The following is a 56,530-nucleotide window of genomic DNA, read 5'->3' as shown; positions in this document are numbered from 1 at the left end:
GTCCGACCCGGGGAAGTCGGAGGTGGAGAAGAGCCAGCGGTCGGTGCCGTTGACCGACACGAACGCGCCGGAGGCAGCCGGGTTTTCGATCCGGCACAGGTTGAACGGTTTGTCCCGGACGAGTTCGGCGAGGTCGGCGCGGAAGCAAACGTCGAGGTTGTCGGCCAGGTGTCCGTGCCCGCTGCGCGTAATCCCGAGCGCGGTGCGGATCGGACTGCGCGCGCCGTCCGCCGCGATCAGATATTCGGCGCTGACCTGGTACGGCTCGCCGTCGGCCGGGCGCAGGTGGGCGGTGATCCCAGTGTCGTCCTGTTCGAACGACACCAGTTCGGTGCCGAAGCGAACCGACACGCCTCGCTCGACCGCGGCCTGCCTCAGCACCGGTTCCAGCACGTCTTGCGGACACAACACGCTTGGCGCGGGGCTGAGGTCGGGCATTTTCGAGTGCTGGACGAGCCGTTCGCGCAAGGTTTCGGTGACCTCCGGCCAGGTCGCGTCGGCCAGCGTGGTGCCGGAGAGCATTCCGGTGAACGACGCGAGCGGTGCGCTCGCTTGCTCGACCTGGTCCATGAGGCCGAGCCAGCGGAACACCTCGGTGCTGCGCGGGTTGAACCGGCGTGCTTTCGGCTGCGGGGACGTGCCAGCGTGCTTCTCGACCAGCACCGGCGCTACTCCCTCGCGGTGCAGCAGCAGCGCCGCGGTGAGTCCGGCGATCCCTCCGCCGCAGATCAGAACAGGAATTCGTGCAGTCATCTCATAACCCCCAGGGCCGTGTACGTCGTACATCTTGTGTACGTTGTACATGACGATGTACTGTGTACGCAAGCGGGCTGGAGACAGGGAGATGAATGGGAGATCAAGGGCCGACACCGCCGATTTGGCTGTTGCCTGAGCCGCCGGAACGCGGATGGGGCCTCGGACGAGTCGACATCGTCAACGCGGCCGTGCGCCTGGCCGACCACGGCGGCGCGGAGGCAATCACGATGCGAGCAGTGGCGAAGGAGCTGGGCGCGTCCACGCCGATGTCGCTGTACCGCTACGTGCACAGCAAAGACGGTCTGGTGGACCTGATGCTGGACTTGGCGAACGGCGAGGTGCGCACCCCAGAAGTCCCGGGCGAGGACTGGCGGAGCGAGCTGACGGCCGTCGCGGTCGACACGTGGGCGATGACGAAGCGGCATCCGTGGTACGCGCGGCTCGTGCACCAGCGACCTCCGGCGGGGCCGAATGCGAGCCGGCGGACCGAGTTCGTGCTGGCGACCTTCGACCGGCTGGGCCAGGACCTCGCGTCGGCGCTCGGGTACGCGCGGCTGCTCGACGGGTACGTCACCGGTCAGGCGCTGCAGTGGGCGGAAGAGCGGGCGATGTGGCAGCGCAACGCGTTCGTCGACGTGGTGGACGTGCAGCGGCAGGCGCGGGCTTGGTTCGGCGACGTCCCGTCGGAGGACGGGCCGTATCCGTTGCTCGTGCGGGTGCTGGAGAGCTTCCTGGCCGAGCGGCACGACGCGGCGGGTGAGACCAGTGCGGACGGTGCGGACGGTGCTGGATCGGACGCGGAACCGGACGCATCGAGCCGGGCGGTTGGTGTCGGTAGTCCGGGTGCCCGGCCGGGTGTGGACGAGGCTGGGGCTGGCCGGGGTGCTGAGGTGGACCGCGAGGTTGCCGGGGCCGGTCGGGCGGTCGAGTCGGGCCGCCGGGGCTCGGGCCAGCAGGGCGCGGGCCAGGACGACACGGGTCGGCAGGACACAGAGCGGCAGGGCTCAGGTCGGCAAGGCTCAGGTCGGCAAGGCTCGGGTCGGCCGGGCTCGGGTCAGGCGGGCTTGGGTCAGGCGGGCTCGGGTCAGGCGGGCTCGGGTCAGGCGGCGGAGGCGCATGCTTCCGCTGACGCGCGGAAGGTCGCCGCGGCGGCGGCCGAGGACGCGCAGTTCGAGCTTGGCCTCGAATGTTTGCTGGACGGCATCGCCGCGCGGCTCCGCTGATCGTCGAGAGCCCGGAGTTAGTGAGCCGGGTCGCTGTCGGGGCCGCTCACGCGCGGAGCGTGCGGCTCCCGGCTGCGGATCCAGCCGGGGAAGGTCGGCTGGGCGAGCCTTGGCGAAACGAAACGAAACGAAACGAAACGAAGCGGAGCAGGCGGGAGGACCGTCGAATCCGGAACGGAGCAAGTCCGTCAGGCGGCTGGGGTTGTGCGTTCCAGGAGGAAGACCCGGATTTCGCGGTGGGCGGCGCGTTCGGCATAGCGGTCGTAGGCGGGCCAGTAGGAGGCGACTGCGTTCCACATTTCCTGGCGTTCGGCGTCTTTCAGGAGACGGCCTCGGACGGGGACGGTGCGGCCGTGGACGGAGACTGTCGCGTCGGGGTGGGACAGGAGGTTTGCCGTCCAGGCGGGGTGGTGTTCGCCGCCCCAGTTGGAGCCGATTACTACGTATCCGCCGGGGCGTTCGACGTACAGCAGCGGGACCTGGCGTGGTTCGCCGGAGGTGCGGCCGATCGTGGTGAGCAGGAGGGTGCGCAATCCGACGGCCGCGCCTACGCCTACGCGGCCGCCGCTGATGCGGAGGAGCAGGCGGTCAGCGGGCATCATCGCTTGGCCGAACGCGGCGAATGCCTTGCTGCGGCCCAAACCGGCGAAGATCCTGCGCAATTCCATGGGCGCAGCCTACGGGGCGGTGCGGGGGAGGCTGGTGGGGCGGCGGATCGAGCGGACAGTGCGGCGGGTTGCAGTGGTGCGGGGCTGGGGGTTTGGGTGGTGAAGCGGCGAGTGGTGCTGGGCGGGCTGGTGCGGGGGCTGCAGTTGGGTGGTGAAGCGGCGAGTGGTGCTGGGCGGGCTGGTGCGGGGGCTGCAGTTGGGTGGCGAAGCGGCGAGTGGCGCCGGGCGGGCTGGTGCGGGGGCTGCGGTTGGGTGGCGAAGTAGGCAAGAGGCGCTGGGCGGTCCGGTGAAGGGGCGAGGTTCGGGGGGTGAAGTGGCCAGTGAAGCGGCGGAAGTGTGCCGACCGCCGGGTCGCGGGAGGTAGGTAGGGGGACCAGAGCTAGAACCCGCTCGTGGTCAGTTTCAGCAGGGCGTCGGTCAGCGCGGCCGCGTGTTCCACCAGGTAGAAATGGCCGCCTGGGTAGGTGGTCAGGGTGAAATCCCCGGTGGTGTGGGACGACCAAGCTTGCACGTCGTCTACGGGGGCGTGCGGGTCGGCGTCTCCGGTGTGGGCGTGGATGGGTGCGGCTAGCGGGCCTGGGCTTGGGCGGTAGGTCTCGACAGCTGTGTAGTCCGCGCGCAGGGCTGGCAGGAACAGTTCTCGCAGTTCGGGGTCTCGCAAGACCTTCGGGTCGGTGCCTGCCAGGCCTTCGATCTCGGACAGCAAACCGTCGTCGTCTTGGAGGTGGACTTGCTCGTTGACCAGGCGGGACGGGGCTCGGCGGCCGGAGATGACTACTGCTTCCGCTGGGGTGCCTCGCGATTCCAGGCGCAGCCCTACCTCGTACGCGAGCGTCGCGCCCATGCTGTGGCCGAACAGCACTACCGGGAGGTCCAGCCACGCCAGCAGGGCTTGGGTGACGCCGTCCGCCAGTTCTTCGATGGTGCGCAAAGCCGGTTCGGCCATTCGGTCCTGGCGGCCGGGGTATTGCACCGCCAGGACGTCGACAGTCGGGGACAGCGCCTTCGACATCGGATGGAAGAACGGGGCCGCGCCGCCTGCGTGCGGGAGGCACACCACGCGGGCGGGGGCGTCGTCGGCGGGGTGGAAGCGGCGTAGCCACGGGTCCGTCATGCGCGCCATTTTACCGGCGACCCCTGTCAGGAAAGGGGCAAGCGGCGGAATTCGATCTTTTCGTACGCGCTGGTGACGCCCGTTTCGAACAGCACTCCGACGGTGAAACGGTCTGGTTGGACCAGGTCGGAGTAGCCGGCGGGAGCGTCGGCGAGAACGGTCGACGGCTGCCAGGTTTTGCCGCGGTCTGAGCTGGTCCTGAGTTGCATTGTGCGACGGGACGCCGGATCCGACGGGCCGGAATAGAGGAGTACGCGGCGGTTCGTTGTTTGCAGGACGCTGCCTTCTACCTTCGGGCCGGACAAGGTTGGCTGCACTTGGTAGGGGCGGGTCAGGGTGGCGCCGCCGTCGGTGCTGTAGGCGTCCAGGCGGTGTTCCGGGGCCGAGCCTTGGTTGCGGCTCGAGAAATACACCGTGCCGTCGGGGAGTTCGGTGGCGGTGGTTTCGTTGGGGGCGAGGACGCCGTCAGTCGGGTCGTCGGTGAAGCCGATGTGCCAGGTGCGGCCGTTGTCGTCGCTGTAGAGGTCGTGGCCGCCGTAGTACTTGGCTTCGGTTCCCACATCCGCGGAACCTGCGGGCGGGGCGCTCGAGTGGTTGGCGGGGACCACGATCCGCCCGGCGTGGCGGCCGTGTTTGAGGACGGTGGCGTGGCCGGGCGCGGTGGCGTACCAGCGCCAGGACGGGAGTTTCGTCGTGGCGGTGATGTCGCGGGCTGGGGTCCAGGTGCGGCCGTTGTCGGGGCTGCGTTGGACGAAAACCCGGCGGGTGTCTTGTGCGGACACGGTGCCGGACATGATGGCTTTTTCGCTGACGGGTCCGTTGTGGACAGTCAGGAGCACCAGGTCGCCGTTGCGGGCTACTGCGGGGGTCGGGTTTCCGGCGGTGGCCTCGCCGTTGCTGTCGACTACCCGCAGGTCGCCCCAGGTGCAGCCGCCGTCGCGGGAGGTTTTGGCGACGGTTTGGATCGCGCCGGAGTCGCCGGGGGAGTCGCGGCGGCCTTCGGCGAAGGCGATCAGCGAGCCGTTCGCTGCGCGGACCACCGCGGGGATGCGGAAGGTGTGGTAGCCCTCGGCGCCTGAGACGAACGGGGTCGACGACGTGCAGCTGCCGCTCGCGTGGGCGGGCGGGGTCGGGGTGAGGCTCAAGAGGGTTGCGGCGAGCGCAAGCGTGACTGTTCTCGGGAGCACCGGGGGACCGCCTCTCGCTCCGGACATGGGATGTCCGACGTCCTATGTCCGGAGAACTTAGAGAGGTGGTCGCGCGGCGTCAAGGCTCCAGGTCGGTGGTGGTGGCGCGGGTGGGTTCTGGCTGAGGTGGTCGCGCGATGTCGAGGCTCGGGGTCGGTGGCGGTCGTGCGGATGGGTTCCGGTCGAGGTGGTCGTGCGGCGTCGAGGCTCCGGGTCGGTGGCGGTGGCGCGGGTGGGTTCCGGTCGAGGTGGTCGTGCGGTGTCACGGCTCCGGGTCGGTGGTGGTGGCGCGGATGGTGCCGGTCGAGGTGGTCGTGCGGTGTCACGGCTCCGGGTCGGTGGTGGTGGCGCGGATGGTGCCGGTCGAGGTGGTCGTGCGGTGTCACGGCTCCGGGTCGGTGGTGGTGGCGCGGATGGTGCCGGTCGAGGTGGTCGTGCGGTGTCACGGCTCCGGGTCGGTGGTGGTGGCGCGGGTGGGTTCCGGCTGAGGTGGTCGTGCGGTGTCACGGCTCCGGATCGGTGGCGGTCGCGCGGATGGATCCGGCCGAGGCGGTTGCGGTGATCCGCAGCGGGGTGGTGCCGGTCGGGCGTACGCGCATGATTTCGGCGGCTACCGGGGCGGCCAGGTGGGTGCGCAGGGTCCGGCGCAGGCCGCGGGCGCCGTATATCGGGTCGAAGCCTTGATCGGCGAGGAGGTGGACGGCGGAGTCGTCTACTTGGAGGTCGACGCCGCGGCGGCGGAGTCTCGTGCGCAGCAGGTCGGTTTCGAGGCGGGCGACTTGTTCGATGGTGGCGCGGTCCAGTTCGTCGAAGATCACCGTTTCGTCGATGCGGTTCAGGAATTCCGGGTCGAAGAACGATTGAAGAGCTTTGTCGACCACGGTGCGGCGGGTGTGGCCGCGGTTCAGGAGCGTGCGCCAGCGGGAACCGCGGCGGCGGGCGAGTTCTTTGGAGCCCAGGTTTGAGGTGAGGAAGACGAAGCTGTTGCGGAAGGAGATTTTCTCCTGGCCGTTCGCGAGACGCAGGATTCCGTTGTCCAGTACGCCCAGGAGGGCGCGCAGAACAGTAGGGTGGGCTTTCTCCACCTCGTCGAAAAGGACGATTCCTGGGGTGTACGGGTCACCTTCCACAGTGGACCGGTCGAAGACGGTGAAGGCTTCCTTGCTTCCCGCGTACCCGGGCGGAGCACCGTTGAAGGAGGCTGCGTAGTGCTCTTGGGCGAGGGAGTTCATGTCCACTCGGCACAGATCGTCCGGGCCGGAGCGCAGGGTGGCGGCGACCTGGCGGACCAGTTCGGTTTTGCCTACGCCGGTGGGGCCCAGAAGAAGAACTGTCGCGGGTGGACGGTCGGGTTCCGTCGCGCCTGCGCGGGCCAGGGTGATCGCGCGGACGACGGCGTCGATGGCTGGGTCTTGGCCCAGGACGCGACTGCGCAGGCGTTGCGCCAGCGCATCAGGAGTGTCCGGAGTGGATGGAGTGGACGGAGCGGGGGCGGCGGCCGGAGCGGCTGGCTGCCGGTTCCGGTTCTGGTCGTGGTACCTGTCGGTGATGAACGGCATGGTGTCCTTTCCCTGAACCGAAAAACCGGCAGCCAGCGGGGGATCAGGCCTGCTTGGTCTTTTCCGCGGGCAGCTGGCCGACCGGGCATTCGGCCACGCCGATCGTGCTGCGCGTGATGGCCTCGACGTTTTCCTGCGCCTTCTGCGCGTCGGTGACCCACGTGCGGTAGAACTCGAACGGGCAGTCCGCGACGCCCTTGTCGCCGTCGCCGGCCGCGTGCACGCCTGAGTAACCGCGGTGCAGCAGTTTGAACAGGTGGTTCTGCGACTGGTCGTACTCGCGGGCGTCCCGGATCGCCGAAAGCGACAGCTGGGCGAACTGGATTCCGTATTCTTCCTCGCCGGTTTCGCCGAGCGTCCGGCCGTCGAAACCGATGATCGAGGAGTGGCCGAAATACGAGTACACGCCGTCGAATCCGGCCGCGTTGGCGACCGCTACGTAGCAGTTGTTGGCCCACGCCATGGCTTTCGCCATCAGCACCTGCTGGTCCTTCGCCGGGTACATGTAGCCCTGGCAGCGGACGATCAGCTCGGCGCCCTTCATCGCGCAATCCCGCCAGATTTCCGGGTAATTGCCGTCGTCGCAGATGATCAGCGAGATCTTGAGCCCCTTCGGGCCGTCCGTGACGTACGTCTGGTCGCCCGGGTACCAGCCCTCGATCGGGCACCACGGCAGGATTTTCCGGTACTTCTGCACGATCTCGCCGTGGTTGTCGATCAGCACCAAGGTGTTGTACGGCGGTTTGTTCGGGTGGTCCTCGTGCTGTTCGCCGGTGATCGAGAAAACGCCCCAGGTGTCGGCTTCGCGGCAGGCGGCGGAGAAGATCGCGGTCTCCTCGCCGGGGACGGTCGCCGCGGTGTCGTACATTTCCTGCTCGTCGTACATGATCCCCTGCGTCGAGTATTCGGGGAACACGACGAGGTCCATTCCGGGCAGGCCGCTCTTCATGCCGACCACCATGTCGGCGATCTTGCGCGCGTTGTCGAGCACCTCGGCCTTCGAATGCAGCCGCGGCATCTTGTAGTTCACGACCGCGATGCCGACCGTGTCCGGGCTCGAGGAAATGTCACCGTGTCGCATGGGATTTCTCCTTCTGGGGGAGGGTCAGGCCGCGGCCGCGGCGCGGTCGGGGACGGAGCGGGACTGGCCGCGGAACCCGAGCACCGCGGCGAGGGCGACGAGCAGGATCGCGATCGCCGCCGCGATGAGAGCGGCGGTCGCGGTGGAGCGGTAGCCGCCGGTGAGCGCGAGGAACGCGGGCAGCGTGCAGGTCGGCTGGCTCAGCAGGACGGTCGTCCAGCCGGTGAACCGGGTCAGCTCCTCGCGGCCGAGCCCGAGCACGAGGAAGAACAGGCCCCACAGCAGGGCCCAGGACAGCCAGATGACGCCGAACACCGGATCGTCCTGCCGCCAGAACGCCAGGCCGGCGTACACGATCGCGGCGCCCGCGACGAACAGCGAGAACCAGCCGATGCCCTCGGGTTCGAGACCGGCGAGGTTCGCGATCCCGACGTACAGGTAGGTGAAGCCGAACAGGAACAGCCCGGACGCGCCGAGGATCGCTTCGGAATCCCCGTGCGCCTGGATGATCAGCACCGTCGGCGTCACGCACTGCAGCCCGCCCACGAACAGGTTCAGCGCGGCGGCCGACCGCGCGGGCACGCGCCCGAGCAGCATCAGCCCGTTGACCAGCAGTACCGCCCCGACGTAGAGCAGGCCGACGTTGTTCATCGCACGCTCCTCAGTTGGTACCAGATGAAATACTGTCAAGTGAAAATAAATGGGCGGACGGCGGCCGTCAAGAGCGGAGCGGGACGGGTCAGAGCCGGGTGATCGGATCGAAGTCGCAGCCTTGCGCGGCGGCGAGGTGCACGTGCTGAGCGGCTTGCTGGCCGTGGAATTCGACGGTGCCGCGCGGTCCGTCGTAGGCGACGCCGTCGATCGCGGCGTTGAAGGCGCGCATGTCCGGAGTGCCTGCCCGGCGGGCGAGTTCGGCGAGCGTATGCAAGCCCTCGTAACAGGATTCGGCCGCGTTGTTGAGCGGCGGCGCGGCCGGGCCGTGCAGGCGGACGTAGCGGCCGAGCAGGTCCATCGCGTCCGCGGTGACGAGGGAGCGGAAGTACGCGGCGGACGCGAAGAGGTTTCGGGTCGCTTCGGCTCCGCTGGCCAGCAGCATGTTTTCTTCCATCAGCGGACTGAACCGGAGCATCTGCTCGTGGAGGCCGCGCGCGGCGAACCGGCGGTTGAACCGGACCGCGTCCTGCCCGACGAACAGCATCAGAACGCCGTCGCACGCCGAGGTTTCGACGCGCCGGACGAGCCGGGCCATGTCGCCCGAGCCGAGTCCGACGAACGCTTCGCCGACGATCTGGAGATCGAGTTCCCTTGCGTAGCGCCGGATCGCGTCCGCGGAACCGCGCGGCCACACGTAATCGTCGCCCGCCACGAACCAGGTGCGCGCGCCGCAGTTGTCGCGCAGCCACCGCAGCGCGGGCTGGATCTGCACGCGCGGGATTTCGCCGGAACAGTAGATGCCGGAACGACTTTCGCCGCCTTCGTAGAGCGACGTGTACACGTACGGAACGCGGTCGGCGAGGACCGGCGCGAGGGCGTTGCGGACCGAGGAAATGTGCCAACCCGTGACCGCGTCGACCTCGCCCGCGTCGACCAGCCGGCGCACGGCCGAGGCGACCTGGGCCGGGGGAGCGCCGCCGTCGACGACTTCCAGTGCGACCTCGCGACCGAGGATCCCGCCCGCGTCGTTGAGTTCCCGGACCGCGAGTTCGCTGATCGCCTCGCACGAAGGCCCGAAAAGGCCCGCCGGTCCCTGCAGCGGGACGACCAGCGCGACGCGCAACGCGCTCGCGCGGCTGGCGACTCCGAGTCCCATGCCGGCTCCGGGCTTCTTTGCCGGTTGACTTGCTTCCATTTGAAAGTCTTACAATGCGGAGGCATTTGCGCAAGGGCGGAACGAGGGCGGGCGAGATGAGGCAGGCACAGGCGGCCGAGGCGTCGCTGATCCGCGCGCTCACCCGCACCGCACGCGCGGTCACCCTGCGGATCGAGCCGCTGCTCAAGCAGGAGGGGCTGTCGCTCGACGGCTGGCTGGTGCTGGACGCGCTCGCCGCCGGCGACGGGCTCACGATGACCGAACTCGCCGGGCACACGCTGGTCACCGGGCCGACGCTGACGCGGGTGGTCGACCGGCTGGTCACCACCGCGGCCGCGTACCGCGAGGTCGACGCGGAGGACCGGCGGCGGGTCCGGGTGTATCTCGCGCCGCGCGGACGCAGTGCGCATCAGCGGGCGACGGCCCGGCTGGCCGAGGTCGAACGCGAACTGGATCCGGACGGCGGCGTGCTGACGGCGATCGTGAGCGTTGAAACCGGTTAGAACCGGCTTTGCCACTCACGACGGTGCTGGGTAAGGACTTTGATCAGCTCGTCCTTGCGCTCGGCCACTTCGGCGTGGCTGCCCATGATCCCGACCGCGGCGACGGTCCGGCCGTCCTCCACCACGGCGACGGACACGCCGTCCGCCTCGGTCGATGCGCTCGGCGCGGCGACCAGGCCTTCGGTGCGGATCCGGGTCAGGTCCTGCACGAAGCGTTCGACCAGTTCGGCATCCGCGGGCGGCAGTGCGCCGATCTGCGGCCACAGGTCCCGGTTTTCCATGGCCGCCAGCAAGATCCAGCCGGTGGACGTGCGGATCGGCGAGCGGCGCACGAAACCTTCGGCGAGATACGCGTACCGCGGGTCGTGCGAGGCGTAGTCGACGTAATAAAGGTCGCTGCCCACCATGATCGCCAGCACCGCGGTCATCCCGGTTTCCTCGTGCAGCGCTTCGAGGTCCTCGTGCGACACCGTGGTGACGGTGGGGCGGCCGACCAGTCGGACGAGCAGGAACGGGGCCGGGCCGAGGGAGTAGCGGCGGTCGTGCTCGTCGAGGTAGCCGGTGGCGACGAGGCCGTTGACCAGGCCCTGGATCGAGCTCATCGGCGCGTCGAGCTCGCGCGCGAACTCGGTGAGCGTGACCCCGTTCCGGGAGCGCGCGGCCCGCTCCAGGATGGTCGACACCCGGTCGATCATCCGGTGGTGCGGCCTCGGGCGGCCGTCCGGCGTGGGGTGCGTCGGCATCGGTGCTTTCTCTCCTCGGGTGATCGGGAACTCTACCCGGACCTGCGGGTTGCGTAAATACGTATTTCGATGCCAGTATGCGTAGCGAGGAGGTGCGCTCGTGAGCATGCCACTGGACGGTGTCGTCGTCGCGGATTTCAGCCGGGTGCTGGCCGGTCCGCTGGCGTGCGTGAACCTGGCCGACCTCGGGGCGACGGTGATCAAGGTCGAACGACCCGGCTCCGGGGACGACACGCGCGGCTGGGGACCGCCGTGGACCGCGCACTCCAGCTCGTACTTCGAATGCGCCAACCGGTCCAAGCAGTCCGTCGTGCTCGACCTCGGCGATCCGGACGACCTGGTGCTGGCGCGCGAACTCGCCCAGCGCGCCGACGTGCTCGTGGAGAACTTCCGGTCCGGCGCGCTGCAAAGGCGCGGGCTCGACTACGAATCCGTCCGCGTGGGTAATCCCGGCATCGTGTACTGCTCGGTTTCCGGCTTCGGCGGCGACGCGGACCTGCCCGGCTACGACTTCCTCGTGCAGGCCATGGGCGGTCTGATGAGCGTCACCGGCACCGACGAACCGGCGAAGGTCGGCGTCGCGCTGGTCGACGTGCTCGCCGCGAAGGACGCCACCATCGGCATTCTCGCCGCGTTGCGGGCCCGAGAGCAGTCCGGGCGGGGGCAGCGGGTCGAGGTGAATCTGCTGTCCAGTCTGCTCGGTTCGATGGCCAACCAGGCTTCCTCGTATCTCACGACCGGACGCGCGCCGCAGCGGATGGGCAACGCGCATCCGTCGATCGCGCCGTACGAAACGTTGCGCTGCAAGGACGACGTACTCGCGTTGGCTTGTGGCAACGACGGGCAGTTCCGCCGCCTCGCCGAGGTGCTGGGCGCTCCGGAGCTGGCCGACGACGAGCGGTTCGCGACGAACGCCGAACGCGTGCGCCACCGTCCGGAGCTGCGCGCCGCGCTCGAACGGCAGCTCGGCACCGACACGGTGGCGGCGTGGGCCGCGCGGCTGACCGAGGTCGGCGTGCCCGCCGGTGCGGTCGGCGATCTCGCGGACGGGTTCAAGCTCGCGGAATCGCTCGGCCTCGCGCCCACCGTGCCGGTCGGCGACTCGCCGCCCCAGGTCCGTCACCCGATCGGCTATTCGGAGACGCCGGTCGCCCGCTACACCGCCCCGCCCCGGCTGGGGCAGCACAGCGACGAGATTCGCCGCTGGCTCGCAGAGGAGAAGAAATGAGCGCCACGAAGTCCCTGCCGCCGCTGGATCCGCGCGACCCCGCCGGGCTCGGCGACCTGTTCACCGAAGACGAGAAGGCGATCGCGGACGCGGTCCGCCGGGTCTGCGCCGACCGGATCGACCCGTACGTCGGCGACTGGTTCGAGCGCGGCGAACTGCCAGACGTCCGCGGTCTCGCCAAGGACCTCGGCTCGCTCGGGGTGCTGGGCATGCACCTGGAGGGCTACGGCTGCGCCGGGATGTCGGCGACCGAGTACGGCCTGGCCTGCCTGGAGCTGGAGGCGTCCGACTCGGGCATCCGCTCGCTGGTGTCGGTGCAGGGTTCGCTCGCGATGTTCGCGATCTGGAAGTGGGGTTCGGAGGAGCAGAAGCAGCAGTGGCTGCCGTCGATGGCGGCGGGCGAGGCGATCGGCTGCTTCGGGCTGACCGAACCGGACGCCGGCTCGGACCCGGCGAGCATGCGCACCCGCGCGCGGCGCGACGGCGACGACTGGATCCTCGACGGCCGGAAGATGTGGATTACCAACGGAAGCGTCGCCGACGTCGCCGTGGTGTGGGCGCAGACCGACAAGGGCGTGCGCGGCTTCGTGGTGCCCACGGACACTCCGGGCTTCTCGGCGCCGGAGATCAAGCACAAGCTGTCGCTGCGCGCTTCGATCACCAGCGAGCTTGTCCTCGACGGCGTGCGGCTGCCCGCGGATGCGGTGCTGCCGGAGGTCACCGGGCTGAAGGGGCCGTTGAGCTGCCTCAACGAAGCCCGCTTCGGCATCGTCTGGGGCTCGGTGGGCGCGGCGCGTTCCTGCTTGCAGGCGGCGATGTCCTACGCCGAGGAGCGCACGCAGTTCGGGAAGCCGATCTCCGCGTTCCAGCTGACGCAGCAGAAACTTGTCGACATGACGCTCGAGTACACGAAGGCGTTGCTGCTCGCGATCCACTTGGGACGGCGCAAGGACGCCGGGGTGCTGCGGCCGGAACAGGTGAGCCTCGGCAAGCTGAACAACGTCCGCGAGGCGATCGAGATCTGCCGCACCGCGCGCACGATCCTCGGCGCGAACGGGATTTCGCTGGAGTACCCGGTGATCCGGCACATGAACAACCTCGAATCGGTGCTCACCTACGAGGGCACCGTCGAGATGCACACGCTGGTGGTGGGTCAGGCGATCACCGGGCAGTCGGCTTTCCGCTGAGGGCTCCGCCGCGGCACGGCCATGGCCGCCAGTCCGGCGGCCGCGGCCAGCATCCCGAGCCCGGCGAGCGTCCAGCCGAGGAAGCCGAACGTCAGCACGAGCGGGACCAGTACGATCGGTCCGGTGATGCGCGCGAGCGCGGTGCTGGTGGCGAACAGCGCTTGGTACTGGCCCTGATGTCCTTCGGGGGCAAGGCTGAACGCGAGATGCCAGGCACCGGCGGAGGCGGTCGTTTCGGCGAGGGTGAGCAGGAGCGCGCCGACCAGGGCCAGGACTACCGGGTGTGCTGAAGCGCTGAGCGAGCCGAAGACGGAGCAGGCGGCGATCAGGAAGATCCCAGCCACGGCAAGGGATCGGCGTGCGGTGCGGGCGTCGCGGACCTGGCGGCTGATCGGCAGTTGGAGCAGGACGACGAGGACGGTGTTGGCCAGCAGCACCACCGCTGACGTCCATTGTGGAGCGGAACTGCGCGTGACTATCCACAGTGGAAGCGTCACGCTGAGGATCGGCATGGTCAGCTGCGTGATCGCGGCCAGCAGCGTCAGAGTGACGTAACGGCGGTCGCGCAAGGCTGGCCAGCCGGTCTGGCGTTCGGTGGGTGCGTCCGGTCCGGCGTGCAGGTACAGCGCGGTGGCGAAGACGAACAATCCGGCGTCGACGAGGAAAACGGTGACCGCGTTGGTGCCGGCGGCCAGGACGAGCGCGCCGACGCCGGAGCCCGCGCCGATGCCGATGTTGACGGCGGTGTGCAGCAGGGCGCGGGCCCGGACGCGGCCTTCGGGAGCCACCACCGTCGCGACGACGGCTTGGCGGCCCGCCGCGAGCGCGCTCTGCCCGCAGGCGAAGAGCGCGCACGCGGCGATGTACAGCGGAACAGTGTGCGCGACGGCGAACAGCAGCAGGCCCGCGACCGAGGCGACGGTCGCCGCGGCGAGTGCGCGGCGGGCACCGATCCGGTCCAGCAGCGTTCCGAACGGAACGGTGGTGGTCAGGCTCGTCGCCGCGCCGAGCGACAGCCCGAGCGCCACGATTCCGGCCGGCAGGCCGACCCTGGTGGTGAAGTGGACGGCGGACACGGCCAGTACCGCGCCGTCGCCCGCCGAGGTCAGGGCTTGGGCGGTGGCGAGCCGCCGGATCGCCGTGCGCGTGCTGGTCATGCCGGGCTGACCGACCAGCACCGGGTCGAGACGCCGACCGTGTTCCACATGTTGATGGCGGTGATGAGCGCGATCAGCGCGGCCGCGCCTTCCTCGCCGAATGCCGCGACGGCCTCGGAAACGGTCGACTCGGGCACGTGCGTTTCGGAGAGGCGCGTGACGTCCTCGGTGAGCGCGAACGCGGCCCGCTCGGCAGCGGTGAACAGGCCGGATTCCGCCCAGACCGCGAGAGCGTCGACCCGCTGAGCGGTGACGCCTTCCTTGCGCGCGGCCTGCGAGTGCATGTCGACGCAGTAGGCGCAGCCATTGATCTGGGACGCGCGGAGGCGGACCAACTCGCGCAGGCCCGGGTCGATCTCGGCGTGGTCGAGCTGCTGGGTCGCGGCGTCGTCCAAAGTGCTCATCGCACGGGAGAAAATCGGGGCCAGCGCGTCGAAATCGAGGCGCTGGGGGATCGGGATCGTCGTTGTCATGGACCTAGATTAGGTCTCGAATGGACCGGGTTCCCGGCCAATCTGAAGCTAAGAACTCAGACCATTTGCCAGCGCGTCGGCGGCCAAGGCGAGGGCGCGCGTGGCGCGGGCGGACGACACCGCGCCGTAGCCGATGACGACTCCGGCGCGGTCCGGGTTGCCGCCGGGGGCGCGGTAGTCGGCGAGTCCTTCGAGAGCGACGCCGAACTGGCGGGCGGCGGCGAGCGCGCGTTCTTCGGCGGCGGCGTCCGGGAGTTCGACCAGGCATTGCAGACCTGCGGCTAGACCGCCCGGCCGCAGGTCCGGAGTGCGTTCGGCGAGGAGGTGGGCGAACAGTTCGCGACGCGTCCGGAACGTGGCGCGGCGGCGGCGGACGGCGCGGTCGTACTCGTGGGAATCGAGGAAACGGGCGAGGACCTGCTGGTGCAGGCCGCTGGGCGTGACGCCGCTGAGGCTTCGCTGCCGGAGCAACTCGGGGAGGAGGCCGGGCGGGGTCACGGCCCAGGCTACGCCGACGGCCGGGGCGAGGGCTTTGCTCGACGTGCCCAGGTACACGACCCGATCCGGCGCGAGGGCTTGGAGCGCGCCGATGCTGCGGCGGTCGTAGCGGAATTCGCCGTCGTAGTCGTCTTCCAGGATCAGCGCGTCGCGGGCGTTCGCCCATTCGACGGCGGCTCGGCGGCGTTCCGGGGAAAGCGGGACGCCGGTCGGGAACTGGTGGGCCGGGGTGAGGAAGACCGCGTCGGCCTTCGTGCCGTCGAGGTCCGCGCCTTCCGCGTCCACGGGGATCGGGACGATGTCCAAACCGGACTCGGCGATGATGCGCCGGTGCCGCTCGTGCCCGTACTCCTCGACGGCGATCCGCTTGCCGCCGCGCGCGCGAATGCTGCGGCAGGTCAACGAAAGCAGGTCGCCGAAGCCGCTGCCGATCACGATGTCCCCCGCGGTGACGCCGCGCGTGCGGGCCAGGTATCCGGCGAGGGTGTCGCGGATTTCGGGCACTCCCTCGGGCGGTGCGTAGGCGAACGCGGAGACCGGCATTTCCGACAGCGCCCGCCGGGTTTGCGCGCTCCATTGGCTGCGCGGGAAGTCTCCGGCGTCGGCGAGGCCGCCGCGCAGTTCGTATTCGGGCGGCGATTGTTGTTGTGCGGCAGCCGGTTGCGCCTGCCGCGGGAAACCGGCGATCCACGTTCCGGCTCCGACGCGGCTTTCCAGCCAGCCTTCGGCGGCGAGTCGCGAGTAGACCTCGGAGACGGTGCTGCGGGCGATGCCGAGATCGGTGGCGAGTGCGCGCGAGGCGGGCAGCCGGGTGCCCACCGGGAGACGGCCGTCGACGACCGCGGCGCGCAACGCCGTTTCGAGCGCGTGCGCTGGGCGGGTGGTGGACACGGGCAGGTAGAGGTCGAGCCCGTCGGCCGCCGATGCGCGCTTCATGGTCGGACTTTAGCCGCTTCGTCAGCGGAGAGCCTGCGCGATCCGCCCGCGCCGGGCGTGGCCCGGCTCAAGCGACGAAGCGCTCGGCACGCGGAAACGCCCGGCCAGGACTGCCCGGCCGGGCGTTTCCGTTATGCGCGAACGTGTTCAGCGGTGATCATCGCCGCGGACCGGGGTCGCTGAAGCTCGGCCGGCCGGTCTCGTTGTGCCCGGCGAACCGGCGCAGGTAACCCGGCGCGGCGGGGTCGGTCAGCGAGATGTCGAACCAGCCGAACGCGGACGCGGTTTCGCACGGTACCCGGCGGGTTTCGCCCGGGCCGAGCACGATCGTGCGGGCGGCACCGCGGCTGTAATCGTTGCGCAACTTGAGTTTCCGGCGCTGACGGCCCGGGTTCGTGACGGTCAGGGTCAGCAGCGGGGCACCGTAATTGTTCGTGGACACCGACACCTCGGGTTCGGTGGTGTCCGCGGTAGTGCCGGTGAACTGCGCGAGGTAACCGTTCGCGCCGGTCACGCGCAGGTCGTAGTTGCCGTGCTCGTCGGTGCCCGGCGCGCCTTCCCAGGTGTCGGTGAGGGTGTCGTGCGCGGCGACCGTGTAGCGGCGGGGCGAGTCGCCGTGCGCGTAGACGTAGAAGTGCGCGCCCACGGTGCCGTCGTTGGTGAACCGCACCGAAACCGAGTGCCCGTCGCGCTTTCCGGCGAGCGCGGTGGTGAACCGGTACGGCAGCGCCCGTGCGGGACGGACGCCCGGCTCCTGCTTCGGCATCGCCTGCGGCAGCTTCACCGAGAACGGCTGGTTCTTGCTCGGCAGCGGGGCGGGCGTGGGCGTGACGACCGGTTTGGTCTGCGGGCGGGAGAAGTCGAACGCCGAGGTGAGGTCGCCGCAGACGGACCGGCGCCACGCGCTGATGTTCGGCTCCGCCACGCCGAACCGGGCTTCGAGGAAACGCAGCACCGACGTGTGGTCGAAGGTTTCGGAGCAGACCCAGCCGCCGCGCGACCACGGCGACACGACGAACATCGGCACCCGGGAACCGAGTCCGGCCGGGTGCTTTCCGGCCAGCCGGTGGCCGCTCGGGCCGGTTCCGGTGCTCGGGCGCAGCTTGTCGAAGTCGAGGAACTCGTCGGCGAGGCTGGCCGAGAGCGCCCGCGACACGAGGCCGTCCGTGCCCGGCTGGTTCAGCAGCGGCGGCATCGGCGGGACGACGTGGTCGAACAGGCCGTCGTTCTCGTCGTAGTTGACGAAGAAGACGGTCTTGCTCCACACCTCGGGGTTCGAGACCAGCGCGTCGAGGACGAGGTTCAGGTAGTACGCGCCGTCGCTGGCGGACGCGGCGGCGTGCTCGCTGTACTTGTACGGCGGGACGATCCAGGTGACCTGCGGCAGCTTCCCGGCCTGCACGTCGGCGCGGAACTCCTTGAGCGTGTGCGTCGAAACGCCCTGCTCGACCAGCGGGCCGGACGCGCCCTCCTGCGGGTGGTACTGCGCGAAGAACTCGAGAGAGTTGTCCGTGTAGTTGTCCGTCGGCTCGCCCGGGATGCCGCTGCCGCCCTGGTAAAGCTTCCAGGTGACGCCGGCCTTCTGCAGCCGCTCGGGGTAGGTGGTCCAGGTGTAGCCGTTGGTGTTCGCGCGCTCGTCCAGACCGGGGCCGTTCGGGTTGGTGCCGAGCCGGTTCTGCGTGTCGATGGTGCCCGACCAGAGCATGATCCGGTTCGGCGCGGTGTCGGCGGGAACCGAGCAGTGGTAGGCGTCGCAGATGGTGAACGCCTCGGCCAGCGCGTAGTGGTAGGGCAGTTCGGAACGCTGCTGGTAGCACATGGTGAACACGTCCTGCTTCTCGTTCACCCAGCCGTCATAGCGTCCGCCGTTCCAGAGCGGCTCGCCGCTGCCCCAGCTGTGGTCGGTGCCGGCGATGTGCTCGCTGGTGCGCAGGGCGTCGAGCGGGAACGGCAGCACGTACTCGGCGTCGTCGGGAAGGCCGCGGCCGTTGTAGCGGGAGGTGCGCGTCTTCGCCGGCGGCTGGTAGAACACCGGCCGCCCGTTGGGCAGCAGGTGCGGCCGCGGGTCGCCGTAGCCGCGCACGCCGCGCATGGTGCCGAAGTAGTGGTCGAAGGACCGGTTCTCCTGCATGAGGACGACGACGTGCTCGACGTCCTCGATGGTCCCCGACCGGCGGGCCGGTTCGACCGCGAGCGCCTTCCCGATGGACCCGGGCAGCAGCCCTCCGGCCGCCGCCCCGGCGAGCGAAGCGCCCGCCATGCCGAGAAAGTTCCGGCGACTCGTACCCGCCATGTCGTGTTCCTCCATGTGCTCGCGGCGAGACAGCGGTCGCCCGGATTTACCGGCCGCCGCTCGCCCGGGGGAGATCATGAACGAGCCGAGTGTCCCGGATCTGGCGCGCGGATGAATACTTCCGGTTCGCCGCGATCGCGCCGGATCCCGGCAATCCGGACGCCGCCCGCACGTCATGCCGATGAGACGGACTGCCGGGCATTCCGGGCAAACGGCGAGTTAACCGCTCATAACGGCTCGGCTATTCGAGCTAACTTGCCCTGCGCGAACCATGTGCCTCGAACGCCGGTGGTTTCCTCTGGTGGGTCCGAAAACCGGGGGAACGGGGGATGCGGGGATGAGCGATCCGCTGTCCGGTGACGCCGGCGACGCGGCGGCGCGCGTGGACCGGATGGTGGCCGAGGCGAAGCAGAAAGCCCAGCGGTACCAAGCGATGCAGGCCGCGGTCGGGCAGGTCTCGGTGACCGAGACGGGCAAGGACGGTCTGGTCACGGTGACGGTCGATTCCGCGGGGAACGTGACCGATCTGCGGATCACCGATCAGGTGCGGGAATGCTCCGGGGCGCAGGTGGCCGCCGCGGTGCTGACGACTTTGCGGCGGGCGCAGGCGCGGTTGCCGGACCGGCTCGGCGAGGTCATGGCGGAGACGATCGGCGACGACCGGCAGACGATGGACACGATCGTCGGCAACTACCGGGCCAAGTTTCCCGAGCCGGAGCCGGAGGAACCGGACCCCGGCGAGGACCGCAACGTCCGGAATCTCGGCGGCCTCGAAGAGGAATCCGCGCCGAAGCCGCCCCCGGTGCGCAGGCCTCCCGGCGACTCCGACGACGGCGACGACGGCTTCGGCCAGTCCTTCATGACACGGGGATGATCCGATGGCAGGTGACGGTTCCGGCGGCTACGAGGTCCATCCGGACGATCTCGCCAAGCACGCGCAAGCGGTGGAGCAGGTCGGCAAAACACTCGGGCAGGCGTTGGCCGCGGCGGAGCAGGTGACGGTGGGGGTGCAGGCGTACGGCCTGATCACCGGGCCGTTGTTCGTGCCGATCGTGCTCGCGGTGAGCGCGCCCGGGCTGGCGACGCTGGCGTTGGCGCAGCAAGCGATGGGCCAGGTGGCGCAAACGGTGAACCAGGCCGTGACGACGTATCAGACCGCTGAGCAGAACCACACGCAGACCATCAACGGCCTCGGGAAGAATCTCTCGTGAGCAACCCGTTGGTGGCGCAGCGGCAGGACTCGACCACCTGGCACAGCGGGATCAACGTCCTCGACGACGCCGCCGGGGTGTACGACGGGGTGCAGTCCGGTTCGTGGATCGAAGGCGGGATCGCCGCCCTCGGCACCGGCCTGGACATGCTGACCATGGCGATGAACCCGGTCGGCACGCTGATCTCCTACGGGCTGAACTGGCTGATCGAGCACGTCAAACCGTTGCAGGACGCGCTGAACCAGCTGGCGGGCGACGGCGACCAGATCTCGGCGTACTCGCAGACCTGGAAGAACGTCGGCCAGGCCACGCAGCAGGCGGCGAAGGATCTCGCGGCGACCGTGCAGAAGGACACCGCGAACTGGAAGGGCGCGGCGGCCGACGCGTACCGGGCCAATATCGGGAAGAAGATCGACCACATCAACGCCGCCGCGACGTGCGCGAACACGATCAGCACGGTGGTCGAGGTCGTCGGCGTGATCACCGCCGCGGTGCGCTGCCTGGTCCGCGACATGATCACCCAGGCGGTCGGCGACTTCATCCAGGACGCGCTGGAGGAGGTGTGCTCGCTCGGGCTCGGCACGCCGGTCGTGGTGGCGCAGGTCGTCGAGCAGGTGTCGGCGTGGCTGGAGAAGATCGGCGCGCTGATCAAGAAGCTGATCAACTCGGTCGAGAAGCTGCGGCCGCTGATGTCGAAGCTCGAAGAGATCTTCGCGTCGATCAAGAAGGTGCTGGCCGAACTCCACGGCGGACGGGGCGAAGCCGGCGACGCGACCCACGTGTCGTCGGCCGAGGATCCGCACACTTCCCCGCACGGCAAGGAACCCGGCGGCGACGGAACGCAGGCCGCGCACGCCGACGATCCCGCTGCCGCGCCGGACGGGCACACCTCGCCGAGCGAGGCGCGCACCGGCAATCCGGACGGCGAAGGCTCGGTGCACGAGAACGGCGAGCCGCGCAAGGACGGCCGCTCCAACGACGGGAAATGCGAGGGCGGCGACCCGATCGACCTGGCCACCGGCGACATGCTGATGGTGCAGACCGACGTCGAACTGCCCGGCGCGCTGCCGCTCGTGGTGACCAGGGCGCACCTGTCCTCCTACCGCGCCGGCCGGTTTTTCGGTCCCTCCTGGGCCTCGACGCTGGACGAGCGGCTCGAGTCGGACGGCACGCGGATCTGGTACGCCGCCCCGGACGGCGTGCTGCTGGCGTACCCGGTCCCGCCCGAGGACGGTTCGCCGGTGCTGCCGGAGGAAGGCGCGCGGTGGCCGCTGGCGCGCACGCCGGACGGCGGCTACGCGATCGACTGCCCGGAACTCCGCCGTACGCTGAGTTTCTCGCCCTCGCACCAAGCCGGCGCGATCACCGTGCTGCCGCTCGGGTCGATCGCCGACCGCAACGGCGACCGGATCGACGTCGACCGCGACGAAAACGGCGTCCCGACTCTGCTCCGGCATTCGGGCGGGTACCGGATCGCGGTGGACAGCGGCAACGGGCTGGTGACCGGGCTTCGCCTGCTCGGCCCGGACGCCGGGGCCGGGATCGACCTGGTGCGCTACCGCTACGACGACGCGGGCCGGCTGGCCGAGATCCTCAACTCCTCGGGTCTGCCGGTCCGGTTCGAGTACGACAGCCACGGGCGCGTGGTCAAGTGGACCGACCGCAACGACCGGTGGTACGCCTACGTTTTCGACGAACTCGGCCGCTGCGTCCGCACCGACGGCACCGGCGGCGCGCTGGCCTGTTCCATCGGCTACGACTCGGCGGCCCGGACGACGACCTACACCGATTCGCTGGGGCAGGTCACCACCTACCACTTCAACGACGCGTGGCAGCTCGTCCGCGCGGTCGATCCCTTGGGACACACCGTCGTCACCGAGCGGGACCGGTACGACCGGCTGCTGTCGCGCACCGATCCGCTCGGGCAGACGACGCGCTTCCGCTATGACGAGGACGGCAGGCTGATCGCCGTCACCGACCCGGACGGCCGGACCACGACCGCCGAGTACGACAGCGCCGGCCAGCCGGTCGTGCTGACCGGGCCGGACGGGACGGTGTGGCGCAACGAGTACGACGAACGCGGCAATCTCGCCGCCGTTACCGATCCCGCGGGAGCAGTCACCCGGTACCACCTCGACAGCCGCGGGCATCCGGCCGGGTTGACCGACGCGCTCGGCCAGACTCGCCGCGTCGAATCCGACGCGGCGGGCCAACCGGTCGCCGTCACGGATTTTCTCGGCGCGACCACCCGCTACACCCGGGACGTCTTCGGCCGGATCAGCACGGTCACCGATCCGCTCGGCGGGATCACCCGGTTCTCCTGGACGGTCGAGGGCAAGCTGCTGTCGTGCACGCAGCCGGACGGGACCACCGAACACTGGCGGTACGACGGCGAGGGCAACGAGATCGCTTACGTCGACGCGCTCGGCCAGACCATCCGCACCGAGTACACCTTTTTCGACTCGCCGTCCGCGAAGATCGACGTCGACGGGTCCCGGCTGGAATTCGCGTACGACACCGAACTGCGCCTCCTGTCGGTTACCGGTGCCCGCGGCCGGGTGTGGCGGTACGACTACGACGCGGCGGGCAACCTGGTTTCGGAAACCGACTTCGGCGGGCGGACGTCGTCCTATGCCTACGACCCGGCCCGCCAGCTGATCGCGCGGACGAACGGAGCGGGCGAAGTCATGACGTTCCGCCACGACGCGCGGGGGAACGTCATCGAGAAGAGCGTCGGCGGCCGGGTCACGACGTACGAGTTCGACGCGGCCGATCAGCTGGTCCGGGCGGCCGGGCCGGATGCCGAACTGGTCCTCGAGCGGGACGCGCTCGGCCGGGTGCTCAGGGAAAGCTGCAACGGCCGGGCCGTCGAATCGGGGTACGACCTGCTAGGCAGGCGGATCCTGCGTGTGACCCCGGCCGGGGTGCGGACCGGCTGCGAGTACAACGGGAACGACCAGCCGGTGGTGGTCCGCACCGACGGCCACACGGTCCGGCTCAGCTACGACGCGGCCGGTCGCGAGGTCCGCCGTCAGCTCGGCGGCGGCGCGATGGTGAACCAGAGCTGGGACGCGAACCACCGCCTCGTCGGGCAGCAGGTCACCGACGCCTCCGCCCGGTCGCGTCAGCGGCGCGCCTACCACTACCGCGCGGACAGCGTCGTCACCAGTATTCAGGACCAGCTCGCTGGCGCCCGGCAGTACGACCTGGACCGCTGGGGACGCGTCACCGCGGTGCACGGGGCCGGATGGACGGAACGCTACGCCTACAACGAATTCGGCGATGTCAGCAGCGCCGAGTGGCCGGATCAGGATCCTGCCCCGCAGGGCGGTCGGGAATACGCGGGCGTCGTCCTTCGCCGCGGCGGCGCCGTGCATTACCGGCACGACGCGCAGGGCCGGATCGTCGAACGTTCCAGCCGCACGCTGTCCGGGCAGCGGCGGGTCTGGAGCTACACCTGGGACTCCGACGACCGGCTGACCGGCGTGACGACCCCGGACGGGACCAGGTGGCGCTACCGGCACGACCCGCTCGGGCGGCGGATCGCCAAGGAGCGGCTCGGCCCGGACGGCGTGAGCGTGGCCGAAGAAACCGTTTTCGCCTGGGACGGCGTGCATCTCGTCGAACAGAGCACTCGTGCCGTCGACCGTCCGGACGTGACGACCACGACCTGGGACCGCGACGGGGTGCGTCCGGTGAGCCAGGTCGAACGCCGGACGGCGGCGGACGCTCCGCAACATGTGGTGGACGAACGGTTTTTCGCGATCGTCACCGACGTGCTCGGCACTCCCACCGAACTGGTCGACGAGAGCGGCGCCGTCGCGTGGCACGCGCGGCGCACCGTGTGGGGCGTCACCAGCCGGGCCCCGGACTCGACCACGGATACGCCGCTGCGGTTCCCCGGGCAGTACTTCGATCCCGAAACCGGCTGGCACTACAACTACTTCCGGCATTACGACCCGGCCACCGCGGAGTACGCCAGCGCCGACCCGCTCGGTCTCGCCGGCGGTCCGAACCAGCGTTCGTACGCGATCAATCCGATGGCGTGGCTGGACTATCTCGGGTTGCTGACGTGCAAGCAGAACGCCGCGATCCTGCGCAACAACATGGCGGCCGAGGGGCGCGCGCCCGCGCCGGGCGAGGCGGCGGCGCACATCGTCCCGTCGGGCGGGACCAAGAACCAGTGGGCGTGGGGCGCGAAGAGCCGGGATCTGCTGGACGCGCACAAGGTCGACATCAACGACCCGGCGAACGGCATTCCGCTGGGGCATCCGACGCCGCACAACTACACGCACCGCGGCGGGTTCCACGAGAAGGTCTACAACCGGCTGCAGGGCGTCGTCGCACAGGGCCAGGCGCGCGGTCTCAGCCAGACCGCGATCGGCGGGCTGCTGCGGAACGAGTTGCGCGGCATCGGGAAATCGGTGCTGGGCGAGCTTTCCAGCGGCGCGCCGGGGCCTGGGGCATACTGGACCGCGTGATGGCCGACATCCCACGTGGCCGGGCGGTGTGCCGCCTGCTGCCGAGCGTGAGCGAAGCCCGCGGGGAGTATCGCGCGCTGACCATCGGGGGCGAACTGACGAAGGTCGTCCGCTGGATGCTGTCGGGCTCTCCGGACGATTATCCGCGCGGGATCGTCGCGGAGTGGGTCGGCGACCCGGGCTGGCGGCCGGTCGAGTTCTCGCCGGGCGCGGACGAGGCCCCGATCGTCGGCCGCCGCGTCGCCGACGAGTTCCGCGCCGATTTCGAGGCTTCCGGAAGCTTGCTGCCGCTCGTTGTCGACGGCAAGGAAAGCGACGAGTGGTTCCTTTTTCTCGTCGAGCAGGTCGTCGACTGCCTGGATCTCGGCGAGTCGTCCGAGCCGGAATGGGACGGGGTGATCCGGAAATCGGTGTTCCGCCCCGACGCGGTGCCCTCCGGCCTCCCGGTTTTCCGGGTTCCGCAGTCGACCAAGCTCTACTGGAACGAATGGGCGGCCGACCGCCTGCGGACTCTGGCCGCTCCCGACGTGGAAACCCGCCTCATCTGGTCGGCGGACCCCACCAGAACCCCGCACCCCGACCCCTGGAGCTTCTGACCGGGCAGGCCGTGCTCGAAGGACGTACGAGGTGACGACGCTGCGAGCCGACCTGACCGCCTTGTTCGCGGCCGCCGAGCTGACCGACGTCGAAGTCGAGTCCGCGATCGCGGACGAGCACGTCCGTTCCGCCGCCTACCGCCGCGTCATCGCGGCAGACAGCACCGACCCTCGAGAGCTGGCCGCGGTGCTGGCACGGGACCCGGAACCGCTGACAGCCAAGACCGCAATAGTGAACCTGCTCGACCACATCGCAGAAAAAACCGCCGACCCGACCAAATTCCAGCAACAGGCGGCAGACATCGTCACCGAAGCAGACCGCCTAGCACCGCCAAACGTCCGCGCGTTCGTCCGCCAACGAGTACGAGACTGGCAACTATGGCTGGACATCGAAAACGGCCAGCCCCCGGACGCCGCCGCCCTGTCCGCCGCGAGCGACTGGATGCAGCGACGCCTAGCCGATTTCTCCGCGTCCCCGCAGACCCTCGCCCTGCTAGCCGAACACGCCCGCACGAAGAAAACCCGCCACACCGCCGCAACCAAAACAAACCCCCGCGCCTGACCCACACTGGCACCGGCACCGACAAGACCGACGGAACCACACGCGACGGGGGGTCCGGGGGGCGAAGCCCCTCCGGGCGGGGCCTGGGGGTTGCACCCCCAGAAAACACGACGAGACGAGCAGGCCCGCGCTTTGTGCGGGCCTGCTCGCCTCGAGTCGAGTGGGCGATACTGGGATCGAACCAGTGACCTCTTCGGTGTGAACGAAGCGCTCTCCCCCTGAGCTAATCGCCCGTTGTGCAACGCACCAGCCTGGGGTGGACTGGAGTGCGCGATACTGGGATTGAACCAGTGACCTCTTCCGTGTCAGGGAAGCGCTCTCCCGCTGAGCTAATCGCGCTTGCTGCTGTGCAACGTGTCGTAAACATTAGCGGATGCCTCGGCGACGTCGCACGGGGGGCCTGGTTTCGGGGACTTCGCTGGTCACTGTCCTGCGTGGACAGTCATGCGCACGCCTTCGGCCAGGCGGTAGGGGCGGGTGTCGACGATGGCGCCGAGCAGGCGGCGCAGGCGCGACACCTCGGCGCGGACGGTGACCAGGTGTTCGGCGTCTCCGTAGAGGGCGTGGCTGAGCGCGACCGCCGACAGGCCGTCGCGGCCGGCCTTTTCCAGGCGGACCAGGATTTCCGCGTGGCGTTTGGTGATCGGGCGGCGCCAGCCGGTGTCGCCTGCTTGGAGGCTCAGCAGGGGTGCGGGCGTGAGGTCGAGGTCGAGCCGGACGGTGCGCGCGGTGTCGGCGGGGCGGACGAGCCAGCCGTCGGCTACGGGTTCGGGGAGGCAGGCTCCGAGGCCGGGGACGGCGACGACCTGGCCCGCTTGGGGCGCGGCGATGCGTTCGCCCGCGGAGACGCCGACGCTGTGCGCGACCCAGCCGTCCTCGTCGACGACCAGGGCGGGGCCGGAGGAGAGGACAGGTTCAGCCATTTGGCGCAGTCGTTCGAGGCGCTGGCGGTGGGTGCGCCACAGTTGCGATTCGGCCAGCCGCTTGCCGGTTTCGACGAGGGCGCCGATGGCGGGGTGGAGGGTGAGCGCGGGGCCGCTGACGTCGATGACGCCGAGCAGTTCGCCGGTGCGCGGGTCGTGGATGGGCGAGGCGGTGCAGTACCACGGGTGCTGGTTCTGCTCGAAGTGTTCGCCGGCGAGCAGTTCGATCGGGGCGGCTTCGGCCAGGGCGGTGCCGATCGCGTTCGTGCCGACGCGGGATTCGGTCCATTCGGAGCCTTCGGTGAAGCCCAGCGTGTCCGCCTTGCGCCGGATGGCGGACGAGCCTTCGCGCCACAGGATGATGCCGTCGGCGTCGGTGACTACCAGGAGCATGTGCGCGGAATCGGAGGTCGCGCCGACGACCTGGCGGAGGTCTTCGATGACGTGCCGCAGCGGGGAGCCGTGCCTGCGGCGTTCGACCTCGTCGCCGGGCACCGAATCGCGGGCGTTCATCCCGTCGGCGGTGAGGCCGAGGCTCAGCACGCGGGACCAGGAACGCGAGACCAGCGGACGCGGCGGCACCGCGGGACGGCTGCCGCCGATGACCGCCTCGTGCATGCGGACCAGGTCGCGCGCGTGGGTGGGCAGGTTGCGGCCCGGAGGCACCGCACTGTGCACCACCACAGTCACCTCCCGCACCGTCGCGCTAGCCGCCCAGCATAGGTGACCTGCGCCGATGTTTCCACGTACCGGGCGCGTGCAACACGCTGCAACCCTTGCCGCGCCCTTCGCCGGAGGAGTGTGATCGGCGCTACACCCACGACAGCGACGTCCGAGGAGTAGCGATGACACAGACAGTCGACCGGATCGCGGAGGCGAGCACGCCGCAGGCCCGGGTCGAGGACTGGCTGGCCCGGTTCGAGGCCGCGCTGGCCGCTCGCGACATCGAGGCTGCCTCGGCGTTGTTCGCCGTCGATTCCTATTGGCGCGACTTGGTTTCGTTCACCTGGAACCTCAAGACCGTCGAGGGCCGCGACGGGATCGCCGGCCTCCTCGGCGGCTGTCTGGAGACGACCGATCCGAGCGGCTTCCGCACGAGCGAACCGGCCACCGAGGCCGGCGGGGTCACCGAGGCGTGGATCGAGTTCGAGACCGCCGCCGGACGCGCGAAAGGGCATCTGCGGCTGAAGGAAGAAGGCGCGTGGACGCTGCTCACCAGCCTGCGCGAGCTGAAGGGCTTCGAGGAGTCGCAGCGCGAACGGCGGCCCAAGGGCGTCGAGCACGGCGTGGTCCGCGGCCGCCGGTCGTGGGCGGAGAAGCGGGCCGAGGAGCAGGAGACGCTCGGCTACGGCCGGCAGCCCTACGTCGTGGTGATCGGCGGCGGGCAGGGCGGGATCGCGCTCGGCGCCCGGCTGCGCCAGCTCGGCGTGCCGTCGCTGGTGGTGGAGCGCAACGACCGGCCCGGCGATTCGTGGCGCAAGCGGTACAAGAACCTCTGCCTGCACGACCCGGTCTGGTACGACCACCTGCCTTACCTGCCGTTCCCGGAGAACTGGCCGGTGTTCGCGCCGAAGGACAAGATCGCCGACTGGCTCGAGATGTACACGAAGCTGATGGAGGTGCCGTACTGGACGCGTTCGGCGGTCACCTCCGCGGTGTGGGACGACGACGCGAAGCAGTGGCACGTCACGGTGGACCGCGACGGCGAGCAGGTGGTCCTCACGCCGCGGCACGTCGTGTTCGCGACCGGGATGTCCGGCAAGCCGAACCTGCCGTCGTTCCCCGGCATGGACGAGTTCGAGGGCGACCAGCACCACTCGTCGCAGCACCCCGGACCGGACGCGTACGCGGGCAAGAAGGCGGTCGTCGTCGGCTCGAACAACTCGGCGCACGACATCTGCGCGGCGCTGTGGGAGCACGGCGCGGACGTGACGATGGTGCAGCGTTCGTCCACGCACATCGTGAAGTCGGATTCGCTGATGGACCTCGGCCTCGGCGACCTGTACTCGGAGCGCGCGCTCGCCGCGGGCGTCACCACCGAGAAGGCCGACCTGATCTTCGCGTCGATCCCGTACCGGATCATGCCGGAGTTCCAGATCCCGGTGTACCAGGCGATCCACGAACGCGACAAGGACTTCTACGCCCGGCTCGAGGCGGCGGGCTTCAAGCACGACTGGGGCGACGACGGCTCCGGCCTGTTCATGAAGTACCTGCGCCGCGGTTCCGGCTACTACATCGACGTGGGCGCGTCGGAACTCGTCGCCAACGGCAGCATCAAACTCGCGCACGGCCAGGTCGACCACCTGACCGCGAACTCGGTGGTGCTTTCGGACGGCACGGAGCTGGAAGCCGACGTGGTCGTCTACGCGACCGGCTACGGCTCGATGAACGGCTGGGTCGCCGACCTGGTCGGCCAGGAGACCGCGGACAAGGTCGGCAAATGCTGGGGCCTGGGCTCGGAAACGACGAAGGACCCGGGCCCGTGGGAGGGCGAGCAGCGCAACATGTGGAAGCCCACCCAACAGGAGGGATTGTGGTTCCACGGCGGGAATCTGCACCAGTCGCGGCATTACTCGCTGTATCTGGCGCTGCAGTTGAAGGCGCGCTTCGAAGGGCTTGAGACGCCGGTGTACGGGCTGCAGGACGTGCATCACCTGTCTTGAGCCCGGGAGAAAACCCGGTGGCTGCCTCGGCGGTCACCGGGTTTTTTCGTGCAGGCCAGCCAAAAGCACGCGCATTCCGTCGGTGAACTCGGTTTCCGGATCGCTTCGCGCGGCGGCTTCGGCGATCTCCCGGAGCCCGGCGAACTCGTCGTGATCCAGTTCCGCGATCCGGTCGGCGGTCTCGGCGGAGTCCGCGTCGCGTGACAGGGGACCGGCCAGTTCGGCCTGGGCGAAGCCGGCCACGAAGGCGGACACCGTGCGGAACGCGACCAGCAGCTCGGCTCCGGATCGTCCGCTGCGGGCCAGCGCCCGGACCAGGGCCTCGGCGGGCCGCAGGGTCGGCAGGTCGAAGCTGCGGCGGGTCAGGATCAGCGGGATGGCGTGCGGATGCGCCCGCACCGCCCGCCACATTCCCTCGGCGACGGCGTGGACGTCGGCGCGCCAGTCGTCGGAGGGATCCGGCCAGGTCGCCGACGCCATCACCGCTTCCGTGACGAGGTGTTCCAGCCCGTCCCGGCCGTCGACGTAGTTGTAGATCGTCATCGGCCCGGTGCCGAGTTCGGTCGCGAGGCTGCGCATGGTCAGGCCGTCCAGCCCGGCGGCGTCGACCAGTGCGAGCGCGGCGGCCTGCAGCCGTTCGCGCGTGAACTTCCGCGGTGCGGGCATGCTTCTCCTTGATTAAGTACAAGGTACGTGTTTAAGGTAGGTTCACGTACAACGTACTTGATGGAGGGATCGTGCGCACTGCTTTCCGTTCCGGCCGCGACCAGTGCGCGGCCTGGCTGACCCTCCCGGACCGGGCGGGACCGCATCCGGCCGTCGTGCTCGTGCACGGCGGCGGCGCGACGCACGAAATGATGCTCGGCCAGTACGAAACCTGGTTCTCCGCGGCGGGTGTCGCCGTGCTGGCGTTCGATTTCCGGCACCTCGGCGAGTCCGGCGGCGAGCCCCGGCAGCTGGTCAGCCAGCGCCGGTACGCCGAGGACGTCGACGCGGCGCTGGCGTTCGCCCGCTCCCGGCCGGAGATCGACGCGAGCCGGATCGCGTTGTGGGGCACGTCGTTCGGGTCCAGCCACGTGCTCGCCGCGGCGGCGCGGCATCCGTCGCTGGCCGCGGCGGTCGTGCAGTGTCCGGTGTTCAGCGGCCGGGCTGTCGTCGCGCGAGCGGGGCTGCGGCACCTCGCGCGGTTCACCGGGCCGATCGTGTCGGACCTCGTGCGGTCCGCGTTGCGGCTGCCGCGCCGGTACGTTCCGCTGGTCGGCCGCCCGGGTGAGCTGGCGTTCGTGAATCAGCCCGGCGCGTTGGCGGGCTGGGAATCGGTGACGCCCGAAGGCTATGAGTTCGACAACCGGATCACCGCCGCGTCCGGGCTGGACATGGTGTTCTACAACGCCGCCGCGCAGGCCTCGCGGGTGCGGTGCCCGCTGCTGATCTGTGCTTGCGACCGCGAGAACCTCATCGATCCGTCGATCGCCGCCGCGGTGGCCGAGGACGCGCCGCGCGCCGTGCTGAAGCACTACGATGCGGATCACTTCACCGTCTACCATCCGCCTGTGGTCGAAAAGGTCGTCGCGGATCAGCTCGACTTCCTCGCCGTCCACCTGACCCAGTGAGGACGAGCGATGACGCGTATCCACGACCTGCTCCGCACCGCCCCGGCGGACGCCGTCGGCTGGACGGCCGGGTCCCGGGACCTCCGGTTCGGCGAGATGGACGCCTGGTCGGACCGGATCGCCGCCGATTTCCTGCGGCGGGGCGTGCGGCGCGGCGACCGGATCGCGGTCAACGGGCGCACTACGCCGGAATGGCTGGCGGTCTACTTCGCCGCCGCGAAGATCGGCGCCGTGGTCGTCGGATTGAGCCCCCGGTACCGGGAAACCGAATTCGCGCACATCCTGAACGATTCCGGCGCGCGTCTCGTGGTGACCGAACCTTCGGCGGGCGACGTCGATTTCCTTGCCCTGCTGGGGAAACTCGCGCTGCCGGGCGTTTCCGCGGCGACTTTCGCCGAAGTGGGCACGGCGGAGCCGGACGCCGACGCGCTGGCCGCAGCTTCGGCGGCAGTCGAGAAGGACGATCCGGTGATGATCATCTACACCTCCGGCACCACCGGTCGTCCCAAAGGCGCGACGTTGACGCATCGCGGCCAGCTGGCGTCCGCTGCCGCGGAAGCCGATCATCTGCAGTTGAGCGCCGACGACGTGTTGCCGGTAGCCGTCCCGCTGAACCACGTCAGCGGCATCACTTGCTGCATCCTGTCCGCGTTGGTCGCGCGCAGCCGGACGGTGCTGTTGCCGTCCTTCGACGCTGGTGCCGCCGCTGATCTGTTCCGGACGGCTGGCCTCACGATGTGGGTCGGCGTGCCGACGATGCACACGCTGCTGCTGAACCACGAGCGTTTCGCCGGTGTGGACACTTCGGCGATCCGCGTGGTCGTCACCGGTGGTGCGAACGCCGAACCTGCTTTGCTGCAACGTCTTACGGCTGCGTTCCCGAAGGCGACGGTGATGAATCTGTACGGGCTGAGCGAGGTATCCGGTGCCGTGGTGATGACGCCGTGGAATGCCAGCACAGAAGCGACTGAACGCTCGATCGGCGTCCCTTTCCCCGGCGTGGAAGCGAAAATCGCGTCCCCGTCCGGAGAAGCGCTGTCGACCGGCGAAACCGGCGAGTTGCTGTTCCGGACCCCGTCGATCATGGCTGGCTACCACAATCTGCCGGAGGAAACCGCCGCGGCGGTCGACGCGGACGGCTGGCTGCACACCGGCGACATGGCCCGTGCGGACGAGGACGGCTACCTGACGCTGCACGGCCGCGCCAAGGACATGTTCGTCCAAGGCGGATTCAACATTTATCCGGTCGAGGTGGAGAACGTCCTCGCCGCGCATCCCGGGGTGCTGCTGGCGGCCGGGGTCGGCGTTCCCGATCCGGTGCTGGGGGAGATCGGCCGGTATTACGTTGTCCCGGCGAAGGATTCGGCCGTGACCGAGGCGGAGCTTAAGGAGTACTGCGCGGCGCAGGTGGCGGATTACAAGGTCCCGCGCCAGATCGTGCTCCGCGACAGCCTGCCGCTGACACCGTCCGGGAAGGTGCAGAAAGCGGCGCTGCGCGCGGACGAAACGGGCCGCGAGCCTGACGAGCGTCGAAGTCCGTGAGGGCCACCCTGAGGGAATCAGATTCCCTCAGGGTGGCCCTCACGCACGTCCGGGCATCGCGCCGGGTCAGGCGTTCGCCTCGACCGCTTCTTGGATCACCCGCGCGGCGTCGGCGAACGCGTCCGGATTCGGCCCGGCGTAGTTGAGCCGGATGAACCGTCCGGTCGGCTCGGCGGGGAACCATTCGTCGCCAGGGCCGATCACCACACCGGCGGACTCGCAATCGCGGACCACGCGCGGCAGGTCGACCGTGCCGGGCAGTCGCGCCCAGAGGTTCAACCCGCCCTGCGGCACGGATTCCACCTGCACCGCGGGCGCGTGTTCGCGGAGACCGGCGAGCAGGAGGTCGCGGCGGGTCTTGAGCTGGTGCCGGACCCGGCGCAGGTGGGTGCGCCAGGCGGGCTGGGTCACGACGTCGAGTGCGACAGTCTGCAGCACCGTGCTGACGTACATCGATTCCGCCAGCGTGTCGACGAGAATCCGGTCGCGTGCCGGGCCGCGGGCGATCAGCGCGGCGACGCGGATCGCGGGGGAGACGCTCTTGGTGAGCGAGCGGAGGTAGACCACGTGGCCGTCGTCGTCGCGGCCCGCGAGCGGCTGCGGTTCCGCGGTGATGCCGAAATCGTGCGCGGAATCGTCCTCGATCAGGAAAGCGCCGTGCCGGCGGACGATGTCGAGGACGCGGTCGGCGAGATCGGGCTGCCACCGCGCGCCGGTCGGGCTGGCGAAGCTGGGCTGCGCGTAGAAGGCCCGCGCGCCGGTTTGCTCGAACGTCCGGTTCAGCGCGTCGGGATCCGGTCCGTTCGGGCCGCTCGGCACCGGCACCACCGCGACGCCCGCTTTCGTCGCCGCGAGGATCGCGCCCCAGTACGTCGGGGATTCCAGCAGCAGCGGCTGCCCCGGGCCGACCAGTGCGCGGAAGGCGGTGACCAGTCCGCTCTGGCTGCCCGGGGTGATCACGACGTCTCGCGGGTTCACCGGCGCGATCCCGGCCGGGGTCGCCGAGCGCAGTTCCGCGGCGAACCAGGCCTGCAGTTCGGGAACGCCCGCGGTCGGCGGCCGTCCGACCAGCGCCGCCGTCCGCGCGGCCCGGGAGAACGCGCTCCGGACGAGCCGCTCGGGCAGCAGCTCTGGGTCAGGGTAGCCAGAATGAAGCGCTACTGTCCCCGTGGAGACCGATTGCAGCGACGCGGGCTGTTTGAGCGGCCCGTGCCCGGGCGTGCCGAGCGCCGCGGTCTGCCAGCCGTAATCGCCCGACCCGGTGGCGGACGCGGCGCGGACGAACGTGCCGACTCCCGGCAAACTCTCCACCAGCCCCTGGGAAGACAGGCTGCGCAGTGCTTTCTGGACCGTCACCGGACTGGCCGAATACCGCGCGACCAGCTCCCGCGACGACGGCAGCTTCGCGCCCGCCGGGGCGGTGGCGATCCACTCGCGCAGTGTCGAAGCGATCCGGGAGCTGCTATCGTCGGACATGAAACTGAAGGATAGCGCTACTCTCCCGGCGGCACCGGCGCTACCCCGGGCCGGTCTCTGGTGGGGTCTGCTCGGCGTCGTGGCGTTCTCGTTCACCGTGCCGTTCACCCGGGTCGCGGTGGAAAACGGCGGCCTCTCGGCGATGTTCATCGGCTCCGGGCGGGCAGTGGTCGCCGCGGTGCTCGCGAGCGTCGCGCTGATCGCTGCCAAACAACGCTTCCCGCGCGGCACGCAATGGTTCCGCCTCGCCGTCGTCGCGGGCGGAGTGGTGATCGGCTTCCCGATGCTGACCTCGTATGCCCTCACCACAGCCTCCGCCAGTCACGGCGCCGTCGTCATCGCGCTGCTCCCCGCCGCGACGGCGGTAGTGGCGGTGCTCCGCACGCGCGAACGCCCGCCCGCGACTTTCTGGGCCCTGGCCGCCGTCGGCGCCGTCGCGGCGATCGGCTTCGCCGTCCTGCAAGGCGGCGGCCTCAGCGGACTCCAATGGTCGGACGCACTGTTCTTCGGCGCGGTACTGGCCGCCGCGGTGGGTTACGCAGAAGGCGGATTGCTCGCGCGGGAATTGGGTGCCTGGCAAACGGTTTCGTGGGCGCTGGTGGTCGCCTCGCCGTTGATGGTCGCGTTGACCGTCGTGTCGGTGGCGAACCACCCTCCACATGCGACAGTGGGCGAGTGGGCCGCTTTCGCCTATCTGGCGGTGGTGAGCATGTATCTGGGCTTCTTCGCGTGGTACCGGGGGCTGGGCCTCGGGCCGATGACCCGGGTCAGCCAGGTGCAGTTGGTGCAGCCAGTGCTGAATCTGGCGTGGGCAGCGGTCTTCCTCGGCGAGGAACTGACCTGGCAGACCATGCTGGGCGGGCTGGCGGTGATCGTCTGCGCGGGGAGCGCGGTGCGGGTGCGGACTGCTCGGGGTTAGGCCCAGCAGTCATCACCGTCCTGGTCGGGTCCGCCGCCGGGACACAAATCCCGGCCGATGATCTCGCCGCCGCGGATGTCCCTGCTGACAAAGCGCTGGTGGCGCCGGACATCTGCGGCGCGCGGGATCAGCCGGGTTGTCGAGCAACTCCTCGCAACCGCCGGCGAGGAGCTGAGACGATCGACATGACGCTAACCGTTGCAAAACACTAACCGTTGTTGTTAAGTTGGCGGCATGAAAGCAGTGCGCTTCGCCGCCTATGGCGGCCCCGAAGTCCTTGAGCTGGACGAAGTCCCCGAACCGCACGCCGGACCCGGCCAGATCCGCGTCGCCGTGCGGGCGGCCGGCGTGAACCCGCACGATTGGCGCACTCGCGAGGGCCAGTTCCAGCGGATCCGCCCGATCGAACTGCCCTCCGGCGTCGGCCAGGACGCCTCCGGCGTGGTCGACGAGATCGGCGAAGGCGTCACCGGCGTCGCGGTCGGGGACCCGGTGCTGGGCCGAGGCTCGAATACCTACGCCGAGTTCGCCGTGCTGAATTCTTGGGCGCCGTTGCCGTCCGGGCTGACCTTCGCCGAAGCGGCCGGATACCCGTCGGTGGTCGAGACGGCGCTCCGCGTCCTCCGGCTGGTGGGTGTCCAAACTGGACAGACGCTGCTGGTGAGCGGTGCCGCGGGCGGAGTCGGATCGGCGGTGTTGCAGGTCGCCCGGGACCGGGGAATCAAGGTGATCGGCACGGCCAGCGCCGCGAATCAGGATTACGTGCGCGGCCTGGACGCCATCGCGACCACCTACGGCGAGGGCTGGGTCGACCGGGTGCGCCAGCTCGGCCAGGTCGACGCCGCCCTCGACCTCAACGGCACCGGCGTGATCCGCGGCCTGCTCGACCTGACCGGGGATCCGGACAAGGTGATCACGATCGCCGACCTGGAGGCCCCGATGCTGGGCATCCGGTTCGCTGGGACAGGCGGGAACATGCAGGAAGCCCTCGCGGAGACCGTTGACCTGATCGAGCGCGGCAAACTCCACATCCCGGTCGACAAGTCCTACCCGCTGGCCGAAGCTTCGGCGGCGCACGCGGACAGCCAGGCGGGACACACCCGCGGACGGCGAGTCTTGCTGGTCTGACGATCGCTCAACCGGTGATGCGCCGCACCTCGGCCGCGATCACCTGGGCGAACCGTTCGTGCGAGGGCACGCTGAAGTGCGTCCCGTCAGCTCCCGTCTCCACCACAGTGGCCGCGTCGACAAACGTCGCGCCGTGCGCCGCCGCGAGTTCCGCGAGCAGTCCGGCCAGTTGTAGCGCTTTCGCAGCCGATGTCGCGTCGTAGAAAGCTCCGTTGACGTCCGCGAAGTCCGGCGCGGTCACGTCAATGTGCGGCGGCGACACCAGCACGACCTCCGGCGCGTGTCCGGCATCCGTCTTCCCGTGCGCGGCCACGTCGTCCAGCAGCCCGGCGATCGCGGCGACCACCTCCGTCGCCGTTCGCCCGAACTGGATCTTCAAGTCGTTGGTGCCGAGCATCAGCACGACGACGTCGATCGGGTTGTGGCTCAGCAACGCGGGCAGGAGGTAGGTGCGTCCGTTGCGGCCCGGCCGGTTCATCGATTCCGGGTAGTCGAGGTCGGTGGTCCGGCCGCCGAGGCCCTCCTCGAGCACGTGGTATCCGCTGCCGAGGAGGGCCGCCAGCTGGCCGGTCCACCGGATGTCCGCGGGCCACCGTCCCTTGTCCGTTTCCTCGGAACGCTGGCCGTAGGTGTTGGAATCGCCGTAGCAGAGCACGCTGATCATGCAGCTGCGCAACGCTATCGCCGCGCTGTTATTCCCGGGCGGAGCGCACCGAGCACCTGCTCCAGATCAGCCGCGACGCGAAGCAGGAGATCGTCGCGGTGATGCGGGGCGACGAGTTGGACCGCGCACGGCAGGCCGTCCGGGCTGAGACCGGTGGGGACGCTGATCGCGGGATTGCCGGTGTCGTTGAACGGCGCGGTGAAGGCGATCGGGATCGTCCGCCGCTGGACGTCAGGGCCTTCCGCGGGCCAGGCGGTGGTCGGGGTGGTTGGGGTGAGGAGCAGGTCGCAACGGTCGAAGAGCCCGGCGGCCCAGCGGTCGAGCTGCCCGCGGTATTCCCAGTAGCGCGAGAGTTCTGCTGTGGTGACGGAACTTCCGTGGTCGAGGAGGTCCGCGAACCAGGGCTCGAACCGGTCGCGGTGCGCGGCGAACTCCTCGGCGACCGCGGCGAACCGCTGGTAGGCAAGGACTTTCTGGCGCAGCTGGACGGCGGTCAGGAAGTCTTCAGCGTGCGGATGGGCGATTTCGTCCTCCACGACGGCATGGCCGAGTTCCCGCAGAACCTCGATCGTGCGGTCGACCGCGTGCAGCACCGCCAGTTCGGGCTCGGCGACACCGAAGGTGCGGTGGACGACAATCCGCAGCGCAGGCGGCCGCTGCTCAAGTCCGTCCACATAGGACTCAACCGGACGCGGAAGGGAGTACGGGTCTGCCGGGTCGAACCCCGCGGCGAGATCCAGGTGCAGCGCGGCGTCGCGCACCGTGCGGGTCATCGGCGTGAGACAGCTGTGCTGCGTCCAGGAGGGAATCGCGGCCGGGCCGTGGGGAATGCGGCCGCGGGTCGGCTTGAACCCGACGATGCCGCAGAGCGCGGCGGGGATCCGGGTGGAACCGCCGCCGTCGCCTGCCGTGGCGAGGGAAACCAGCCCGGCGGCGACGGCCGCGGCGGCCCCGCCGCTCGAACCGCCCGGCGACTTGTCGAGATTCCACGGGTTTCGAGTGATGCCAAAGGCTTCGTTGTGGGTCGCGATCGCGGCTCCCATCGGGGGAGCGTTGGTCTTGCCGATCACGATGGCCCCCGCCGCGCGAAGCCGGGCGACGTGGACGCTGTCGGAGGCGGCGGGCGGAGCGTCGCGGAAAGCTTTGGTCCCTCGGGTGGTGGGGAAACCTTCGGCGTCTTCGAGGTCTTTGACCGCGATCGGAATTCCGGCGAGCGGACCGGGATCGGCTCCGTGCGCGAGGCGGTCGGTCAGCGCCGTCGCCTCGTCGAGCGCGCGCTGGGGGTCGAGCGACACGACCGCGTTGAGATCGCCGTTGATCGACGCCACGCGGTCCAATGTGTGGCGCATGAGTTCGAGCGGCGAGAGTTCGCGAGTGCGGATCATCGCGGCGAGTTCGGTCGCGGTGGCGAAGGACAGGTCGGTCACGCGTGCTCCTGAGCCGGGCTGGTCGCTGGGTGGATGTTGGGCGCTGGGGAAAGGCCGATGCGCGCGGCGTCGCGTTGCGGCCGGATGGCGAAAGCGGCGTAAGCGCCGGTCAGCACCATGATGGCGGCGCCGACGGCGAAAGCGGCCGGATAGCCGTAGTGGTCGATGAGGCTGCCGGTGACCGCGGGCGCGATGATCCCGGGCAGCGTGCCGATCGCGACAGCCAGCCCGAAAACCGTTCCCCGCTGCCGGACGGGCACGAGTTCGCCTGCCGTCAGGTACCCAAGAGGATAGGCGAGGCTGCCCGCCGCGAACGCGATCATGATCAGCACGACGCGCAGGCCGTTCGACGTCGTGAGCGGGAACAACGCCATGCAGACACCGGCGAGAGCGACCGCGATCCCTTGCGTGGCACCGCGGGCCCACCGGCTCGAGACCCCGCGCCGGACGAGCCGGCCGGTCGCCGGGACGACGGTGAGGATGAGCACGATGCTCAGCGCGGCGTGCAGGCTGATCACCGTCGCCGAGGTCTTCGGGCCGAATCCGGCTTCGGTTTGCAGGTACGCGGGCAGCCAGGACGAGCCGAGCGCCAGCGACCAGTAAGCACCGAAAGCACTGGCGAACCCGCCGAAAACCGTGCCGTTGAGCAGTAATTTGCGATACGGGACACGTGCTGGTTCGGTCTTCGCCGCAGCAGCCGTCGGTGCCGTGTAGGGCCCGTCGTGCCCGACCGGCAGCCACACGAGCGCCCAAAGTCCGGCGACCACCGCGAGAACGACGAACGCGGCCCGCCATCCGTAATCGGTGATGATCCAGGTGAGCAGCGGCGCGGCGACGAAGATCCCGGCCGAGCCGCCGGTGAGCTGCAACGCGGTGGGCAAACTGCGGCGCTCGTCGGGAAACCATTTGTACAGCGCGTGCATGCTCATTCCGGACGCCGGGCCTTCGGCGGCGCCGAGCAGGACGCGGCTGGCGAACAGCGTCGGCACCGCGGCGAACGCGAGCACCGGCACCTGCGCGACGGCCCAGCACACCGCCAGCGCGAACAGGATCCAGCGGCTGGCGACCTTCGCGGAAAGCAGTCCGGCGGCGAGACTGGTGATGCTGAACAGCAGGTAGAAACTGCTCGCCAGCAGGCCGTAGGTGCTGTTGGACAGGTGCAATTCGCGCATGATCGGCACCGCGGCGAGCCCGAGCACCGCCTTGTCCGCGAAGTTGATGACCATGAAGACCGCGATGAGCGCGGTGACCGCCCAGGCCCTGCGGCGGATTGACCGGGGCGCGTCCGGGGACGGCGGCGCTGCGAAAGGCATGATCGGCTCCTTTGCCGGAATCAGATGACGCCGTCGCGGCGGAGGGTCGCGAGGTCGTCGTCGCGCAGGTCGAGCAGCTGGCGGAGAACGTCGTCGGTGTGCGCGCCGAGGCTGGGCCCGAGCGAGCTGATGCGTCCCGGGGTGGCGCTGAGCCGGGGGATCGGCGCGGCCATGGAAACCGTGCCGTGCTCCGGGTCTTCGACGTCGACGATGGTGCCGCGCTCGCGGTAGTGGACGTCCGCGGCGATGTCGGCGATCGTCATGATCGGCGAGGACGGGATGCCCGCGTCGTTGAACACCCGTGTCGCCTCGTCTGCCGGCTGCTCGGCGACCCAGCCGGCGATGATCGCGTACAGCTCGTCGGCGTGCTCGGTGCGAGCGGCGCGGGTGGCGAACCGCGGATCGGCGGCGAGTTCCGGCCGGCCGATCACCGCGGCGAGCCGGCGGAACAACGGGTCGGTGCCGGCATGGACGGAAATCCGCCGCCCGTCGGCGGTGTCGAAATCACTGGCGGGCACCACGTGCGGATTGCGGTTGCCCATGCGACGGCGCACCCGGCCGTTTGCCGAGAAGTCGAGCAACGCGTCCTCGACCGCGCGGAACCCGGCCTCGTACAGGCCCAGATCCACGACCTGGCCGTTGCCTCCGTTGACGTCCCGCTCGTACAAGGCGACCATCGTCGCGAAAGCGGAAAGGTACGCGCCCATGTAGTCGATCACCGCGTAGCCGGACCGGACCGGAGCCCGCCCGGGCTCGCCGCTGACGTCGGTCAACCCGGCGAAGGCGCTGGCGATCCGGTCGAACGCACCCCGGTCGCGGTAGGGGCCGGACAAGCCGTAGCCGGTCAGGTACACCAGCACCGCGCGAGGATTGAGCGCCTGCAGCGTTTCCGGGTCGAGGCCCCACTTCTCCAGCGTCGGCGGGCGGTAATTGGTGATCACGACGTCGAAGTGCGGCACCATCCGGCGCACCAGGTCCTGTCCGGCGGGCTGGCGCAGATCCACCGTGACCGACTTCTTGTTGCGGCCCTCCTGCAGCCACTGCAACGACCGGCCGCCCCGCTCGGCGGCCCGGCCGCGAGTGAAATCGCCGCGGCCCGGTTCCTCCACCTTCACCACCTCGGCGCCGAAATCGCCGAGGAACGTGGCCGTCACCGGCGCGGCCAGCACCGTCGCCACGTCCAGCACCCGCACGCCCCGCAACGGCAGCTCTGCTTCCACCACAACTCCCAACGAAGTGTTATTAACGAAACGTTGGTAACGAACCGTATAGAGTGGCCCGAGGCACAACAAGGCGTACTGACGAGTAACTTATGAGGGGACGGCGTGACCGAGCAGCCGAGCACCGCACCAACCCGACGCCGGCGGCGCAGCCGCGAGGAGACGAAGGCCGATCTGCTCGCCGCCGCCCTGCGACTTCTCCGCCGCGATGGCGTGCTCGCGGGAATCAACCTCCGCGAGGTAGCCAAGGAGGCGGGCGTCAACCACGGACAGATCTACGTGTACTTCGGCAGCCGCCAGGCACTGTTGCGCGCGGCGATCGCCCAGATGCTCGAACAAGACCGCCTCGACCCGAGCACACACTGGGAACAGCCCTTCGCCGAACGTCGGCGAGCGATGTGGCACTGGGCGCTCCGGCAGCCGGACCTGGTCAAACTCGAAGCGCTGCTCGCCCTCGACGAGGACCCCGAACTCACCCCGTTCCCGGCACTGGACCTCACCCGCCGCGCCCTGGAACGAGACAAGAGCGACGGCAGCCTCCCCGCCGACGCCGACGGAGAAGTCATGCACGCCATGACCGCCGCCGCCTACTTCGGCTACTGCATCTTCCGCACGGCGTTCGCCCGGGACCTCGATGTGCCGCCGGAAGAACTCGACGCCAGGGCAGCCCGGGTCTACGACCAGATGGTGGCGGCGCTGGCCGCTCAGAAACCGGAGGAGTGAGCGGAAAGCCAGTCGGCGTGCCGGCGTTTCAGCTCGTCGCGTTCGCCGGTCGTGGGCAGCAGGATGTCGGCACCTCCGTCGTACGGATGGTGCACGCGGTCAAACGACAGGCTGGCGATCATCACGTTGGCTGTGCCGTCGTCGGCAACGGTGCGGAGCAGGCGGTCCACCAGCCCGGTACGCCAACGTCGGCGGCCCGCGTAAAGATGGGTGTAGACGATGAATTCCGGGTCGGTTTCGCTCTCGTTCGCGCGCACAGTCGCCCAATGCTGGGCACTCGGATTCCAGAGCGCGTGTCGCCCGGACAACTCCGGGGGCTCAGGCGACCCTGACCAGTCGGCGGTGACGATCCAGACCTCCTGCCCGCCGAACAATTCGTCCAGAACCGTGTTGTAGCGGCCGAGCACGATTTCGTACTCGGCGTCGGTGCCGGGATAGCGCTGGGATTCAGGCAGGCTGTGGAAACGCACCCATCGGTCGGGGTAGGCGTGCTTCAGGCCGTCGGCCAGCGGACGGCACTGGGGCCACTGCTCCCGCCACAACGCGGACAGCTTCACGCGGGCTCGTCGACTTGAGGCTCGCTGGCCCCGATCAGGCCGAGAATCGGCGCGGGCACGGGATAAATCCGCTCGACCGGCAGTTCCTCCCGAGCGGCGTCGAGACGGCCATCGCTGACCTGGCGGTGGACCCGCTCCGCGAACGGGGTGATGTCCGTGATCTTGGTGATCCACTGGTCGAGATAGCGGTCGACAGCCTCGCCGGACAGCCCGATTTGGATAGCGCGCCGGTTGAGCGGAGCGAGAGTCACCGATCGGTCCGGATCCCACTGAATCCGCACCGGACTGGCATTTTTGCGCTCAGCCCACTGCTGCTGGCTCGCGTAGGTCCCGGATTCGTAGCTGCTCAGGGCTCGAAGCCGTCCCGGGTGAGCTGGATTTCCAGGATCCGTTCCTGCCCCGGCTTGGCCGCCCACGCGGCTCGGTACATCATCCACAGGAACGAAGGCTTGATCCAGGTCATCCGCTCGCGCTTGAACGGCGCCACGAACGTCTGCGCTTCGACGGCCGCGTCGGCGATTTGCGGTGAGTAGGCCTGATAGACGGTGATGGTCTGGTCGGTGAAACTGGCCCGCACGTCACGGCGAGGCATGCTTGGCGCGTCATGTTTGGTGGGTGATCGGTCGGGGATGAGCTGGCCGGACACGTGCTTGCCTCCGTGGTCGTCAAGTGAGGCTGATTGTGCCTGCTCGCAACGATTGTGTCGCTTGCATTTCGGCTCTCGCGCGGGCTGCTCCGTGTAACGGATTCGCCGCAGCGACGACCTGTTGTTGTCGGAGAGGAGGTTCGATGACGGACGCGGTGACTGACGAAGTCGCGGCGAGTGATGCTGCGGCGTTCCAAGTTCCCGGAACTGCGGTGCTCGCGATTGGCGGGGGAGACAACGGCGTGGCGTCGCTCGCCGTGTGGCACGTCAGCGCGGTGGGTGCGCTGACGGGAGCCTGGGTCTCGCCGGTCTCGGAGGTGTTCGGTGCTCGCTCGGCGGCACGGCGCGTTCTGTCGTTCCTCGAACGCCGCGCTGTCGCCGACGTGTATCCGGAGACAGTGCCGGGCTGGTTGGAGCAGTTGACCGCGGCGGCGGATCTTCCGGAGCGGAACGGCTGGTGGAAACGCCAGGAATTCTCGCCGGTCGAAGCGTTCGGGGAGATCGTCGAGCGTCGGCGGAGGTACGCGGGCACCGTCGAAGAGGAACGCGCGCGGAACAAGGCGATTACCGAACTGGAGTGGGTGCACGAACTTTCGGACGGCGTTGAGGTCGGCAGCTTCGAGGAGCTGCGGCGGATTGCCGGGGTGCGCGCCGCGGAGGGGAACCCTGTCGTGTCGGAGGCGCTGACGATCGCGCGGACGTTGAGGTGGGTGGTGTCGGTGTGGGCTGAGACCGAGAAGACGAAGAACCGCCGTCGCTATGTGCGGGAGGCGCACGGCGAGGCGGAACCCTTGCCGCCGAGCTGGCTGAGCGCGGTGCAGGTCGCGAGTGCGACGAGGTTGCCGCTGTGAAGGCCGTGCACGGTTACGCCGTCATCGACACCGAGACTACCGGAATCCTCACCGGCGGATGGCAGCACCGGATCGCGGAGATCGCCGTCGTCCACGTAAGCCCGGACGGCACGATCACCGGCGAATGGTCGACCTTGGTCAATCCGGAGCGTGATTTGGGCCCGCAGAACGTGCATGGCATCCGCGCCGTCGACGCGCGGCGCGCCCCGTTGTTCGGCGAGGTGGCCGGCGATCTCGTGGCGCGGTTGCGTGGACGAGTCGCGGTCGCGCACAACTGGTCGTTCGACGCCAGGCACCTTCGGTCCGAGTTCGAACGCCTCGGCATCGAGACGCCGTTCGAATCCTCGTCGGGCCTGTGCACAATGCGCGCGGCCGGCCGGATCCGCCTGGGTTCTCGGCGCTCTCTGGCCGACTGCTGCGCGGCGGCAGGCGTGCCCGAACGTTCCTGGCACAGCGCGCGTGACGACGCTCTGGCTGCGGCCGAGCTGCTGGGCTACTTCATCCGCTGTGCGCCGGACGCGGTGACGCTCACCGAAGCGCAGGTGGACGCCGCGTTCTGGGACTGGCCGCGGATTCCGGTTGGCACCGCGCTGCGGTGAGGCGCAGCGAACCAGGACACGTGGAACCGCATTTTCTCGCGCGGCTGGTCGAGCGGATGCCGCGCGACGAGGAACCTGTCGCTGACGCGTATCTGGCCATGCTCGACGCGGCGCTGCTCGACCGGGACATCTCCTCGACAGAGGGGGACATGCTCGTCGATCTCGCGCATGATCTCGGCCTGGGCCGCAACGAATTGGTCGCACTGCATTTGAGCTATATGCGCGATCTTGCCCGGGAAGCATGGGCCGACGAGGTGGTCACCGACGAGGAGCGACACGACCTGCTCACGGTCGCGACGCTTCTCGCGCTCGATCACGCGGTGGTGGACCAAATCCTGGACGAGGAACGCGATGCGGCCTCTTCCGCCGCGCCCTCCGGCGGCAGACTCGGCGGGCTGGCGCTGAGACCAGGAGACAAGGTGGTGTTGACCGGGAGCATGGCGCGGGGGCGCGAAGAGATCATCGCGCAGGCAGCAGCCGCAGGCGTGAGAGTGATCGGGAGCGTCAGCCGGCAGACTCGCGTGGTGGCGGCGGCGGACCCGGACTCGCTGTCGGGCAAGGCACGCAAGGCGCGTGAACTCGGCGTTCCGGTGGTGTCGGAAGAGGCGTTCCTGACAGTCCTCGACCGGTTGGCGGAGCCGGTTTCAGCACCGGTCGTGACGATTGACGATCTGCTCGATCGCTGAGGCGGAGGTCTTGCGCCCGGGAGACCCGGGCGCAAGCTGCGTTCCGCCCGAGGATCATCGTTGTGGACAGCGAAGTTTGTTGCCGCACTGCGCCGTCATCGGTCCAGCGCGATTTCGACGCCGAGCCCTTGGCTCACCACGCGCCGCAGCACCAGCGCCGCCGTAGCGATGTCCTGGACCGCCACCCCGACCGAGTTGAACAGGGTGATCTCACTTTCCCTCGTGCGCCCGGGACAGACTCCCGCCAGCACTTCCCCCAGTTCAGTCGCCAGGTGCTCCTTGCCGATCACGCCCTCGTGCAGCGCGGTGAGCGTGGCACCCGACTCGGTCAACGCGGTATGCCTGCTGTCCACGACGACGCGGGCGCGCCGCAGGCATTCCGCGTCGATTTCGCGGTGGCGGGGGCGGGGCGGCGCGCCGACCACGTTCAGATGCTGGCCCGCGCGCAGCCAGGTTCCGTGCACGATCGGGTCCACTGACGGGGTGAGCGTGCACACCACGTCGGCGGCCTGAACTGCTTCGGCAGGGGTGTTCGCCAAGTGGGTTTCGCACCCGGAACCGGCTGTCTCGTCCCGGAACGCCTGTGCGGTCGCGGGATTGCGGCTCCAGACCACCACTGTCCTGATCGGACGGACACAGGAGATGGCCGCCAGGTGGGCTCGTGCCAGTGCACCGGCCCCGATCAAGCCGAGCACTGAGCTGTCCGGATTGGACAGTGCCCTGGTCGCCACCGCTGAAGCCGCCGCGGTGCGGTAGCGGGTGATGACCGCACCGTCCAGCAGGGCTTCGGCGCGGCCGGTCGCGCTGTCGAGCAGAGTGATCGTCGACTGCTGGCGCGGCCTGCCTGCCGCCGGATTTCCCGGCAGGTCGGCCAGCAGTTTGACGCCCCCGGCACCGTCCACTGTGGCCGTCATCGGGACGAGAAGCCCGTCGTTGCCAGGGATCGGCGCGCACGAGCGGCCGGGCTGGGTGGCTCCGCCGAGCACGAGCTGGCGGTGCGCGTCCTCGACTGCGTCGATCACCTCGCGCAGGTCAAGCACTGCTTCGACATCCGAACGCGTCACGATGCGAACCATGTCTGCCTCACCGTTCGCCGGCCGCCGGAACCGGCTGGGCTGGTTTCCTCGCCGGCGAAAGGATTTCGCGCGCCCGGCGGACGATCGGGATCTCGTGGTCGACCGGTTTGCCCGCATACAGGGCCGACAAGCCCGCCGCGACCGCCGCGTTCACCGCGGCCGCGATCAGTCCGCTGTTGACGACTCCGCCGACCGGAGCCTTGCTGAAGTACAAGAACGCCACGGTGACACAGCCCGCGATCAGCCCGAAAGCCAACGGGACCGCGCGCAGCTTGCGGAAGAACAGCACGCCGAGCCAGGCCGGCACCAGTTGCGCGGTCAGCGACAGCGCCAGGTTGAGGAACGTCAGCATGATCGAGGACGCGAACGTCGTCAGCGCCGCGGTGCCGACCAGGAACGCCGCCATGATCGGCTTGAGCCTGCCCTGCGCGGCCGCTTGCGAGCGCTTCGGCAGGATGTTGCGGGTGAGCACGCCGCTGAACATCAGCGCGTTGCCCGCCAGCACCAGCACCCCGGCCAGCCCGGCGCCCGCCGCGACGAGGCCCACGATCCAGTCCGGCGCGAGTTCGCGGGTCACCTCGAGAAAGACTGAATCGGCGTTGTGCAGGCCGGGCCTGGTCTGCAGGCCGTAATAGGCGGCGAAGACCAGCAACGGGTACATCAGCATGTACAACGGCATCCAGATCACGGACTTCTTCACCCCGGCCTCGGACCGCGCGGAGAACAGGAACTGCGCGGGAAGCGTGAGGTAGAACTGCAAGGACTGCATGAGAATCGTGGTCATCGCGAAGACCAGCCCGGCGCCGCCGACGGTGGCCAGCCGCGGCGCCGTTTCGACCACGGCGAAAACTCCGGGCACGCCCTTCGCCGCGATCACCGCCGCGATGCCGGCGAGCATGATGCCCAGCAGCATGAACACGTCTTTGACGATCGCGACGAACGCGGTCGAGCGCATGCCCGACGCGGCGACGTAGACGAACGCGATGACCCCCGCTCCGACGATCGCCTCCAGGCGGGTGACCGGGATGCCCAGCCCGGTGAGGACCGTCTGCAGCCCGATGAACTGGAAAATCGCCCACGGCACCAGCGCCAGCACGAACGAGACCGCGGTGAGTCGTTCCAGCAACCGGTTGCGGTAGTGGCCGTACATGACGTCGGCGACGGTGACCGCGTCGTACGCCTTGCCGGCGCGCCACACGAGCGGCGCGAGGAAGTAGCCGAGGACGTAGCCCGCCAGGATGTAGCCGATGAACCAGATCCCGTAGGAGGCGCCTTTGGCGTAGATGCCGCCCGGGAAGCCGAGCATGGTGCCGATGCTGTAGATCTCGCCCACCGCGAGGAAAAAGATCAACCGGCTCGGCAACGCCCTCCCGGCGACCAGCGTGGCGACCGCGCCCTTGCCGGTCCCGCCCCGGCGAGCGGCCAGCGCCACCCCGATCGACAACGCCATGACGACGGCGAATACCGCTGCGATCATTCTTCTCCGCCTTCCACTCGCCGGTACTGGGCACGATCGAAGAACCGCCACGACGCCCACAGGCAGAGCGTCGTCAGCGGCAGCCAAGCGAACAGCCACGCGAACACCAGTGGTATGCCGAACACGGTGGCGGTGCTCTGACTGCAGAGCGGCACGCCGACGAAGATCGCGAGCCCGGGCAGGCCGAGGGCGATCACGAGAGACCAGCGACTTCCGAGCATGAGACCTCCTGAAGCCTGGGACGGCACCCGCCGGGACGACAGCGGCCGGGTCGGTTTCCCGGCTCCGGATGCGGTATCCCGGAGGCGATTTGGTATACCAGAACTACGGTAAGAGGGCGGCGAGGTCCAGCGACAGGTCCAGTTGTGAGCCAGATCTCAGTGCCAGATGGTAGGCCTGGCTGAGCGTCGCGGGTCTTCTGGACTCCGGCGGTCGTTCGAATATCGCGATTCCCCGAAATGCTGCCGCGAGCGTATGGTCCCTCGTCGTCCCAGCCCTCCAGGGGGCTTCTGATGCTCGAAGAAGATTTCGTGCGCGACCTGCGAAAGCTGGCGCACGAGACCGGACTGGAGGAGGGCTCGTTCGAAAGCGGCCATGCTCGCTGGCGCGTATATTCCGCTGCCCTGCGGATTCCTGGCAGAGCCGCCCAACTGATCTCAGTGCTCGGCCATGAGCCAGACGAGGCGATTGCTGTTTCGGTCGCCTTGAAGTGCAGCGAGGAGCTTACCGAGCCGCTTCGCGAGAAGATGGCAAGCGCATTTCCTGTTGGTAATTCATCAGAGTTCGTAAGAGCGCGCATGGCGGACCTGTCGGTTCTTGATGCGCTGGTTTCGCGGCCTGGCTATCCGGTGGAGCCAGCTTCGATGGAACGCTGGTCGCCGTGGCCTCAGTTGCGTGCCGCGACGTCTTCCTCTCGGCAGCAAGCGCTCGAGTACCTGGCTTCTTCGGGGTGCACGAAACGAATCAGGCGGGAGGCATTGGCTCGGGCGAAGGAATTGCGCGGTTGAGATCGGCACCGGTTGTGCTGAGACTTCAGTCTCCCGCGGCCCGGCGGTAGCCGACGAGACGCACTGCGTCGTCGTCGACCGCGTACGCCAATGCGTCCTCCGCGAGGTCGCCGTCCTCCCGGTATCAGACGGAGGGTATCCAGCGGCTACGCCTCCCGCTCGGCGGCGTCCGACTTCTGATTGACCCGATTCGCTGATTCGACCAGCCATCCGAACATCACGCCGTTCTCGCTGTTCGAGATGTTCTGCTCGCTGTTGAGTCGCGTTCGACGAAACACCGGCCCGATTGCCAATCCAGCCCTGTTACGCGCTTCCGCCGATGCGAATGAGCTGGGCGGCTTCGGGTACGAGGCGCGCGGATGCCCGCGTTCGCCTCCGCTGATGCGAGAGCGAGGAAGCTGGCTCTTGTCGTCGGAGCGGGCTAGCCCAATGTGGTTGGCGGCTAGGCGGCTTCGTCCATTGCGCGTGCGACGGCGTTACCGGCTGGCGGGCGAGATCGATGCCGAGGGTGAGTTGCCCGTGTGACCGGCGGACTCTGGTCGGTTGGGCCGGCACCTCGGAGGCGCGTTGGTTCTCGGCAGGTCGCGGTGTGCTCGCTGTCAGTGATCGTGGGTGACGGGCGAGGTAGTGGAGTTTGCGGAGATGCAGCTGGACGAGCCCGGCGCGGCGCGCTTCCTCGAAGAGAACTCGGGCTGCTCGATTCCGCGTTCTTCGGCTGGGACTGGGACGGTCGGACATAGGGTTCCTGGCGTGGGTGAGCTGGTTGAGGGCAAGATCACGAGCACGGTTCGGCCTGGTTGAGGCGTCGTGATGGCGAGTGGCGGCGGGGTGCTTCTCGACGGGCGCGAGTGCCGACTCGGGGCAATGCCTTGCCGGAGACGTCGGATGCGCTTCGACCGCGTCCGGCAAAGGTATGGGCCGGCTGATTTCCGGCCTTCGGCCGGGCCTGGCCAGGGATTCCCCTGACCAGGCCGTTTGTGCCCCCGGCAGGACTCGAACCTGCGACCTAGAGATTAGAAGGCTCTTGCTCTATCCAGCTGAGCTACGAGGGCCCGGGTGGCTGACAGCTGCTGACCTCCAGCATGGGCAGCTTAGTCATCGCCAATCTCTCGATCGTTCGACACCGTCGAATCGTTTCAGCTTCCGTTCGTCGGATTTGCGGGTCTTCGGGGGCGGAATGCCACAGCGTGCGACGGTTCCGGTACGCACTGCGCGGGGGAGCGGCCCGCTGCGGCGGCTGGACTGGGGTTTGTGCAGCTTGCGCACCTGGATCTCCTGAGCGGGGCGGCGGGGCGGGGTTCGGGGGCGGGCAGTGCGGCTGGGCAGACTGTGGCGATCTTGTGATGTGAGGCGTCTGACCCCGGTCAGGACGATTGGGCGGTTCGGCGGTTGCGGTCGGGCTCCAGGGTGTTCGAGCGGTGCTGGACCACCTCGGCCCGGCAGGTGGGGGCGCGCACGAACTCGGACATCACGTCCGCGCACTTCAGGTCGGTGTGCGAGCTCCTGCCGTCAGGTCGGAGCGCGAACGTCGCGGCCGCTAGGTCCGGGCGACAGGTGGGTCCTGCTGAGAGCAGCGGCAGCCGCAGAGCACAGCCGACCTGCACCCGAACGGGGCCGAACCGCCTGGGCCGCGGTGGAGTGCGAACAGGGAGCCTCGCCTCCCGCCCCCGGGTCGGGGGCCGGGAGCGGGAGGCGAGGGGCCCGTGGGCGCGATGGTTCCGGGCTGCGCGCCCACGGGCCTGGGGCCGCTCGGGGGTGCGGCCCCCGGGACAGGCGGCACTAAGGCTGCGAGTCGACTCGGCCTGGAGCGGCCTCGTTCGCCTGGCCCGGTCTCGGGAGGGCGGGGCTTATTCCCACACTTTCAGGGCACGCACCGCGAACGGGGACTGCGGGACGTACGTGCCACCGCCCGGATAGGTGATGAAATCGCCTTCGGTGGAACAGTCCGCTCCTTGGTAGATGGTGACGTCGCGGGTCATCCGGTTGACGAAGGAATGGCCTTGGAATCCCTCGGGCAGGGGAATGCAATCACCCGGATTTGCCGTGCGCAGGTCATAACTCTGCACGCCGCCGGAATAGGTTTCGGTGTCCCACAGGCAGAACTCGCCCGCACCGCAGGCGGGAGCGGGCGGAACGGCCGGGGCGGCCTGGGCCAGGCCGGAAGTGGTCAGGAGACCGGCGGTGACCAGCAGCAATACCCCGGGCAGGCGGGACGCGGCGGCGGGCCGGGAGCGGCGGCCGGGGAACGGCAGGGACGGCAGCAGACGGCGGAACATCGTGGGAACTCCCCCTCAATCGAAGCGATGCCGGGCGAAGGAGCCGGCGGGCATCCCGGGAAACCGGGCATGTCTCCACCTTGGCGGGTTCTCCGCGATTTGTCTGCCCGCATTCCTACGTCTGTGGACAAGTAGTTTCGCGTCACCCGGACGAGACCTAGTTGTCCACAGATCGCCGAACGGTCTTGCTAAATCGCCGCGGTGCTTTCGCGGACGGCCAGCGACACCGGGAGTTCGACCGGCGGCGGGACCGGTTCCCCCGCCAGCAGGTCCATCACCAGTTCCCCCGCGACGCGGCCCTTGCCCGCGAGGTCCTGCCGCACGGTGGTCAGGGGTGGTTCAGACCACGCGGCTTGCGGGGTGTCGTCGAAGCCGACGATCGAGACGTCGGCAGGCACTCGCAGGCCCAGCCGGTGGGCGGCGGCGATCGCGGCGAAGGCCAGCTGGTCGGACATGCACAGCAGGGCCGTCGGACGCAGCGAAGCGGTCAGCAGGTCCGTGGCGGCGGCGCGGGCGGTCGAGGCGGAGAGCCAGGGGGCTTCGGTGATGGTGACGTCGGTGATTCCGGCGGCGGTCAGCGTGTCGAGGTATCCGGCGAGGCGTTCGCGGGTGCCGTGGAAAGGGCTGGTCACCGCGGAAAGGCGCGGGGCGGCCAGGATTCCGAAGCGGCGATGCCCTAGCTCCACTAAATGGCGGGCGGCCAACGAAGCGCCGCCGCGGTCGTCGCAGCCGACTCGGGCCGTGTCGGGGAGGGGTGGCTGGTCGATGACTACCAGCGGCAATCCCCGGGTCCGCACGGCTTCCAGCGCGGGAGTGCCGTCGGCGAGGGAGTACGCGACGGCGATATCCGCTTGCGCGGCCAGCACTCGCGACGCGGGCGGGCCTTCCTGGGCCTCGCGGCCGGGCAGCAGCAACAGCGCGTTTCCGGTGGGTTCCACGGTTTTCGCGAGCGCGTCCAGGGTGATCGACAGCGCGGGGTCGGAGAAGGCCGCCGACAGCGACGAATCCAGCAGGAAAGCGATCGCGCCGGTGCGGCTCGTGGCGAGGCTGCGGGCGGTCGGGTTCGGGCCGGGGTAACCGAGTTCACCCGCCACCCGCAGAATCTGCTCCCGCAACTGCGCCGACAGCTGGTCAGGCCGGTTGTAGGCGTTCGACACAGTGGCGCGCGACACCCCGACCGCCTCCGCGACGTCGTCCAGCGTCGGGCGGCGGCGACGGCTGCTGGTCATCGGCGGAGCATAGAGGAAAGCGTTGCCGTGCACCGGATTCCGTCCGGCGACCCGCCTCGACCAGCGCAAACACCGCAAGCGAGCGTTCCGGCGCGAAACCCGGCGAGCGCCCCGCCCCGCGCACCGCCGCGCGCGCGACCGGCCTACTCTCGTACCGTGAGCTCGGAACCTGTGACGAAACCCGCCCCGAACCGCGGCCGCAAGACGAGCGTGCTCCCGCTGCTTTCGGTCGGAGTCGTGCTCGGCGCGGTCGTCGCGGTCGGGCTCGTCGCGCTCACCGGCGGCGCGGGCTACGTCATCGCCGGGCTGCCGGACCCGGGGCTCGTCACCCGTTATGGCGTCACGGTCGTCCGGGTGCTCGCCGAAGCGGCGTCGGTGGTGTGCGTCGGCGGGCTGTTGCTGGCCGCTTTCCTCGTGCCGCCACAGAAATCCGGCACGCTCGCGCCCGAGGGGTACGCCGCGGTCCGCACCGCGGGGATCGCCGCGTGGGTGTGGTTCGCCGCCTCGATCCTGTCCGTCGCCTTCACCGCCGCGGACAGCGCGGGCAAGCCGTTCGGCGACGTCCTCTCCCCGGACACCCTGCTGAGCCTCGTCGGCGCGATCGAACAGCCCAAGGCGTGGCTGTGGACGGCGCTGATCGCGATCCTGCTCGCCCTCGGCTGCCGTCTGGTGCTCAGCTGGGGCTGGACGGCGGTGCTGTTCTTCCTGTCCGTCGCCGGGCTCGTCCCGGTCGCGGTCACCGGGCACTCGGCCAGCGGCGGCTCGCACGACCTGGCCACCAACAGCCTCCTGTTCCACCTCGTCGCGGCCGCGCTGTGGGTCGGCGGCCTGCTGGCCGTGCTCGCACTCGGCTGGCGCCGCGGCAAGAACCTCAGCCTCGCCGCGCAGCGGTTCTCCAAGCTCGCGCTGGTCTGCTGGGTCGTGATGGCGGTGTCCGGCATCGTCAACGCGCTGGTCCGGATCAACCTCGGCGACCTCTTCACCACCGACTACGGCCTGCTCGTCGTCGCCAAGATCGTCGCGCTGCTGCTGCTCGGCGTCTTCGGCCAGCAGCAGCGCAGCCGCGGCGTGGCGAACCTCGTCGGCGAGCTGGGCGGCAGCCAGTTGCTGCGGCTCGCCGCCGTCGAGGTGCTGATCATGTTCGTCACCATCGGCATCGCCTCCGGCCTCGCCCGCACGCCGCCGCCGGCCGACGCGGTCACCCAGCCGGGCACTGTCGAACTCCTCATCGGCTACGACCTCCAGGGCCCGCCGACGTTCTGGCGGCTGCTCACCGACTGGCGGTTCGACCTGATCTACGGCACCCTCGCGATCGTTCTCGGCGGGCTCTACCTGGCCGGCGTGCGGCGGCTGCGCAAGCGCGGCGACACCTGGCCGGTGGGCCGGACCGTCGCGTGGCTCGCGGGTTGCCTGGTGATCCTGCTGGCCACCTCGTCGGGCATCGGCCGGTACGCGCCCGCGATGTTCAGCGTGCACATGGGCACCCACATGCTGATGTCGATGGTGGCGCCGGTCCTGCTGGTGCTCGGCGGCCCGGTCACGCTCGCCCTGCGCGCGCTCCCGCCGGCCGGCCGCGAAGCCCCTCCCGGTCCGCGCGAATGGCTGCTGGCCGCCGTGCATTCGCCGGTTTCGCGGTTCCTGACCAACCCGATCGTCGCGCTGCTGCTCTTCGTCGGGTCGTTCTACGCGCTGTACTTCTCCGGCCTCTTCGACAGCGCGCTCAACTACCACTGGGCGCACCTGGCGATGAACGCGCACTTCCTGCTCGTGGGTTACGTCTTCTACTGGCCGGTGATCGGCGTCGACCCTTCGCCGCGGCGGCTGCCGCCGATCGGGAAGCTCGGGATGATGTTCGGCGCCATGCCGTTCCACGCGTTCTTCGGCGTGATCCTGATGAACATGCAGACCGTGATCGGCCGCGAGTTCTACACGGCGCTGAAGCTGCCGTGGGTCGGCGACCTGCTGACCGACCAGCGTCTCGGCGGCGGCATCGCGTGGGCTTCGGGCGAGGTGCCGGTGCTGCTCGTGCTGATCGCGCTCCTGGTGCAGTGGGCCCGCCAGGACGAGCGCGAGGCGAAGCGGCGCGACCGGCGCGAGGAGACCACCGGCGGCGAAGAACTCGCCGCCTACAACGCGATGCTGAAGAACCTCGCCGAGGGCAAACGGGCGGAATGACTCCCCGGATTTGATATCGCCGGAGTGAGGACGACCTGACCCTCGGTAGCGCGGTGGTAACCGCCGTCAGGCCGCCGGAGGAGCCACTCTACGATCGGTGGCATGGCCGAGTTCATCTACACCATGAAGAAGGTGCGCAAGACCGTCGGGGACAAGGTGATCCTCGACGACGTGAGCACCGCGTTCTACCCCGGAGCCAAGATCGGCGTCGTGGGCCCGAACGGCGCCGGCAAGTCGACCGTTCTCAAGATCATGGCGGGGATCGAGCAGGCCAGCAACGGCGAGGCTTTCCTGCAGCCGGGCGCGAGCGTCGGCATCCTCATGCAGGAGCCGGAGCTGGACGAGGAGAAGACGGTCCGGCAGAACGTCGAGGAGGGCCTCGGCGACACCAAGAAGAAGCTCGACCGCTACAACGAGATCGCCGAGCTGATGGCGACCGACTACAGCGACGCGCTGATGGAGGAGATGGGCCAGCTCCAGGAGGAGCTGGACCACGCCGACGCGTGGGAGCTCGACTCGACCGTCGAGCAGGCGATGGACGCGCTGCGCTGCCCGCCGCCGGACGAGCCGGTCACCCACCTCTCCGGCGGCGAGCGCCGCCGCGTCGCGCTGTGCAAGCTGCTGCTCTCCGCGCCCGACCTGCTGCTGCTCGACGAGCCCACCAACCACCTGGACGCCGAAAGCGTGCTGTGGCTGGAGCAGTTCCTCGCCACCTACAAGGGCGCCGTGCTGGCCGTGACCCACGACCGGTACTTCCTGGACAACGTCGCCGAGTGGATCATGGAGCTCGACCGCGGCCGCGTCGTCGGCTACGAGGGCAACTACTCCACCTACCTGGAGAAGAAGCGCGAGCGGCTCGAGGTCCAGGGCAAGAAGGACGCCAAGCTGGCCAAGCGGCTCAAGAGCGAGCTGGAATGGGTGCGGTCCAACGCCAAGGCGCGCCAGACCAAGTCCCGTTCGCGGCTCGACCGCTACGAGGAGATGGCCGCGGAGGCGGACAAGCACCGCAAGCTCGACTTCGAGGAGATCCAGATCCCGCCGGGCCCGCGGCTGGGCAGCGTCGTGGTCGAGGTCGAGAAGCTGCGCAAGGGCTTCGACGACCGGGTGCTCATCGACGGGCTCTCGTTCGACCTGCCGCGCAACGGCATCGTCGGCGTGATCGGCCCGAACGGCGTCGGCAAGACCACGCTGTTCAAGACCATCGTCGGGCTCGAGGAGCCGGACGGCGGCTCGGTCAAGATCGGCGAGACGGTCAAACTGTCCTATGTGGACCAGAGTCGCGGCGGGATCGACCCGAAGAAGACCGTGTGGGAGGTCGTGTCGGACAAGCTCGACTACATCCACGTCGGGCAGACCGAAATGCCCTCGCGCGCCTACGTGAGCGCGTTCGGCTTCAAGGGCCCGGACCAGCAGAAGCCGGCCGGCGTGCTGTCCGGCGGCGAGCGCAACCGGCTCAACCTCGCGCTGACGCTCAAAGAGGGCGGGAACCTGATCCTGCTGGACGAGCCGACGAACGACCTGGACGTCGAAACGCTGGGCTCGCTGGAGAACGCGCTCGAGCAGTTCCCCGGCTGCGCCGTCGTGATCTCCCACGACCGGTGGTTCCTCGACCGGGTCGCGACGCACATCCTCGCCTGGGAAGGCACCGACGAGGACCCGGCGAAGTGGTTCTGGTTCGAGGGCAACTTCGAGGGCTACGAGAAGAACAAGGTCGAGCGCCTCGGCGCCGAAGCGGCTCGTCCGCACCGGGTCACCCACCGCAAGTTGAAGCGCGACTGACCGGCGCGGGGGTCCCGAGTGGAAACCAGCAGGCACAACCGGCCCAGCCCGTCCGCGACCGCGGACGGGCGGCCCGCCGTTGCCAGTGGCGGGACCCTCGCCGACCTCGGTCGGCTTATCGACCGCGCGGAATCACTGCGCTTCCGCGCGCCCGAGCTTTCGCTGGTCCTCGGCGAACGCTCGGCCGCGCTCGCGGAGGCGGCGGGCGCGGACGGGCACTGGATCCGGGCGGAAGCGCTCGTGGTGTCCGCTCGCGTGCGGACCGGGGCGCGGACGTCCACGGTCGGCCGCGCGGTCGCGGCTTTGCGCGCGGCCGAGCACGCCGGATACGCCACGACGGCGGCGCGGCTGCGCGTCGACCTCGCGGTGTGCTCGCGCAGCCTCGGCGTTCCGCTGATGGGGCTGGCCGCGTTGCGGCCGGTGCTGTCCGAGGACGTGCCGCCGTCGCTGCGCGCGGAAGCGCTGTGCCATCTCGTCGGGTGCCTCGCCCCCTTCGGCCGGAAGGCGGAACTGGACCGCGTGCTCGTCGAGGCGGACCGGCTGCTGGTGGCCGACGATTCGCTCGACGTGGACGACCGGCTGCTGATGCGGGCGTTGCTGCGCAACGGAACCGCGGCGCACCGGCGCCGGCACGGCGACCTCACCGCGGCCGCGGACGCCGCGCGGACCGGGCTCGGGTTCCTGGAGAAGATGGACCGTCCCGGCGACGACGGCGGTCTCGTCCGGATCCGGCTCGTGCTGCAGCTGGTCAGCACGCTGCTCGACCGCGGCGACGCGGACATGGCTTACGACATCGCCGAACCCGTGCTGCGGGAGCCGGTCCGGGCCGCCGGGGTCGCGCCCGCGGCGTGGCTGCGGCTGGCGGTGGCGACGCGCATTCACTTGCCTTCCGGTGCCGGTGACGCCGCTGCCGAGCTGGTGGGGGAGGCCGTCGCGGCCACCGACCGGCACGGGCTCGCGGCGGTCACCGCGCGGTTGTGGCTGGAACTGGCGCAGATCGAGGAACGGTTCGGCAGCGCGGAAGAGGCCATCGGATGCCTGCACCGCGCGCGGGCCGCAGAACACGTGCACGCGCGGGCCAGGCGCCAGGCGTGCGGGCTGATCGCGGGCGAGCTCGGCGCCGAGTCGGTCGCGTCGATGGACCTCGACGACGTCCTCGCCGCGTCCGCCCCGCGCGACGGCCGCCCGGTGTCGATGGAGGTCGAGCCGAGGGTCGCGGCCGAGGAGACCTCGGTGATGCCGGCGATCCGGGACGTCCCCGCCGAGCGGCCGGACCCGGTCGCGGCTCCGCTGCC

At 69.5% G+C, this 56,530-nt stretch carries 49 protein-coding genes, 3 tRNA genes and 1 pseudogene (2 of these 53 running past the window's edge); 23 read left to right on the top strand and 30 right to left on the bottom strand.

Features of this window, described 5'->3' with window-relative positions:
- Window positions 1–753 carry the 5' end (the start) of an FAD-dependent monooxygenase gene (locus EIZ45_RS23115; RefSeq protein ID WP_134663170.1) on the bottom strand. Its footprint begins 795 nt before the window's first position, so 753 of the gene's 1,548 nt are visible here — the first part of the coding sequence; its start codon is at window positions 751–753; its stop codon lies off the left edge, out of view.
- A 95-nt stretch (window positions 754–848) separates the two neighbouring features.
- On the opposite strand from EIZ45_RS23115, the gene EIZ45_RS23110 reads away from it, so the two are divergent.
- A complete protein-coding gene (locus EIZ45_RS23110) occupies window positions 849–1,979 on the top strand; it encodes a TetR/AcrR family transcriptional regulator (RefSeq protein ID WP_134663169.1) in 1,131 nt (376 codons plus the stop codon).
- A 188-nt stretch (window positions 1,980–2,167) separates the two neighbouring features.
- Here EIZ45_RS23110 and EIZ45_RS23105 read toward each other — a convergent pair whose 3' ends face one another.
- The 3 genes from EIZ45_RS23105 to EIZ45_RS23095 form a co-directional block, all read right to left on the bottom strand.
- Entirely contained in the window at window positions 2,168–2,647 is a 480-nt protein-coding gene (locus EIZ45_RS23105; protein WP_134663168.1) for a nitroreductase family deazaflavin-dependent oxidoreductase, read from the bottom strand.
- A 379-nt stretch (window positions 2,648–3,026) separates the two neighbouring features.
- On the bottom strand, window positions 3,027–3,761 hold the full coding sequence (locus EIZ45_RS23100; protein ID WP_134663167.1) for a thioesterase II family protein: 735 nt from the start codon (window positions 3,759–3,761) through the stop codon (window positions 3,027–3,029).
- A 26-nt stretch (window positions 3,762–3,787) separates the two neighbouring features.
- Window positions 3,788–4,948, bottom strand: a complete 1,161-nt coding sequence (locus EIZ45_RS23095; RefSeq protein WP_205669921.1) for an exo-alpha-sialidase — start codon at window positions 4,946–4,948, stop codon at window positions 3,788–3,790.
- A gap of 254 nt (window positions 4,949–5,202) precedes the next feature.
- Here EIZ45_RS23095 and EIZ45_RS23090 point away from each other — a divergent pair, with 254 nt between their 5' ends.
- Complete coding sequence (locus tag EIZ45_RS23090; RefSeq protein WP_134736070.1) at window positions 5,203–5,436, top strand: hypothetical protein; 234 nt, start codon at window positions 5,203–5,205, stop codon at window positions 5,434–5,436.
- Between the two features lie 15 nt (window positions 5,437–5,451).
- On the opposite strand, the gene EIZ45_RS23085 is transcribed toward EIZ45_RS23090, so the two are convergent.
- The 4 genes from EIZ45_RS23085 to EIZ45_RS23070 form a co-directional block, all read right to left on the bottom strand.
- Window positions 5,452–6,507, bottom strand: a complete 1,056-nt coding sequence (locus EIZ45_RS23085; protein WP_134663165.1) for an AAA family ATPase — start codon at window positions 6,505–6,507, stop codon at window positions 5,452–5,454.
- 43 nt (window positions 6,508–6,550) lie between these two features.
- Window positions 6,551–7,588, bottom strand: coding sequence for an aliphatic amidase (locus EIZ45_RS23080; protein ID WP_037814141.1), 1,038 nt, complete (start codon window positions 7,586–7,588; stop codon window positions 6,551–6,553).
- Window positions 7,589–7,612: 24 nt separating this feature from the next.
- Window positions 7,613–8,239, bottom strand: a complete 627-nt coding sequence (locus EIZ45_RS23075; RefSeq protein WP_134663164.1) for an AmiS/UreI family transporter — start codon at window positions 8,237–8,239, stop codon at window positions 7,613–7,615.
- An 88-nt stretch (window positions 8,240–8,327) separates the two neighbouring features.
- Window positions 8,328–9,398: a substrate-binding domain-containing protein gene (locus EIZ45_RS23070; protein WP_134663163.1), complete on the bottom strand. Its 1,071-nt coding sequence runs from the start codon at window positions 9,396–9,398 to the stop codon at window positions 8,328–8,330.
- A gap of 95 nt (window positions 9,399–9,493) precedes the next feature.
- Between EIZ45_RS23070 and EIZ45_RS23065 the strand changes: the two genes are divergently transcribed.
- Complete coding sequence (locus tag EIZ45_RS23065; protein WP_043829419.1) at window positions 9,494–9,901, top strand: MarR family winged helix-turn-helix transcriptional regulator; 408 nt, start codon at window positions 9,494–9,496, stop codon at window positions 9,899–9,901.
- Here EIZ45_RS23065 and EIZ45_RS23060 read toward each other — a convergent pair.
- Window positions 9,898–10,644 carry an IclR family transcriptional regulator gene (locus EIZ45_RS23060; protein WP_037814136.1) on the bottom strand — a complete coding sequence of 249 codons (747 nt, stop codon included), beginning with the start codon at window positions 10,642–10,644 and terminating at the stop codon, window positions 9,898–9,900. The two genes, EIZ45_RS23065 and EIZ45_RS23060, sit on opposite strands and share 4 nt — an antisense overlap.
- A 106-nt stretch (window positions 10,645–10,750) precedes the next feature.
- On the opposite strand from EIZ45_RS23060, the gene EIZ45_RS23055 reads away from it, so the two are divergent.
- Together EIZ45_RS23055 and EIZ45_RS23050 are read left to right on the top strand one after the other, a co-directional pair.
- The gene (locus tag EIZ45_RS23055; protein WP_134663192.1) at window positions 10,751–11,872 is read left to right on the top strand and encodes a CaiB/BaiF CoA-transferase family protein; all 1,122 of its coding nucleotides are present in this window, start codon (window positions 10,751–10,753) and stop codon (window positions 11,870–11,872) included.
- Entirely contained in the window at window positions 11,869–13,059 is a 1,191-nt protein-coding gene (locus tag EIZ45_RS23050; RefSeq protein WP_037814134.1) for an acyl-CoA dehydrogenase family protein, read from the top strand. The genes EIZ45_RS23055 and EIZ45_RS23050 overlap by 4 nt, the downstream gene beginning before the upstream one ends.
- Here EIZ45_RS23050 and EIZ45_RS23045 read toward each other — a convergent pair.
- From EIZ45_RS23045 to EIZ45_RS23030, 4 genes are all read right to left on the bottom strand, one after another.
- Entirely contained in the window at window positions 13,026–14,216 is a 1,191-nt protein-coding gene (locus tag EIZ45_RS23045; protein WP_134663162.1) for an MFS transporter, read from the bottom strand. The genes EIZ45_RS23050 and EIZ45_RS23045 overlap by 34 nt on opposite strands.
- Window positions 14,213–14,689 (bottom strand): carboxymuconolactone decarboxylase family protein, encoded by a 477-nt coding sequence (locus tag EIZ45_RS23040; protein WP_134663161.1) that lies wholly within the window; start codon window positions 14,687–14,689, stop codon window positions 14,213–14,215. The genes EIZ45_RS23045 and EIZ45_RS23040 overlap by 4 nt, the downstream gene beginning before the upstream one ends.
- Window positions 14,690–14,737: 48 nt before the next feature.
- A complete protein-coding gene (locus EIZ45_RS23035; RefSeq protein ID WP_134663160.1) occupies window positions 14,738–16,123 on the bottom strand; it encodes a PLP-dependent aminotransferase family protein in 1,386 nt (461 codons plus the stop codon).
- A gap of 157 nt (window positions 16,124–16,280) precedes the next feature.
- Window positions 16,281–18,416 (bottom strand): phosphocholine-specific phospholipase C, encoded by a 2,136-nt coding sequence (locus tag EIZ45_RS23030; protein ID WP_134663159.1) that lies wholly within the window; start codon window positions 18,414–18,416, stop codon window positions 16,281–16,283.
- A gap of 337 nt (window positions 18,417–18,753) precedes the next feature.
- Between EIZ45_RS23030 and EIZ45_RS23025 the strand changes: the two genes are divergently transcribed.
- Genes EIZ45_RS23025 through EIZ45_RS23005 form a run of 5 tightly spaced genes read left to right on the top strand, consistent with a single transcriptional unit; the run spans window position 18,754 to window position 25,266 of the window.
- Complete coding sequence (locus tag EIZ45_RS23025) at window positions 18,754–19,290, top strand: YbaB/EbfC family nucleoid-associated protein (RefSeq protein WP_043829430.1); 537 nt, start codon at window positions 18,754–18,756, stop codon at window positions 19,288–19,290.
- Window positions 19,291–19,294: 4 nt separating this feature from the next.
- A complete protein-coding gene (locus tag EIZ45_RS23020; protein ID WP_134663158.1) occupies window positions 19,295–19,627 on the top strand; it encodes a hypothetical protein in 333 nt (110 codons plus the stop codon).
- The gene (locus tag EIZ45_RS23015) at window positions 19,624–24,108 is read left to right on the top strand and encodes a DUF6531 domain-containing protein (RefSeq protein ID WP_134663157.1); all 4,485 of its coding nucleotides are present in this window, start codon (window positions 19,624–19,626) and stop codon (window positions 24,106–24,108) included. Before EIZ45_RS23020 ends, EIZ45_RS23015 begins: the two co-directional genes overlap by 4 nt.
- Window positions 24,105–24,704 carry a hypothetical protein gene (locus EIZ45_RS23010; RefSeq protein WP_205669920.1) on the top strand — a complete coding sequence of 200 codons (600 nt, stop codon included), beginning with the start codon at window positions 24,105–24,107 and terminating at the stop codon, window positions 24,702–24,704. Before EIZ45_RS23015 ends, EIZ45_RS23010 begins: the two co-directional genes overlap by 4 nt.
- A gap of 31 nt (window positions 24,705–24,735) precedes the next feature.
- Window positions 24,736–25,266, top strand: coding sequence for a hypothetical protein (locus tag EIZ45_RS23005; protein WP_134663156.1), 531 nt, complete (start codon window positions 24,736–24,738; stop codon window positions 25,264–25,266).
- Window positions 25,267–25,427: 161 nt separating this feature from the next.
- Here EIZ45_RS23005 and EIZ45_RS23000 read toward each other — a convergent pair.
- The 3 genes from EIZ45_RS23000 to EIZ45_RS22990 form a co-directional block, all read right to left on the bottom strand.
- Window positions 25,428–25,499 (bottom strand) — tRNA-Val (locus EIZ45_RS23000).
- Between the two features lie 34 nt (window positions 25,500–25,533).
- A tRNA-Val gene (locus EIZ45_RS22995) sits at window positions 25,534–25,605 on the bottom strand.
- An 83-nt stretch (window positions 25,606–25,688) separates the two neighbouring features.
- Complete coding sequence (locus EIZ45_RS22990) at window positions 25,689–26,873, bottom strand: GAF domain-containing protein (protein ID WP_037814121.1); 1,185 nt, start codon at window positions 26,871–26,873, stop codon at window positions 25,689–25,691.
- Window positions 26,874–27,034: 161 nt separating this feature from the next.
- Between EIZ45_RS22990 and EIZ45_RS22985 the strand changes: the two genes are divergently transcribed.
- Window positions 27,035–28,852 (top strand): NAD(P)/FAD-dependent oxidoreductase, encoded by a 1,818-nt coding sequence (locus EIZ45_RS22985; protein WP_134663155.1) that lies wholly within the window; start codon window positions 27,035–27,037, stop codon window positions 28,850–28,852.
- 33 nt (window positions 28,853–28,885) lie between these two features.
- Here EIZ45_RS22985 and EIZ45_RS22980 read toward each other — a convergent pair whose 3' ends face one another.
- Window positions 28,886–29,518 carry a TetR/AcrR family transcriptional regulator C-terminal domain-containing protein gene (locus tag EIZ45_RS22980; RefSeq protein WP_134663154.1) on the bottom strand — a complete coding sequence of 211 codons (633 nt, stop codon included), beginning with the start codon at window positions 29,516–29,518 and terminating at the stop codon, window positions 28,886–28,888.
- A gap of 71 nt (window positions 29,519–29,589) precedes the next feature.
- Here EIZ45_RS22980 and EIZ45_RS22975 point away from each other — a divergent pair, with 71 nt between their 5' ends.
- Window positions 29,590–30,465, top strand: coding sequence for an alpha/beta hydrolase (locus EIZ45_RS22975; protein WP_240690637.1), 876 nt, complete (start codon window positions 29,590–29,592; stop codon window positions 30,463–30,465).
- A gap of 9 nt (window positions 30,466–30,474) precedes the next feature.
- Window positions 30,475–32,007 carry a class I adenylate-forming enzyme family protein gene (locus EIZ45_RS22970; RefSeq protein ID WP_134663152.1) on the top strand — a complete coding sequence of 511 codons (1,533 nt, stop codon included), beginning with the start codon at window positions 30,475–30,477 and terminating at the stop codon, window positions 32,005–32,007.
- 66 nt (window positions 32,008–32,073) lie between these two features.
- Here the strand turns inward: EIZ45_RS22970 and EIZ45_RS22965 are convergent, their stop codons facing one another.
- Window positions 32,074–33,483 (bottom strand): PLP-dependent aminotransferase family protein, encoded by a 1,410-nt coding sequence (locus EIZ45_RS22965; RefSeq protein WP_134663151.1) that lies wholly within the window; start codon window positions 33,481–33,483, stop codon window positions 32,074–32,076.
- Between EIZ45_RS22965 and EIZ45_RS22960 the strand changes: the two genes are divergently transcribed.
- A complete protein-coding gene (locus EIZ45_RS22960) occupies window positions 33,482–34,402 on the top strand; it encodes a DMT family transporter (RefSeq protein ID WP_134663150.1) in 921 nt (306 codons plus the stop codon). The genes EIZ45_RS22965 and EIZ45_RS22960 overlap by 2 nt on opposite strands.
- Before the next feature lie 234 nt (window positions 34,403–34,636).
- Window positions 34,637–35,530 carry an NADP-dependent oxidoreductase gene (locus tag EIZ45_RS22955; RefSeq protein WP_134663149.1) on the top strand — a complete coding sequence of 298 codons (894 nt, stop codon included), beginning with the start codon at window positions 34,637–34,639 and terminating at the stop codon, window positions 35,528–35,530.
- 7 nt (window positions 35,531–35,537) lie between these two features.
- On the opposite strand, the gene EIZ45_RS22950 is transcribed toward EIZ45_RS22955, so the two are convergent.
- Genes EIZ45_RS22950 through EIZ45_RS22935 form a run of 4 tightly spaced genes read right to left on the bottom strand, consistent with a single transcriptional unit; the run spans window position 35,538 to window position 40,154 of the window.
- Entirely contained in the window at window positions 35,538–36,194 is a 657-nt protein-coding gene (locus EIZ45_RS22950; RefSeq protein WP_134663148.1) for a GDSL-type esterase/lipase family protein, read from the bottom strand.
- Window positions 36,195–36,208: 14 nt separating this feature from the next.
- Entirely contained in the window at window positions 36,209–37,621 is a 1,413-nt protein-coding gene (locus EIZ45_RS22945; RefSeq protein WP_134663147.1) for an amidase, read from the bottom strand.
- On the bottom strand, window positions 37,618–38,934 hold the full coding sequence (locus tag EIZ45_RS22940) for an MFS transporter (RefSeq protein ID WP_134663146.1): 1,317 nt from the start codon (window positions 38,932–38,934) through the stop codon (window positions 37,618–37,620). Before EIZ45_RS22940 ends, EIZ45_RS22945 begins: the two co-directional genes overlap by 4 nt.
- Window positions 38,935–38,954: 20 nt before the next feature.
- Window positions 38,955–40,154 (bottom strand): CaiB/BaiF CoA-transferase family protein, encoded by a 1,200-nt coding sequence (locus EIZ45_RS22935; RefSeq protein WP_167756529.1) that lies wholly within the window; start codon window positions 40,152–40,154, stop codon window positions 38,955–38,957.
- Window positions 40,155–40,259: 105 nt separating this feature from the next.
- Here EIZ45_RS22935 and EIZ45_RS22930 point away from each other — a divergent pair, with 105 nt between their 5' ends.
- Entirely contained in the window at window positions 40,260–40,877 is a 618-nt protein-coding gene (locus EIZ45_RS22930; protein WP_134663144.1) for a TetR/AcrR family transcriptional regulator, read from the top strand.
- Here EIZ45_RS22930 and EIZ45_RS22925 read toward each other — a convergent pair.
- On the bottom strand, window positions 40,859–41,434 hold the full coding sequence (locus tag EIZ45_RS22925) for a hypothetical protein (RefSeq protein ID WP_134663143.1): 576 nt from the start codon (window positions 41,432–41,434) through the stop codon (window positions 40,859–40,861). The two genes, EIZ45_RS22930 and EIZ45_RS22925, sit on opposite strands and share 19 nt — an antisense overlap.
- Window positions 41,431–42,026, bottom strand: a pseudogene (locus EIZ45_RS22920) (DUF4291 domain-containing protein). The gene EIZ45_RS22925 and the pseudogene EIZ45_RS22920 overlap by 4 nt, the downstream one beginning before the upstream one ends.
- A gap of 197 nt (window positions 42,027–42,223) precedes the next feature.
- Between EIZ45_RS22920 and EIZ45_RS22915 the strand changes: the two are divergent.
- Genes EIZ45_RS22915 through EIZ45_RS46895 form a run of 3 tightly spaced genes read left to right on the top strand, consistent with a single transcriptional unit; the run spans window position 42,224 to window position 44,216 of the window.
- Window positions 42,224–42,931 (top strand): DUF6218 family protein, encoded by a 708-nt coding sequence (locus tag EIZ45_RS22915; protein ID WP_134663142.1) that lies wholly within the window; start codon window positions 42,224–42,226, stop codon window positions 42,929–42,931.
- Window positions 42,928–43,530 carry an exonuclease domain-containing protein gene (locus tag EIZ45_RS46900; protein ID WP_240690636.1) on the top strand — a complete coding sequence of 201 codons (603 nt, stop codon included), beginning with the start codon at window positions 42,928–42,930 and terminating at the stop codon, window positions 43,528–43,530. Before EIZ45_RS22915 ends, EIZ45_RS46900 begins: the two co-directional genes overlap by 4 nt.
- 20 nt (window positions 43,531–43,550) lie before the next feature.
- Entirely contained in the window at window positions 43,551–44,216 is a 666-nt protein-coding gene (locus tag EIZ45_RS46895) for a hypothetical protein (protein ID WP_240690635.1), read from the top strand.
- A gap of 95 nt (window positions 44,217–44,311) precedes the next feature.
- Here the strand turns inward: EIZ45_RS46895 and EIZ45_RS22905 are convergent, their stop codons facing one another.
- From EIZ45_RS22905 to EIZ45_RS22895, 3 genes are read right to left on the bottom strand one after another with little or no spacing between them, the layout of a single operon-like run.
- Window positions 44,312–45,280 (bottom strand): ornithine cyclodeaminase family protein, encoded by a 969-nt coding sequence (locus EIZ45_RS22905; RefSeq protein ID WP_205669919.1) that lies wholly within the window; start codon window positions 45,278–45,280, stop codon window positions 44,312–44,314.
- A 19-nt stretch (window positions 45,281–45,299) separates the two neighbouring features.
- The gene (locus tag EIZ45_RS22900; protein WP_134663140.1) at window positions 45,300–46,769 is read right to left on the bottom strand and encodes a sodium:solute symporter; all 1,470 of its coding nucleotides are present in this window, start codon (window positions 46,767–46,769) and stop codon (window positions 45,300–45,302) included.
- Window positions 46,766–46,990: a DUF3311 domain-containing protein gene (locus tag EIZ45_RS22895; RefSeq protein WP_037814089.1), complete on the bottom strand. Its 225-nt coding sequence runs from the start codon at window positions 46,988–46,990 to the stop codon at window positions 46,766–46,768. The genes EIZ45_RS22900 and EIZ45_RS22895 overlap by 4 nt, the downstream gene beginning before the upstream one ends.
- A gap of 291 nt (window positions 46,991–47,281) precedes the next feature.
- On the opposite strand from EIZ45_RS22895, the gene EIZ45_RS22890 reads away from it, so the two are divergent.
- Window positions 47,282–47,776 (top strand): hypothetical protein, encoded by a 495-nt coding sequence (locus EIZ45_RS22890; RefSeq protein WP_134663139.1) that lies wholly within the window; start codon window positions 47,282–47,284, stop codon window positions 47,774–47,776.
- A gap of 978 nt (window positions 47,777–48,754) precedes the next feature.
- On the opposite strand, the gene EIZ45_RS22885 is transcribed toward EIZ45_RS22890, so the two are convergent.
- The 3 genes from EIZ45_RS22885 to EIZ45_RS22875 all read right to left on the bottom strand — a co-directional run bounded on the left by EIZ45_RS22885 (window position 48,755) and on the right by EIZ45_RS22875 (window position 51,281).
- Window positions 48,755–48,828 (bottom strand) — tRNA-Arg (locus tag EIZ45_RS22885).
- Window positions 48,829–49,623: 795 nt separating this feature from the next.
- Window positions 49,624–50,052 (bottom strand): peptidase inhibitor family I36 protein, encoded by a 429-nt coding sequence (locus EIZ45_RS22880; RefSeq protein WP_205669918.1) that lies wholly within the window; start codon window positions 50,050–50,052, stop codon window positions 49,624–49,626.
- A gap of 188 nt (window positions 50,053–50,240) precedes the next feature.
- Entirely contained in the window at window positions 50,241–51,281 is a 1,041-nt protein-coding gene (locus tag EIZ45_RS22875; protein WP_134663138.1) for a LacI family DNA-binding transcriptional regulator, read from the bottom strand.
- Between the two features lie 156 nt (window positions 51,282–51,437).
- On the opposite strand from EIZ45_RS22875, the gene EIZ45_RS22870 reads away from it, so the two are divergent.
- The 3 genes from EIZ45_RS22870 to EIZ45_RS22860 all read left to right on the top strand — a co-directional run.
- Entirely contained in the window at window positions 51,438–53,456 is a 2,019-nt protein-coding gene (locus EIZ45_RS22870; RefSeq protein ID WP_205669917.1) for a cytochrome c oxidase assembly protein, read from the top strand.
- A 102-nt stretch (window positions 53,457–53,558) separates the two neighbouring features.
- Entirely contained in the window at window positions 53,559–55,235 is a 1,677-nt protein-coding gene (gene ettA / locus EIZ45_RS22865; protein ID WP_134663137.1) for an energy-dependent translational throttle protein EttA, read from the top strand.
- Between the two features lie 18 nt (window positions 55,236–55,253).
- Window positions 55,254–56,530 carry the 5' portion of a hypothetical protein gene (locus EIZ45_RS22860; RefSeq protein WP_134663136.1) on the top strand. It continues 1,264 nt past the right edge of the window, so 1,277 of the gene's 2,541 nt are visible here — the first part of the coding sequence; the start codon lies at window positions 55,254–55,256; its stop codon lies beyond the right edge, outside the window.

Origin of the sequence: Amycolatopsis sp. CFH S0740, from assembly GCF_004522315.1 — a bacterium.
In the GTDB taxonomy this organism is placed as follows: domain Bacteria; phylum Actinomycetota; class Actinomycetes; order Mycobacteriales; family Pseudonocardiaceae; genus Amycolatopsis; species Amycolatopsis nivea.
This window is presented reverse-complemented; position numbering and strand designations above follow the sequence as displayed.

Bases quoted from the DNA above. Each gene is read 5' to 3' on its own strand.
- EIZ45_RS22875 (WP_134663138.1), bottom strand. From the start codon at position 51,281: ATGACCAGCAGCCGTCGCCGCCGCCCGACGCTGGACGACGTCGCGGAG.
- EIZ45_RS23025 (WP_043829430.1), top strand. From the start codon at position 18,754: ATGAGCGATCCGCTGTCCGGTGACGCCGGCGACGCGGCGGCGCGCGTG.
- EIZ45_RS23050 (WP_037814134.1), top strand. From the start codon at position 11,869: ATGAGCGCCACGAAGTCCCTGCCGCCGCTGGATCCGCGCGACCCCGCC.
- EIZ45_RS22915 (WP_134663142.1), top strand. From the start codon at position 42,224: ATGACGGACGCGGTGACTGACGAAGTCGCGGCGAGTGATGCTGCGGCG.
- EIZ45_RS22980 (WP_134663154.1), bottom strand. From the start codon at position 29,518: ATGCCCGCACCGCGGAAGTTCACGCGCGAACGGCTGCAGGCCGCCGCG.
- EIZ45_RS23040 (WP_134663161.1), bottom strand. From the start codon at position 14,689: ATGACAACGACGATCCCGATCCCCCAGCGCCTCGATTTCGACGCGCTG.
- EIZ45_RS23070 (WP_134663163.1), bottom strand. From the start codon at position 9,398: ATGGGACTCGGAGTCGCCAGCCGCGCGAGCGCGTTGCGCGTCGCGCTG.
- EIZ45_RS22970 (WP_134663152.1), top strand. From the start codon at position 30,475: ATGACGCGTATCCACGACCTGCTCCGCACCGCCCCGGCGGACGCCGTC.
- EIZ45_RS23065 (WP_043829419.1), top strand. From the start codon at position 9,494: ATGAGGCAGGCACAGGCGGCCGAGGCGTCGCTGATCCGCGCGCTCACC.
- EIZ45_RS22960 (WP_134663150.1), top strand. From the start codon at position 33,482: ATGAAACTGAAGGATAGCGCTACTCTCCCGGCGGCACCGGCGCTACCC.
- EIZ45_RS22890 (WP_134663139.1), top strand. From the start codon at position 47,282: ATGCTCGAAGAAGATTTCGTGCGCGACCTGCGAAAGCTGGCGCACGAG.
- EIZ45_RS23105 (WP_134663168.1), bottom strand. From the start codon at position 2,647: ATGGAATTGCGCAGGATCTTCGCCGGTTTGGGCCGCAGCAAGGCATTC.
- EIZ45_RS23075 (WP_134663164.1), bottom strand. From the start codon at position 8,239: ATGAACAACGTCGGCCTGCTCTACGTCGGGGCGGTACTGCTGGTCAAC.
- EIZ45_RS22965 (WP_134663151.1), bottom strand. From the start codon at position 33,483: ATGTCCGACGATAGCAGCTCCCGGATCGCTTCGACACTGCGCGAGTGG.
- EIZ45_RS23045 (WP_134663162.1), bottom strand. From the start codon at position 14,216: ATGACCAGCACGCGCACGGCGATCCGGCGGCTCGCCACCGCCCAAGCC.
- EIZ45_RS23110 (WP_134663169.1), top strand. From the start codon at position 849: ATGGGAGATCAAGGGCCGACACCGCCGATTTGGCTGTTGCCTGAGCCG.
- ettA (WP_134663137.1), top strand. From the start codon at position 53,559: ATGGCCGAGTTCATCTACACCATGAAGAAGGTGCGCAAGACCGTCGGG.
- EIZ45_RS23060 (WP_037814136.1), bottom strand. From the start codon at position 10,644: ATGCCGACGCACCCCACGCCGGACGGCCGCCCGAGGCCGCACCACCGG.
- EIZ45_RS23030 (WP_134663159.1), bottom strand. From the start codon at position 18,416: ATGGCGGGTACGAGTCGCCGGAACTTTCTCGGCATGGCGGGCGCTTCG.
- EIZ45_RS23100 (WP_134663167.1), bottom strand. From the start codon at position 3,761: ATGACGGACCCGTGGCTACGCCGCTTCCACCCCGCCGACGACGCCCCC.
- EIZ45_RS22880 (WP_205669918.1), bottom strand. From the start codon at position 50,052: ATGTTCCGCCGTCTGCTGCCGTCCCTGCCGTTCCCCGGCCGCCGCTCC.
- EIZ45_RS23085 (WP_134663165.1), bottom strand. From the start codon at position 6,507: ATGCCGTTCATCACCGACAGGTACCACGACCAGAACCGGAACCGGCAG.
- EIZ45_RS22985 (WP_134663155.1), top strand. From the start codon at position 27,035: ATGACACAGACAGTCGACCGGATCGCGGAGGCGAGCACGCCGCAGGCC.
- EIZ45_RS23020 (WP_134663158.1), top strand. From the start codon at position 19,295: ATGGCAGGTGACGGTTCCGGCGGCTACGAGGTCCATCCGGACGATCTC.
- EIZ45_RS22900 (WP_134663140.1), bottom strand. From the start codon at position 46,769: ATGATCGCAGCGGTATTCGCCGTCGTCATGGCGTTGTCGATCGGGGTG.
- EIZ45_RS22955 (WP_134663149.1), top strand. From the start codon at position 34,637: ATGAAAGCAGTGCGCTTCGCCGCCTATGGCGGCCCCGAAGTCCTTGAG.
- EIZ45_RS23055 (WP_134663192.1), top strand. From the start codon at position 10,751: ATGCCACTGGACGGTGTCGTCGTCGCGGATTTCAGCCGGGTGCTGGCC.
- EIZ45_RS22940 (WP_134663146.1), bottom strand. From the start codon at position 38,934: ATGCCTTTCGCAGCGCCGCCGTCCCCGGACGCGCCCCGGTCAATCCGC.
- EIZ45_RS22895 (WP_037814089.1), bottom strand. From the start codon at position 46,990: ATGCTCGGAAGTCGCTGGTCTCTCGTGATCGCCCTCGGCCTGCCCGGG.
- EIZ45_RS23080 (WP_037814141.1), bottom strand. From the start codon at position 7,588: ATGCGACACGGTGACATTTCCTCGAGCCCGGACACGGTCGGCATCGCG.
- EIZ45_RS22950 (WP_134663148.1), bottom strand. From the start codon at position 36,194: ATGATCAGCGTGCTCTGCTACGGCGATTCCAACACCTACGGCCAGCGT.
- EIZ45_RS23035 (WP_134663160.1), bottom strand. From the start codon at position 16,123: ATGAAGCGCGCATCGGCGGCCGACGGGCTCGACCTCTACCTGCCCGTG.